Raw genomic sequence first — 45,404 nt, forward strand, 5'->3', positions numbered from 1 at the left:
ATTGGCAGAGAAATGATATCAATCAACCCGATCAGCAGGTGCAACGAGTAGCTTAATTTACGCCAGATCCTGTCCAAGAGACGGGGAGTAGCTCAGCCATCGTCGCACGGATCAATGGCGCCCGAACGGTGCACAGCCCTTTGCAATAAATGGTGCATGTTGATGCCAAACTTCTTGTGGGTACAAGGTCATGTCGAACAACGGCTCCCGAAGATTTCTTCGGGAGCTTTTTGTGAGGAAGGTTGACTGAGCGGATGAAGCGGCCATTTGGCCGAACACGAATTGCCTTCTCGCGCCGCCAGTGATATCGGGCCCTCCATGATCAGTCAGCACATCCAGCTTACTCAAGGCACCTATTACCGCCGCTCCTGAGGCGGTGGATGGTGTTGCTGATCCAAACCGCCGTGATTGGGCGGTTTGCTTCTTCGGACACCCCCGGTCGCGGCTCTTTCAATGGAGCTTGAAATGACGACCAGACAGCTTTGCATCGACTATCTAAAAGCTCTGAACGAGGGAAATCTCGCGGATGTGCGCGGCCTCTTCAGCGACAACGCGAAAGTTGTATCCCCGCTCTATGGGGTGCTAGACGCCTTTGATTTCTATGCCGATCTTTTCAAAGATACGAACAGATCCGAAACCTCGTTACTGAATGTGTTCGACTCGTCCGAAATGTCGAAATCGGTTGCCCTTCACTTCCGATACGAATGGACCTTGGCTGACGGTAAGCTGGTGTCGTTTGAATGTGTTGATGTGTTTGAACTGAACGATGCGCGAGATCGGTTCGAGAAACTGACGATCATCTATGACACCGCACCGCTTCGGCAGGACTTCGACAATCTCAGACGCACGTGAGCAACCCGCGTGGCCCGAGTGTTAATGGATGCGCTCGGGCCTCAACGGCGGAAACGGGCTCGAAGCCGCCGTTACGCTCCGCGTTTTCGTGGTTCTCACCTACACAATTTATTGCAAAGGGCTGGAAGCGGTGCCCCCTGGGGTCTTTGTGCCGGAAAGAAGGACGGGGCCGCCCGCGTTCGGGCCGCGCGAAGCTTGCGGGGCGGCGGTTCCCGCGGCGGGGAAGCCACGGGCAGGCCTGCTCCGGCACGGCTTGCCCTTGGCCGCAAAGCCGCCTATCACCCGCGCCACACCCCGCGATCCCGCCCACGACCCCCGGCTTGCAATGTCTGAAAACGCCCTCACCGCCCCCGTCCTGGTCGCTGACATCGGCGGGACCAATACCCGCGTCGCGCTGGCCGACGGCGCGGTGGTACGGCCGGAATCGGTGCGCAGGTTCCGCAATGCCGATTATCCCGGGCTGGAGCCGCTGCTTGCCGAGTTTCTTGCCGAGGCCCCGCTCCGCTGCCAGGGCGCCTGCATCGCCACCGCGGGCCCGGTGCGCGACGGCGTGGCGCGGTTGACCAACCTGCCCTGGGTCATGGACGGCGCGGCCCTGACGCGCGTCACCGGCTGCGCGCGGGTGGCGATCCTCAACGATCTGCAGGCCCAGGGTCACGCGCTGGACCATCTGCCCGCCGGGGCGCTGCGAGAGATCATCCCAGGCGCCCCGGTCCGCGCCGGCACGACGCCCGCGCGGCTGGTGGTGGGGGTGGGCACCGGCTTCAACGCCGCCGTGGTGCATGATCTGGCGGGCGGGCGGCTGGTCACCGCCTCGGAATGCGGCCAGGCCAGCCTGCCGCTGCACGACGAGGCCGATCTGGCGCTGGCCCGCGCGCTCGGCGATGCGCATGGCTTCGCCGGCGTCGAATCGGTGCTGTCCGGCCGCGGGCTGGAGGCATTGTACCGCTTCATCGCGGCAGGCCAGACCCGCGCCGCGGCCGAAATCATGCAAGGCTTCGAGGCGGGCAGCGACCCGCGCGCCGAGGAAACCGCCCGCCGCTTCGTGCGCTTCCTGGGCGCGGTGACCGGGGATCTGGCGCTGATCCACCTGCCCTTCGGAGGGATCCATCTTTGCGGCGGCGTGGCGCGGGCCTTCGCGCCGCATCTGGTGCGGCTGGGCTATCCGGCGGCCTTTACCGACAAGGGGCGGTTTTCGGGGCTGGTCAAGGAATTCGCCGTGAAGGTGATCGAGGACGATTACGCGGCCCTCACCGGCTGCGCCGCCTATCTGGCCGCGGCGGGCTGACCACCCCCCGCGCTGGCCCTGCCCTGGCCCCGCCGAAGCCCGGCCGCACCCTGCGCCCGCGCGCCCGCTTCAGGTGATCACGTTCGGCTGGTCGCGGCCGATATGGTGGCGGATCGCGGCCAGGTCATGGGCCGCGCGGATCACCGGAGCCAGGGCCTCTTGCGGGTCCAGCCCGTGGCGCGCGGGATCGGGTTCGTGCCGTTCCAGATACAGCCGCAATGTCGCGCCCTCGGTCCCCGTGCCCGACAGCCGCAGCACCATCCGAGCGCCGCCCTCGAACAGGATCCGCACCCCCTGGCCGCGGCTGACCGATCCGTCAACTGGATCGGTATAGGCGAAATCATCGGCCTCGATGACGCGCAGCCCCTCGACCTCGGTTCCCGGCAGGGTGGGCAGATCGGCGTGCAGTTCGCTCATCATCTGTTGGGCATCCTCGGTCGGGATCGCCTCGAAATCGTGGCGCGAATAATAGTTGCGCCCATATCTGGCCCAATGCGCTGCCAGGATCTCGTCCACCCCCTCGCCCCGCACCGCCAGGATGTTGAGCCACAGCAACACCGCCCAAAGGCCATCCTTCTCGCGCACATGGTCCGAGCCGGTGCCAAAGCTTTCCTCGCCGCAGATCGTGGCGTGGCCGGCATCCAGAAGATTGCCGAAGAATTTCCAGCCCGTGGGCGTCTCATGGGTGGCGACGCCCAGATCGCGCGCCACCAGATCGACGGCGGCCGAGGTCGGCATCGACCGCGCCACTCCCTTCAGCCCGGCGCGGTAGCCCGGCGCCAGATGGGCATTGGCCGCCAGCACCGCCAGGCTGTCGGAGGGAGAGACATAGAGCCCCCGCCCCAGCACCATGTTGCGGTCGCCGTCCCCGTCCGAGGCCGCGCCGAAATCGGGCGCGTCCTCGCCCATCATCTCGTCCATCAGGGCGCTGGCCCAGGTGGGGTTCGGATCGGGATGCAGGCCGCCGAAATCGGGCAGCGGCGTGGCATGGGTCACGGTGCCCTCGGCCATACCCAGGCGCCGTTCCAGGATCTCGCGCGCATAGGGGCCGGTCACCGCGTTCATCGCATCGAACCGCATCCGGAATCCGCCCGCGACCAGCCCCCGGATCGCTTCGAAATCGAACAGGTTTTCCATCAGGTCCGCGTAATCCGAGACCGGATCGACCACCTCGATGCGCATCCCCTCCAGCACCTTGGTTCCGGGCGCCGAGAGATCGACATTGGGGCCGTCGCTGATGTGGTAGCGGGTGATCGCCCGGGTTCGCGCATGGATCGCCTCGGTCACGGTCTCGGGCGCCGGGCCGCCGTTGGCGATGTTGTACTTGACGCCGAAGTCCGCGGCGGGCCCGCCCGGGTTGTGGCTGGCCGACAGGATGATGCCGCCGTCCGCGCCGCGCTGGCGGATCAGATGCGACGCCGCCGGGGTGGACAGCAGCGCCCCCTGCCCGACGATCACCTTCGCCGCACCGTTGGCCGCGGCCATCTTCAGGATCGTCTGCGCCGCGCGGTCGGTGAAATAGCGCCCGTCGCCGCCCAGCACGAAGGTCTTGCCCCGCGCGCCGCCGATCGCGTCGAAGATCGCCTGCACGAAATTCTGCAGGTAATGCTTGCCCATGAATATCTGGGTCTTCTTGCGCAGGCCCGAGGTGCCGGGCTTTTGCCCCGTGATCGGCTGGGTCGGATGGGTGACGGCGGGCATGTCGGGCCTTCCTTCTGGGGGCCACCGGGGCGGGGGCCAAAGATGTCGCGCCGCGCGGGGCGCGCCGGGATGGAGGATGTCAAAGAAGCCGCCGGGGGGCAACGGGGGCCAGCAGGGAACAGCTGGAGACCAGCGGGCTGCACGGCCGGGGAATTCCGGAGAGGACCGCATGGGCAGGGGGAACGGCCGACGCTGGGCGCGCGCGTGGGGTGCGCCGCCCGGCGGGGGGGCTGGCCATTCATGGCGCGGCATTCCCCCTTGGCGCTGGAATGATCGGGCCTGCCAGTCGCCAGCCCGCCTCGACGACGCCATGCCTCGGGCGGGTCGAGACAAAGCCCGCACGGCGCCCCGGTGCCCGTGGCGCGTACCGGGTGACAAGTGGGCTCGACGGATCGGGCAGGCCCATCTGTCACATGGTGCGCCCTGTGGTGCTTCCTGTGGGAAGGCACGCACCCTGCCTGCTTCGCCCCCGGCGGGCACTTGGCCTTCCCTCGCCGTGGCGCGGCCCGTATCATGGCGCCACCGCCACAGGAGAACACCATGCCGGGGACCTCGCTGACCATCCGCCCCCTTGCCGCCAGCGACGAGGCCGCCTGGCGCGGGCTCTGGGCCGGCTATCTGGAATATTACGAAACCCGCGTTCCCGAAGCGGTCTATCAAAGCACCTTCGCCCGGCTGCGGTCCGGCGAGGATCACGAATTCCAGGGCCTGATCGCACATCTCGGCGACCGGCCCGTGGGCCTTGTCCATTACCTTTTCCACCGCAATTGCTGGAAGATCGAGAACGTCTGTTACCTGCAGGATCTGTTCACCGAGCGCGCCGCGCGTGGCCAGGGCGTGGCGCGGGCGCTGATCGAGGCGGTCTATGCCCGCGCCGATGCCGCCGGCGCGCCTGCGGTCTATTGGCTCACCCAGGAATTCAACTATCGGGGGCGGATGCTCTATGACAAGGTCGGGATGAAAACCCCCTTCATCCGCTACAACCGGCCCGTATGACCCGCCCCGCCAGCGCCCGCCCTACCCCGCCCCTCTTCGCTGTGGCCCTCGGGCTGGGGCTGGCGCTGCTGGCCGGCTGTGCCCCGGCGCCGGTGCAGCCCCCCGGCGAAAGCGCGCGCGCCGCGCGCCCCGTCATCCGCCCCGCGATGCCGCTGCCGCCGATGAAACGCTTCGGACGCTATCAGGCGCAGCCGGTGACCCTTAGCAACACCGATCTGGCGCGTGATTTCCTTGATCTGAGCTTCAGCCTCGAAAGCGGCCGCCCGCTGCCCTGGATGAGCCGCTTCGAAGGCCCCGTCACCCTTGCGCTGCGCGGGCCGGTGCCGGCGACCGCGCCGCGCGACCTGGAGGTCCTGCTGTCGCGGCTGCGGACCGAGGCGCGCATTCCCATCCACCGCACCGATGGCCCGGCCAATATCACCGTCGAATTCCTGCCCCGCGCGCGCCTGCAGGCGCTGGCGCCGCAGGCGGCCTGTTTCGTGGCGCCCTCGGTCAGTTCCTGGGCGGAATTTCGCCGTGCGCGCGGGTCGGCGGGCGCCACCTGGGCCGCGCTTGTCCAGCGCCGCCGGCTGGCCGTCTTCATTCCCTCGGACACCAGCCCGCAAGAGGTGCGCGACTGCCTGAACGAGGAAATCGCCCAGGCGCTGGGGCCGCTGGACGATCTGTACCGGCTGACCGATTCCGTCTTTGACGACGACAATTTCCAGAACGTGCTGACCGGCTTCGACATGCTGATGCTGCGCCTCTACTACGCGCCGGAACTGCCCAGCGGCACCACCCGCGCCGAGGCCGCCGAACGGCTGCCCGCGATCCTGGCGCGGATCAACCCGCGCGGCCAGACGATCGCGCCCCGCCCCGCACCCACGCCCACCCCGCGGGCCTGGATCTCGGCCATCGAAACCGCTCTGGGTGCCCATACCACCGAACCCCGCCGCCGCGCCGCCGCCCAAACCGCCGTGGCGATCGCCCAGTCCCGGGGCTGGCAGGACGCGCGCATGGCGTTCTCGCTGTTCGTGCTGGGCCGGATCGAGCGGGTCGACGAACCAGAACAGGCGCTGCAGGCGCTGCGCGCGGCCCGCGCGCTTTATGCGCGCCTGCCCGATACCGCGGTCCAGCGCGCCCATGTCGACATGCAGCTGGCCGCCTATGCGCTGGCCGCCGAACAGCCCGACCGGGCCCTGAAGCTGATCGACGCGGCACGCCCGGTGGCCCTGCGCGCCCAGAACGCCGCCCTTCTGGCGACGCTGCTCTTGATGCGCTCGGATGCGCTGATGATGCAAGGCCAGCGCGCCGCGGCACGGGCGGCGCGGCTCGACAGCATCGGCTGGGCGCGCTATGGCTTCGGAACCGAGCGCGCCATCCTCTACCGGATGGAGCAGATCGCCAGCCTGTCCGGCTGAGGCCGCGCGCGGCAGGGAGGACCCATGATCGTCATTGCCGGGTTGGTTCTAGGCGGCCTTTGGGGCGGGATGCTGGCGCGGCGGCGCGGCGGCGCGCGGCTGGACATCGCCCAATACGCGGCGGTCTACGCGATCCTCTTCGGGGTGCTCGGCATGATCGCCACGATCGCATTGGAAAGGCTGCTCTGACAGAGATGTTCGTTCCGTTCTTCGAAAATCTGCGCCGCGCCGGGGTTCCTGTCAGCCTGCGCGAATATCTGGTCTTCCTGGAAGGAATGCGCGCCGAGCTGGCGCTTTACGATATCGAAACCTTCTACTACCTCGCGCGGCTGACGATGGTGAAGGACGAGCGCCACATCGACCGGTTCGACCGTGCCTTCGCAGCCTCGTTCAAGGGCGTTCAGGAAATCCCCGCCGAGGCGGTGATCGAGGCGCTGGACCTGCCCGCCGACTGGCTGGCGAAAATGGCCGAAAAGCATCTGACCCCCGAGGAACGCGCCGAAATCAAGGCGCTCGGCGGCTTCGAGAAGCTGATGGAAACCCTGCGCGAGCGGCTGAAGGAACAACAGGGCCGGCACCAGGGCGGCAGCAAATGGGTCGGCACCGCCGGCACCTCGCCCTTCGGCGCCTATGGCTACAACCCCGAGGGCGTGCGCATCGGCCAGAAGGAAGGCCGCCATGGCCGCGCCGTGAAGGTCTGGGACAAGCGCGAGTTTCGCAATCTCGACGACACGGTCGAACTGGGCACCCGCAACATCAAGGTGGCGCTGAAGCGCCTGCGCCGCTGGGCCCGCGACGGCGCCGATGAGGAACTGGACCTTGACGGCACGATCCGCGCCACGGCCGAGCACGGCTATCTGGATGTCCAGACCCGGCCCGAGCGGCGCAACGCGGTGAAGGTGCTTCTGTTTCTCGACGTCGGCGGCTCGATGGACCCCTATGTGAAGGTGGTCGAGGAGTTGTTCAGCGCCGCGCGCGCCGAGTTCAAGCATCTGGAGCATTTCTACTTCCACAACTGCCTGTATGAGGGCGTCTGGCGCGACAATCGCCGCCGCTGGGACGCGCAGACCTCGACGGCGGAACTGCTGCGCACCTATGGCCATGATTACAAATGCATCTTCGTGGGCGATGCCAACATGTCGCCCTATGAGGTCACCCACCCGGGTGGCGCCAACGAGCACTGGAACCAGGAAGCCGGCGCCGTCTGGCTGGCCCGCGCGATCCAGCAATGGCCGGCGTCGCTGTGGATCAACCCGACGCCGGAACGCTATTGGGAGACCTCGCATTCGATCCGCCTGATCCGGCGGATCTTCGAGGATCGCATGGTTCCGATGACGCTGGAAGGCATCGGCCGCGGCATCCGGGACTTGGGCCGCTGAGCGCGCTGGCGCATCTGTGGCGCCATCACCGCGCAGCACTTCTGGCCTTCGTTCTAGCCGCCGGTGTGACGCTGGGCTTCGCGGTCCGAACCGCCGTTTTCACGATCCATTGGTCCGATCCCGCGCATCACGAACAACCCCTGGCGGGCTGGATGACGCCGCGCTATATCGCGCGCTCCTGGCATGTGCCGCCGCAAACCGTGGTGCAGGCGCTGGGGCTGGCACCCGGACGCGGCCATCCCGAACCGCTGGACGTTCTGGCAAGGAAGGCGGGGATCCCACTGACCCGGGCGATCGCCCAGGTGCGGGCCGCGATCGCGCGTGAACGGGCCGCGAAGGGGGATCCTGCCAGGGATCGGGCCAGCCGCCCATGACCGGAACCTTCCTGTCCCTGATCCCGGAATACGGGCTTTGGCTGGTCGCGGCGACGACCTATCTGTCGTGCCTGGCGCTGCCGGTGCCGTCGTCGCTGATGATGCTGGCGGCGGGGGGCTTCGTGGCCTCGGGCGATCTGCGCCTGCTGCCGACGCTGGGCGCGGCCTTCCTGGGCGCAGTCGCGGGCGATCAGACCGGATTTGCGCTGGGGCGCCGGGGCGGGCCCGGGCTGATCGCGCGGCTGAAAAGGCACGCGCGCCGGGCCGCCCTGATCGCGCGGGCCGAGGCGCTGATGGCGCGGCATGGCGCCCTTGGGGTCTTCCTGTCGCGCTGGCTGTTCTCGCCGCTGGGGCCGTGGATGAACTTCGCCGCCGGGGGCGCGGGCCTGCCCTGGCGGCGGTTCACCGTTTCCGGCATCGCCGGAGAGGCGCTTTGGGTTGCCCTCTATATCGGCGCGGGGATGATCTTCGCAGGCAACATCACCGCGGCGAACGAGGTTCTGGGGTCCTCGCTGGGCCTGGTCGCGGCTGGCACGGCGACGCTGGCGCTGGGGATCTGGCTGCGCTGGGCCTTGCTGCATCAGCATCAGCACCCCCACCGTGGACAAGAAGGCGACTGACACCAGCGCGGGGCGGATCTATTTCCCCTTGCGCCAGTCTTCGAGCGCCGCGTTCGGCCCGGCCGCGTGATCTTGGGCCCCGGCGGGCGGGTTGTCCGTGGCCACGGCCGGACCGGCCAGTCGCCCCCGGCGGAAGTAATGCGCCTCTCGCGCGCCGAAATAGAAGCTCACGATCGCCCCAAGCAGCCACCACAGCGGCTCTGGCACCTCCTGCAGGCCGATCATGCGCCGCGCGAACCCCGCCGGCGAGACCATCGCATAGACGAACAGCCCCAGCGTGCCGAACGCCAGCATCGGACGCGGCAGGCGGTTGAGCGCATTGACGAAAACGTCGAACCAGCCCGCCCGGGGGGTGGCGAATTCGGCGCCGGCTTCGGCCAGGGCGGCCATGTAGGCCTCATGCGACAGGGTCATCTCGCGGGTCTTGTTGGCGGTGAAGACCTCGGCCACGCCGCGCGCGGCATTGCCGAAGGCGGTGGTGGCGGCGGCGCCGCCGAAAAGCTGGTTGATCAGGCCCATGCGGCTGTCCTTTGCTGAAACTGTTCGGCGCTCAGGCGGTAGCGCGGCGCCATGAAGGCCTCGGCCCGGCGGATCCAGCCGCCCTTGGCCCCGGCGCGGGTGCGGGCGTATTTGCGGCTTGCGGGGCGGGCATCGGCCAGGCGGAAATAGTAGTTGCGCCGGGCGATCGCATAGGCGTCGGCGATATGATCGGGCGCCGCCGCCGCCGCCGCGCGGGCCTGGGCGATGGTCCGCGGCCCGACGATCCCATCATCGGCGCAGGCATAGCCCATCTCGCCCAGCAGCCGCTGCAGGATCCGCACCGCGTTGGAACCCGCGTTCACATACATGTCGAACACCGAAGGCTGCAGCGCCGCCGGCAGCGCATCCAGCCGCGGCGCGCGGAAATAATGCTGCACGAAGATATCGACCGCCCGTCCACGGGTCAGCCGTTGCAGATCGCGGCTGTCGACCTTGCCGTCGCCGGTCAGGTCTATCCCCAGCCGCTTCATCGTCGCCAGTGTCACGCCATATTTGGTGGCGCCGCCGGGATCGTCGGGATCGTCGACATAGCCGCCCTCGCGCGCCACGATCTTTGCGGCGATTTCTTGAACTGTGGGCATCGCGCCCTCCCGATCCGTTGCTGACCGGCAAGAGCGTGGCGCCGCGGCGTTAACGGCGGCTGATCAGGGCGTGCGGTGGGTGGGGGAAGACGCGTCGATCATGCAACGGACCGGCCCGGAAGGCCCCGGGTCATGCCCCGCCAAAGGCCGCACGAAATACGCGTGCCGCCGTTCTTTCCGGAATGAGGATCGCGAAGGGCGCGTACGCAGGGCGCGCGGACGCGAGGGGCGCGGACGATTTGGTCAGCTCGACCCTTTGGGCGCCACGTAGGTGCCCTGCTTCTTCAGCGCATCGATCACTTCCTTGGGCATGTAGGTCGAATCATGCTTGGCCAGGATCTCGCGCGCCTCGAAGACGCCGTTCTTCATATGGCCGGTGGCGATCATCCCGGCGCCCTCGGCAAACAGATCGGGCAGCACGCCGGTGTAATGAACCGGCACCGCCTTGTTGCCATCCGTGACCTCGAAGGTGATAGTCTTGCCCTCGCCGCGCACCAGCGTGCCCTTCTCGACCAGGCCGCCGATGCGGAAGATCTCATTCGCCGGCGGCGCCTGTTCGGCCACCTGGGTGGGAGAGCGGAAATAATTGATCCCGCCGCGGAAGGCATAACCGACCAGGGCGCTCGACAGTGTCAGCGCCGCCGCGGCGACAATGATGATCTGGATCCTGCGCTTCTTCTTCAGCCCCTTCATCCGCTCCTCCGATCGACTCTTGCGGCGCGTCTCCTGCGCATCATACCGCCATATCGCCGTCGCGCCCAGAGGGTGCGGCGATGCGTTGCATCCCGCCCCCGGCGCGCCGATCAAGCCTGGTCGAAGCGGATCGAGTGGCGCAGGAACTTCGTCGCGCGCAAGGATACCGACTCCGGGTTGCCGGTGGTCAGGAAGCGCGACGCCTGCCCCGCCCCCAGCATGTCCGGATGGCGCCGCAGGTAGTCGGCCAGGCTTTCGGCCACCAGATCGGCCTGGCTGAAGACGGTCACGTCAGACCCCAGCGCCTGTTGGAAGGTTTCCTGCATCAGCGGGTAATGGGTGCAGCCCAAGACCGCCGCCTCGGGGCGCGGCATCCGCCGCTTGAGCGCCTCGACATGGCTCTTGACCAGCGCCTCGGCCAGGATCTCGTCGCCCGCCTCGATCGCATCGACGACGCCGCCGCAGGGCTGGGCCTCGACATCGACGCCGATGGCGCGGAAGGCCAGTTCGCGCTGAAAGGCGCGGCTTGACACCGTGGCGGGCGTGGCGAACAGCGCCACATGTTTCACCGCCACCTCGCGCGGGGGGGAATTGTCGCCCCACTGGCGCTCGGTGAGCGCCTCGATCAGCGGCACGAAAACCCCCAGCACGCGCTTGTCGGCAGGCAGCCAGGTTTCCTGCATCCGGCGCAGGGCGGCGGCCGAGGCGGTGTTGCACGCCAGGATCACCAGATCGCAGCCCTCGTCCCACAGCCGTTCGACCGCGGCGCAGGTGAGGTGAAAGATGTCGTCGGCGTCACGCACGCCATAGGGCGCGTGCAGGCTGTCGGCGAAATAGACGAAGGGTATGTCGGGCAGCCGCCGCGTCAGCGCCCCCAGCACGGTCAGGCCGCCAAGACCGGAATCGAAAACGCCAACCGCCATCGCGCCCCCTGCCTGCAGGCCGGGGCAAGCCCCTGTCACTGCTTGTGCTTATCCTCGAACTCGAAGCCATATTCGTAGGATCGAAGCGGCTCCGGGCTCAAGTCATATGTCGCGCGGCGCAGGAAATCCATCATCTGTTTGGCATCGGATTTCAGCGGCGCCAGCGCCGCGGCCGGGATCGGATCACCGATCGCCACCCGCACCGCGCCCCCCACCCGGGCGCGGAATTCCTTGATCAGCAGCGCCACCCGCAGCGTCGGATGCAGGTGGCTCATCAATTGGAACAGGCGCGAATTGTGGCCCTCGAAGAACACCGGCACCACCGTCGCGCCCGACCGCGCGATCATCTTGGCGGTGAAATTGCGCCAGCCCGGATCCATCGGCCGCCCGAAGGGCCGCGCCGCGGTGGACACCGTGCCACCAGGGAATACCCCGATCGCGCCGCCCTGGGCCAGATAGGCCAGCGCCTCGGCCCGTGTGCGCAGGTTCAGCGCCACCGCCTCCTTGGTTTCATCGAACGAGATCGGCAGGATGATGCGGTTCAATTCCTCGGCACGCTTGAAGACATTGTGCGCCAGAATGCGGAAATCGCCGCGCGCGCGGTCCAGAAGCAGCCCCAGCATCAGCCCGTCGAGAATGCCGTAGGGATGGTTCGACACCACAACCAGGGGCCCGGTGGCGGGGATGTTTTGCAGCGCGCCCGCCGTCACCTGCAGCCGCAGGCGGTAGCGCGCCGCCATCACCTCCCAGAAACTGCGGCCCTCGGCCACCTCGCGCTCATATCCCTTGGCGCGGCGGATCAGGCCGATCCGGCCGGTCGAATTCTCGATCGCGCGGATCAAGGCCCGGCCCGAGCGGGACCTGGCCGAATGGGAATAGCTGATCTCTCGGGTGGCCTGCGGCATCTGGGGTCTCTTCGGCGGGTCCGGTCAAGCGGAACTGGCATGAAATCGGGGCGCGTATAGCCGCGCGCGCCCCGAATCTCATCCGAAAAGATCACGGATTGTTGACGCCCCGCGCTTATTCCGCCGCGTGTTGCATCCCCGCCGCGCCCTTGCGGAAACGGGTAAGCATCTGCTCGCGCAGCTTCGCCACCTTCTCGGCGTTGGCGGCCTTGACTGGACCGAAGCCCCGCACCTTCAGCGGCAGTTCCGCGATCTGAACCGCGACCTCCAGGTTCTCGGCCGTCAGGTCGCGCAGCACCTCGTCCATGTCGGCCTCGTAGGCCTTGATCGCGTCGCGTTCGGCGCGGCGCTCGGCCGAACGCCCGAAGGGATCGAGCGGTGTCCCGCGCAGGCCCTTCATCTTCGCCATTACCGCGAACCAGCGCAGCATCCCCGGCCCGTAGGTCTTCTTCAGCGGGCGGCCGTCGGGGCCGTCCTTCGACAGAAGCGGAGGGGCCAGATGGAAGGACATCCTGAAATCGCCCTCGAACTCTTCGCGCGCCCTGGCGGCGGTTTCCAGATGCAGGCGCGCGACCTCATATTCGTCCTTGTAGGCCAGGGCCTTGTGATAGCCCTTGGCGACCGCCTCCTTCAGGCGGGCGTCGCCGATGCCGTCGACAAGCTTGCGGTAGCGCCGGGCCAGCCGCTTGCCCTGATACCTGGTCAGATGCTCGGCCCGGAAGGCGATCTTCTCTTCCAGGCTTTTCGGCAGGGCGATCACCTCGGGGGTGATCACCTTCTCGGCCTGGTCGGGATGAAGCGCCGCCCAGCGGCCCAGCTCGAACGCGCGCTTGTTGGCGTCCACCGCGGCGCCGTTCAGCGCAATCGCGGTCAGAATCGCGTCATGGCCGATCGGGATCAGGCCCATCTGCCAGGCGGCGCCGAACACCATCATGTTGGAATAGATCGAGTCGCCCATCAGCGCGCGGGCCAGTTCGGTCGCGTCGAACAGGCCCAGACGATCCTTCAGCCGCGCTTCAAGAGCAAGCTCCAACCTATCGGAAGGAATACGGAATTCCGTGTTTCGGGTGAATTCCCCGGTGACGATGTCGTGGCTGTTCACCACCGCGCCGGTGCGGCCCGTGGTCATCAGGCCCAGGGTCTTGGCCCCCGCCGTCACCACCAGATCGCCGCCGATCACCGCGTCGGCCTCGCCCACGGCCACACGGATCGCGCTGATATCCTCGGGGCGGTTGGCGATGCGGCAATGGATATGCACCGCGCCGCCCTTCTGCGCCAGGCCCGCCATCTCCATCATGCCGGCACCCTTGCCGTCGACATGGGCGGCCATCGCCATGATCGCGCCCACCGTCACAACACCGGTGCCGCCGACGCCGGTGATCACCACGTTATGGGTGCCGTTGATCGCGGGCAGTTCCGGCATCGGCAGATGCGGAATGTCGACCTCGACCGTCGCCGCCTTCTTCACCTTCGCCCCTTCGAGGGTGACAAACGACGGGCAAAACCCTTTCAGGCAAGAGAAATCCTTGTTGCACGACGATTGGTCGATGGCCCGCTTGCGGCCCAGTTCGGTTTCCACCGGCACGATCGAGACGCAGTTCGACTGCACCCCGCAATCGCCGCAGCCCTCGCAGACATCGGTGTTGATGAATACCCGCTTGTCGGGGTCGGGGAACTTGCCGCGCTTGCGGCGGCGGCGTTTCTCGGCGGCGCAGGTCTGGATGTAAACAATGGCCGATACGCCCCTGATCTTGCTGAATTTCTCTTGCACGGGCATGAGTTCCGCGCGCTCGTGCGTCTCGACGCCCGCGGGGAATTTCTTCAGATCGACCTCTTCCTTCTCGTCATAGACCACGGCGATGTGATTGACCCCCATCGCCTGGATCTCGCGCACGATGCGGTCGGCGGACAGATCGCCCTCGTTGGTCTGGCCTCCGGTCATCGCGACGGCGTCGTTGTAAAGGATCTTGTAGGTGATGTTGGTGCCCGCCGCGACGGCGGCGCGGATCGCCAGGATACCGGAATGGTTGTAGGTGCCATCGCCAAGGTTCTGGAACACATGATCGCGCGTCGAGAACAGCGATTCCCCGATCCAGTTCGCCCCCTCGCCGCCCATCTGGGTGAAGCCCATGGTCGAACGGTCCATCCACTGCACCATGTAGTGGCAGCCGATGCCTGCATAGGCACGCGACCCTTCGGGCACCTTGGTCGAGGTATTGTGCGGACAGCCCGAGCAGAAGTACGGCAGACGCGCCGCCAGATCCTGGGCGTTGTCGGCCTTGCGGGCGTCTTCCAGCTTGGTCATCGCGGCGCGGATACGGTCGGTGCCGCGATCTTCCTCGATGAAGATCTCGCCCAGCTTCTCGGCGATCATGATCGGGTCCAGCGCATAGCGCGTGGGGAACAGTTCGACCTGACGGCCGTGTTCCCAGCTGTCGCCCTTGTGCCAGCCATAGACGCGGCGACCGTTCCGGTCATCGAACAGCGTTTCCTTGACCTGCACCTCGATCAGCTTGCGCTTCTCCTCGACCACGATCACCAGATCGAGGCCCTCGGCCCATTCGTGGAAGCTTTCCATGTCCAGCGGGAAGGTCTGCGCGACCTTGTAGGTGGTGATGCCCAGACGCTCGGCCTCGGCCGCGTCTATGCCCAGCAGCGCCAGCGCGTGCTGCAGGTCGAGCCAGTTCTTGCCCGCCGCCACAAGGCCGATCTTCGCGCCCGGCCTGCCCCAGACACGCTTGTCGATTCTGTTCGCGCGGGCAAAGGCTTCGGCAGCGAACCTCTTGTAGTCGATCATCCGCGCTTCCTGCAGCACCGGCGTGTCGACCATGCGGATGTTGAGGCCCCCCATCGGCATCTTGAAATCCGGCGTGACGAAGCTTTGGCGGAACGGGTCGCCATCGACCACCGCGGTGGCCTCGATCGTGTCCTTCATGGTCTTCAGGCCGACCCAGACACCGGCAAAGCGGCTAAGCGCCCAGCCGTAGATCCCCAGATCCAGGATCTCCTGCACGCCTGCCGGGCTGACCACCGGCATATAGGCATCGACCATGGCCCAGTCGGACTGATGCAGCGTGGTCGAGCTTTCGCCGGTGTGGTCGTCGCCCATCGCCATCAGCACGCCGCCGTTGGGCGAGGTGCCGGCCATGTTGGCGTGGCGCATCACGTCGCCCGAGCGGTCCACCCCCGGCCCCTTGCCGTACCACAGCGCGAAGACGCCGTCATACTGGCCCTCGCCGCGCAGTTCGGCCTGCTGGCTGCCCCAGATCGCGGTGGCGGCGAGATCCTCGTTCAGTCCGGGCTGAAAACGGATATCGTTCTCGACCAGCAGCTTCTCGGCCCGGCCCATCTGCAGATCGACCGCGCCCAGCGGCGATCCGCGGTAGCCGGTGACATAGCCCGCCGTGTTCAGCCCCGCCTTCGCGTCGCGGGCCTTCTGCATCAGCATCAGCCGCACCAGCGCCTGGGTCCCGTTCAGCAGTACCGGGGATTTCGTCAGGTCAAAACGATCCGAGAGTTTCACATCCTGCTTGCCCATGAAGCACCTCCCATGCCCACTACGCATTCGCGTCATTATAGGTCACAAATCCTGACCTACAAAGCGAATATTCGAGCCATGCATCTATTGCAAGGCTGGTCTGCAACCTTATAACAGCCGCAAAGCAAACGGCCCTTGGGCCTAAAGATGGTTTCATCATGGACTGGGACAAGCTCAGAATCTTTCACGCGGTGGCCGACGCGGGCAGCCTGACCCATGCGGGAGAGGCCCTGCATCTGTCGCAATCCGCCGTGTCGCGCCAGATTCGCGCGCTGGAGGAAAGCCTGAACACCACCCTGTTCCACCGCCACGCACGGGGGCTGATTCTCACCGAACAGGGGGAATTGCTGTTCGACGCGACGACCGCGATGGTCAAGCGGCTCGATGCGGCCTCGGCCCGGATCCGCGACGCCGAGGACGAGGTGTTCGGCGAATTGCGCGTCACCACCACGATCGGCTTCGGCACGCTGTGGCTCGCGCCGCGCCTGTCGACGCTGTATGAGCGCTACCCCGACCTCAAGATCGACCTGATGCTGGAAGAGCGGGTGCTGGATCTGCCGATGCGCGAGGCCGACGTGGCGATCCGCATGAAGGAACCCAGCCAGGCCGACCTCATCCGCAAGCGGCTGATGAACATCCGCATGCGGCTTTACGCGTCGCGGAACTATCTGGCCGCGCGCGGCACGCCCGAGAAGCTGGAGGATCTCAGCCAGCACCGGCTGATCTGCCAGAACACCCAGGCCAGCCAGGTCGCGGCGGGGGCGGCGCTGGTGCAGACCTTGCTGGCCTATGACGTGCCCTCGACTCTGACGGTCAACAACTATTTCGGCGTCCTGCAAGGCGTGCTCAGCGATCTGGGCGTCGGCGTGCTGCCCGATTACCTGACCCATGACTTCCCCAACCTGGTGCGGGTGCTGCCGGATGTGGAATCGGGCGAGGTGCCGGTCTTTCTGGCCTATCCGGAAGAGCTGCGCCATTCCAAGCGCATCGCCGCCTTCCGCGATTTCGTCACCGAAGAGATCTTCGCCTACCGCAAGCACCAGCAGGAGCGAAACGAAAACGCAGCCTGAAGGTCACGCCCTCCCTGCCGGCACCGCGCCGGGGGCCCACCCACAGCCCCAAGTGGGATATTCCCGTCAACGCGAAAGCTGGGGATCTAGTGTCGCTTTCATTGTTCCGCAAATACGCGCAGCAGCACACATACGCGGGCGCGCTGGGGGGCGAAGCCTGCGCCGAAACCATAACACGATCGCGGCGTTGGCAACCAGCATCCCACCTGGGGAATGAGATATGCGCGCAACACATGGCAGCCATGCTGCACCTGCGGCATGTTTCTCCTTGATTGGCGCGGCCTCAATCCCTAGATCCAATCTCGAAGGCGGGGCAGAGAGATCCGCAACGCCTTTTACCTCCCTGTTGGACTTTGGCCGAGCTTTGCTCGGCCTTTTTTTTGCCTCGGACGTGCTCTGCCCAGAAATAACGCGGGATTTGGGGCATCCGCCTGCGGATCGGGCAGGTTGGGCCGCCCCCGCCCCGCATGGCCGGTCCTCGCCGCGCCCGGCGCATCGGCGCCCAAACGATTGCCCCGCCCCCAAGAGGCGCGCTGGCCGCACGAAGGGGCGGATCGGGTCTTCCTTCCGCCGGACCTCGTGCCTAAAAGGGGCCAAATCCGGGAGAGTCGCATGCAAGAGCCGCAGATCACCGAAGAGCTGATAACCGCCCACGGGCTGAAGCCCGACGAATACCAGCGCATCCTCGATCTGATCGGCCGCGCGCCGAGCTTCACCGAACTGGGCATCTTCAGCGCGATGTGGAACGAACATTGTTCCTACAAGTCGTCGAAGAAATGGCTGCGCACCCTGCCCACCACCGGGCCTCAGGTGATCTGCGGCCCGGGCGAGAACGCAGGCGTGGTCGATATCGGCGACGGCCAGGCCGTGGTCTTCAAGATGGAAAGCCACAACCACCCCTCTTACATCGAGCCGCATCAGGGCGCCGCCACCGGCGTCGGCGGCATCCTGCGCGACGTCTTCACCATGGGCGCGCGGCCGATCGCGGCGATGGACAGCCTGTCGTTCGGCGCGCCCAGCCATCCCAAGACGGCGCATCTGGTAAAGGGCGTGGTCGAGGGCGTGGGTTCCTACGGCAATTGCTTCGGCGTGCCGAACGTGGGCGGCGAAGTGCGCTTTCACCCCGCCTATAACGGCAATTGCCTGGTCAACGCCTTCGCCGCCGGTCTGGCCGATGCCGACAGGATCTTCTATTCCGCCGCCTCGGGCGTCGGCATGCCGGTGGTCTATCTGGGCGCCAAGACCGGCCGCGACGGCGTCGGCGGCGCGACCATGGCCAGCGCCGAATTCGACGACACGATCGAGGAAAAGCGCCCCACCGTGCAGGTCGGCGACCCGTTCACCGAAAAGCGCCTGCTGGAAGCCTGCCTGGAACTGATGGCCTCTGGCGCGGTCATCTCGATCCAGGACATGGGTGCGGCGGGGCTGACCTGTTCGGCCGTCGAGATGGGCGACAAGGGCGGCCTTGGCATCCGGCTGGAGCTGGACCGCGTGCCCTGCCGCGAGCCGGGCATGAGCGCCTACGAGATGATGCTGTCGGAAAGCCAGGAGCGGATGCTCATGGTGCTGAAACCCGAGCGCGAGGCCGAGGCCAAGGCGATCTTCGACAAGTGGGATCTGGATTTCGCCATCGTGGGCGAGACCATCGCCGAGGACCGTTTCCTGATCATCCACGGCAACGAGACCAAGGCCGACCTGCCCCTGAAGGCACTGTCGGGCACCGCGCCGGAATACGATCGCCCCTGGGTCGAGACCCCGGCCGCCGAAGAACTGGGCCCCGTCCCCGCCGTCGATCCGATCGACGGGCTGAAGGCGCTGATCGGCAGCCCGAACTATGCCCACAAGGCCTGGGTGTGGGAGCAATACGATACCTCCGTCATGGCCGACACGGTGCGCGCGCCGGGTCTGGGCGCGGGCGTGGTGCGGGTGCACGGCTCGGGCAAGGCGCTGGCCTTCACCTCGGACGTGACGCCGCGCTATGTGAAGGCCAACCCCCATGAGGGCGGCAAGCAGGCGGTGGCCGAGGCCTATCGCAACCTCATCGCCTGCGGCGCGCGCCCGCTGGCCGCGACCGACAACCTGAATTTCGGCAATCCCGAGAAGCCCGAGATCATGGGCCAGCTCGTCGGCGCGATCAAAGGCATCGGCGCGGCCTGTTCGGCGCTCGACATGCCGATCGTGTCGGGCAACGTCAGCCTTTACAACGAGACCGACGGGATGGGCATCCTGCCGACGCCGACGATCGGCGCGGTGGGCCTTCTGGAAAGCCTCGACGACCTGATCGCGGGCCAGCCGGCCGAAGGCGATCTGGCGGTGCTGATCGGCCCGCCGGGCCGGCATCTGGGGCAATCGGCGCTGCTGGCCGAGGTGTTTCACCGCGAAGAGGGCGACGCCCCGGCGGTCGACCTGGAGGCCGAGCGCCGCAACGGCGAATTCATCCGCGCCAACCGCGCCCTGATCGGCGCCTGCACGGATCTGTCGGATGGCGGCCTTGCGCTTGCCGCCTTCGAGATGGCCGAGGCCGCCGGGCTGGGGCTGACGCTGGACAGCGGCGACATGGCCGAGCTGTTCGGCGAGGATCAGGCGCGCTATCTGGTGGCGTGCTCCTTCGACCAGGCCGAGGCGCTGATGGTGGCGGCGGGCCAGGCGGGTGTCGAGGCCAGCAGCGTCGGCCGGTTCGGCGGCCCGGTGGTGCGGCTGGGCGCCGCCGAAGCGCCGCTGGAGGTGCTGAGCACGCTTTACCGCGGCGCCTTCGCCGAGGCGGTGGCGTGACGGGCCGGGGGGCTGTCTGGCCCCCCTCGCCCTTCGGACCCGCCCCCTCCCGAGGATATTTTCTTCAGAAAGAAGCGCGGGCCGGGCGGGTGCCTTGCTTGCAGACCACGGGCGCCCTAGATTTGGCGCAGGACATAGGAAGGACAGACAATTCATGGCTATGGAAGCCCACGATATCGAGGCCCTGATCCGCGCCTCGTTTCCGCAGGCGAAGATCACGATCACAGATCTGGCCGGGGACGGCAATCATTGGGCGGCCGAGGTTGTGGATGAAAGTTTTCGCGGTATGAACCGTGTCCAGCAGCAACGTGCCGTCTATGCCAGCCTCAAGGGCAAGATGGACGGGGCGCATGGCGAATTGCACGCTCTGGCGCTGACCACCAAGGCGCCCGACTGACAAGTGAAACCCGGGCCCGGCCCGGACGAACAGGAAAGGCTCTGACATGAGCGCGAAAGACCAGATTCAAAACACGATCGAGGGCGCCGACGTGGTGCTGTTCATGAAGGGGACCAAAAGCATGCCGCAATGCGGCTTCTCCAGCCGCGTCGCGGGGGTGCTGAACTTCATGGGGGTCGAGTTCACCGACGTGAACGTGCTGGCCGATCCCGAGATCCGCCAGGAGATCAAGGATTTCTCGGACTGGCCGACGATCCCGCAGCTTTATGTGAAGGGCGAATTCGTGGGCGGCTGCGACATCATCACCGAGATGACGCTGTCGGGCGAGCTGGATCAGCTGTTCGAGGCCAAGGGCGTGGCCTACAACAAGGAAGCCGCCGACAAGATCCGCGAAGCCAACGGCTGATCGCGGCGGCTGTCCCGGCGTTTTGCAATAGGCCGCGTAGCGGTTGCGAAACGCCGGCATTTCCCTGCCGGTTGCGCGCGTGTACCGCGGCGCACGCAGGGGTATTTGCAAACCTGTCAAGATCCGCCGCAGCGCGCGAACCGATGGTTCCGCGGCTGCTGAGCCGTTGCGCACAGGCGGGCCGACGCGCGTACAGGTGTCAGGCGCGCCAGTGCCTTGCGCCGGGCGTGGCTTTACCGCGCCTTAAGGCCTCGGCCGCATGATCGCTGGGAATCGGCCCTGGGGGCCCCAGACATTGCCAGCGGAGCCGCCCATGCGCTTTTCTTTCCTCGACCTCGCCAGTTCGATGTCGGCCAAAATCGCCCTTATCGTGGTCTTGATGGGGGCGATGACGGGAAGTGCGCTCTATGTCGGTTCTTCATCGCTGCAATCCGTCTCGGACCAGATCACCAGTCTCAAGGAAACCGAAATGCGCGCGCTCGAACGGGCGACCGCGTTGAACCATGCCGCCGTCGACCTGCAGGCGCAGATCACCCAGATGGTGATGCTAAACGATTTGGACGGCCTGCGTGCCGCCCAGGCCGAAGCGCGCAAGGCCCTGACCAAGCTGCGCACGATCGCGGCCGACCTGTCGGGCGGCGCGCAGGCGGATCTAGATCGCGCGATCGGCGCAGCCGAACAGGCGGTAGGGACCCAGGCTTCTGCCAGAACGCGGGAATTCACCATACGCGCGCAAAACGGCGCCGCCCTGCGCAAGCTCAAGGCACTCTCGACCGGGCTGCAGGAAACCCTCGACAGCCGCGCCCGGCGCTCTGCGGATGCGCTGACCACCGGCGTGTCGGCGACCAGCGCGTCGGTGCGCCGGACGCTGACATCCCTGATCGGCGACAAGGTCACGGCCCTGCAGTTGGTGTTGCAGGCGCGCGCCGAGGTGAACCTGGTTTCGAGCACGATGATCATGCTGGCACAAAGCGGCGACCCGGCGCTGGAGCGGCAATTGCAAGCTTCGGCCCAGCAGGCGCTGGCGGATCTGAACGCATTGCGGCCGAAGATCGCGCGGGCGCCCGAACTTTCCGCGCTGGACAAGGCGTTGGAACCGGCACTTGTGCAAATCGGCCAGTTGCTGGCCTCCGGCCCCGAGGCGCTGCGCGCCCGCCGCGCTGCGGTGCTTGATCTGAACCGGCGGCTGACCCCGGTGATCGACACGGCCTTGACGCAGACCGAGGATCGGCTGACCAAGGCGGCACAGACGGCCGCGCAGGAGAATGACGCCACCATCGGCAAGCTGATGGCGGAGGAGATCAAGGCGCTGCGCCGCACCTCGATGCTGGTCTCGCTGACGGAAAAGTTCATCCGCAACGCGGTGGCCACACAGGCGATGACGATCCAGGCCGCCCTTGTGGAGCGACAGTCCAAACTGTCCTTGGAGGCGGTGTTGATCGGGCGCTTTGCGCGCACGCTGGGGCCGGACCTGAAGGCCTCGCTGACCGAATTGTCCAGCTTCGCGGACCCCAAGACCGGGCTGGTCGCGGGCCGCCGGGCATTCTTGCAGGCGCAGGCGGATGCCGCCGGCGCGTCGGCCACCGCGGCCGAAACCGCCCGGAAGATCACCCAGATCGCGAATTCCATGAGCACCCGCGTCTCGGAGGCGATCGACGCCACGGCCCTGCAGATCGGAAACGATTTCCAGCGCACCCTGCACATCTTCGGTCAGATCGCGCTGGCCAGCCTTGCAATGCTGCTGCTGACCCAGGTCTTCGCTTGGTGGACACTCGCGCGGCCGTTGTCGCGCATCGCGCAGGCCACCGGACGCCTGGCCAAGGGCGATCTGGACGCGGTCGCCCCCCTGGGGCAGCCCAGGGCCGAAATCGGCGCGATGGTGCGCGCCCTCGGTGTGTTCCGGGACGGCCTGATCGAAAAGGCGCGGCTGGAACAGGACGAAAGGGCCGCACGCGAGGCGCGCAAGGAAGCCGAGGCTGCCGCGCGACGCGACCGTGAACAAGCCGAGGCCTGCGCCGCGGCGCAGAAGGCCGAGGAATCCCGCCGCGAGGCCGAGCGCGCCGCAGAAGTCGCCCGCGAAAAGGCCCGTCGCGAGGCCGAGGCCGACGCCGCGCGCAAGGCGCACGAGAAGGCGCAAGCGGCGGTGGTCTCGGCCCTGGCCCAGGGCATGCACCGCCTGGCAGAAGGGGATCTGACCGCGCGGATCGAGGCCGAATTCGACGAAGGTTACGCCCAGCTCAAGCGCGATTTCAACGCCGCCGCGGAATCCCTGGCGGCTGTGATGGGAGAGATCGCCGGCTCGGTGGACCGGGTGCGCGCGGCTTCGGCCGAGATTTCCGGCGGCACCGACAACCTGTCGAAGCGCACCGAAAGCACTGCCGCCACGCTAGAGGAATCCTCGGCCGCCCTTACCCAGATGACCGAGGCGCTGACCCAATCGACCCGCCGCGCGGGCGAGGCCGACCGCATGGCCGGCACCGCGCGCGACCGCGCCGGCGACGGCCAGAAGGTAGTCGACCGCACGATCGGCGCGATGCAGGCGATCGAGACCAGCTCCAGCCAGATCTCGCGGATCATCGACGTGATCGAGGATATCGCGTTTCAGACCAATCTTCTGGCGCTGAACGCCGGGGTCGAGGCCGCGCGCGCCGGCGACGCGGGTCGCGGCTTCGCGGTGGTCGCCTCGGAGGTGCGCGCCCTGGCGCAGCGCGCCGCCGAAGCCGCGCGCGAGATCGGATCGCTGATCAGCGACAGCGGCGCACGCGTGAAGGATGGCGTATCTCTGGTGGGCGAGGTCGGCACCGTCCTGCAAGAGATCGTCACCGCGATCGGCACCGTGTCCGACCAGGTGGCCAAGGTGGCCAGCGCCGCGACCGAACAACAGACCAGCATCAGCGAAATCACGGCTGCGGTCGGGCAGATCGACCTGACCACCCAGCAAAACGCCGCCATGGTCGAGGAAACCTCGGCCGCCAGCCATCAGCTGCACGACGAGGCCGCCCGGCTGGCGCAACTGCTGCAGCGGTTCTCGGTCGCGGAAAGCAGGGCCGGCAAGGCGCCAAGGGGCGAAAAGCCCGCTAAGGGCTTGGCCGCCGTCACGACGTTCAAGGCGCGCCCGCGCGGCGAAAGCGCAGCCTGACCCGATCGCCGGCCCGCGCGGCCTGCGGCAGGCGGAAACGTCGCGCGCCGAAGCTCAGGCGAAATCGACCTGACGCGAAAACGGCATCTCGCGCAGCCGCTTCCCGGTGGCGCGGAAGATCGCCGCGGCCAGGGCCGGAGCGGCAGGGGGCACGCAGGGTTCCCCGATGCCGTGAACGCGATCGCCCACCTCCAGCGCGCGGGTATGGATCTCGGGGCACTGGCTGATGCGCAGGAAGGGGTAGCTGTCGAAGTTGCGCTGTTCGATCGCGCCCCGGGCAAAGGTGATCTCGGCCCCCATCGCATGGCCCAGGCCCCAGATCAGCCCACCCTGCATCTGGGATTGCGTGGTCACCGGATCCACCACCACGCCCAGGTCGGCGGCGACAAAGGCGCGGCGAATGCTCAGGCCCTGATCGGTCTGCTCGACATCCACGACTTCCGCCACCGGCACCCCGAAGGACAGCGTGAAAGCCAGCCCCCGCCCCCAGCCCGCCGGAAGCGGCGCGCCCCAGCTGGACATTTCCCCTACCGCCTCCAGCACCTTGCGGCTGGGCGCATCCGTGATCATGCGAAGGCGCGCTTGCAGCGGATCGGCCCCGGCGGCCTGCAGCAATTCGTCGATGAACCCTTCATGGAAGAAGCCGTTCACCGACGCCCCGACCGAGCGCCAGGAACTGACCGGCGCCATCTCGGGGACCCGGTAGCCGGTGATACGCAGCGCCTCGATCGCCAGCGGCTGGTCCCAGGCGCCGGCGACGATCGCGGTGTCGGGACCCATCGACGGAAGCCCCAACCTCCCCATCTGCGACGCCGTGGTCGAGGGCGCCGCGATCGCCAGATCCAACGCCTCGATCCGACCCCGCCCGACCCGGCCGCGCCCCCGCGCCATCGCCAGGGGACGACAGAAATCATGGGTCATGTCCTCTTCGCGCGACCAGGTCATCTTGACCGGCACGCCGGGCATGGCCGCGGCCACCTCGGCGGCCTGGGCGATGAAGTCGTCCTCTAGCCTGCGGCCGAAACTGCCGCCCATCGGCAGCACATGCAATGACACCCGATCGGCCGGGATCCCCGCCGCCCGCGCCGCCGCCGACGCGGCATAAAGCGGCACCTGACACCCAGCCCAGATCGTCAGCGCGCCATCGCGAAGCCAGGCGGTGGCGTTCATCGGCTCCAGCGGCGCATGGGCCAGATAGGGGGCGCGGTATTCGGCCTCGATCACCTCGGCGCCGGGGGCCGACAGGGCGGCCTCGACATCGCCCTCATCCTTCAGCCGGCTGTCGCGCCGGGCCTCGGTGAAAGAGCCGGCGACCTCGGCAAACATCGCGGCGCTGTCGGCGGGATAGGTGGCGGGCGCCCAATCCACCTGCACCAGATCCGCGGCCTGAAAGGCACGCCAGGTGTTGTCCGCGACCACCGCATAGCCGCCCCGCACCGGCATCACCTTGTGCACTCCGCGCGCGGCGGCGGCCTTTGACATGTCCAGCCGCCGCACACCGGCGCCGAGGTGCGGATTGCGGCGCACCGTGGCGAAGACCATGCCCGGCAGCACCATGTCGATCCCGTAGCGTTCCGTCCCGGTCGAGCGCGCCTCGATCCCCTTGCGCAGCACCCGCCGGCCGATCAGCCGCCACGCTTCGCGCGGCTTCAGCGGCGGGTCCTGCGGCGGGGCGATGCTGCGCGCCTCGGGGATCAGATCGACATAGCGCAAGCGGGTGCCGTCGGGCAGGATGACGGCGGAACCCGCAGTCTTCAGCACCTCGGGTTGCAGCCCCGTGCGCCGCGCCGCCGCCTGCAGCAGCACCGCCCGCGCCGCCGCCCCCGCCCGGCGCATCTTGTCAAACCCATCCGGAATAGAAGACGACCCGCCCGTCAACTGCAACCCGAGGAATTTCGCCGCCACCTGCCCCGCCTCCCGTGCGCCACGGGCCAGCAGCGAATGGTCGGTCGGTGCGAAGGGCAGCGCCTCGGCGGTGGCGGCGCCGTTGTAATAGACGTCGGAAGGCGGGCCGTGGATGACGCGCAGCGTCTCCCAATCCAGATCCATCTCTTCCGCCAGCAGCATGGCCAGCGCCGATTGCGCCCCCTGCCCCATCGCGGCGCGCGGCGCGATCACGGTCACGCCGCCGGGCGCCAGGATGACATAGGGGTTGAGCGTCGCCTGATCCGGCCCCAGCCCGACGCGCAGGGGGTTCGGGCCGGGCGTGACGAACCGCCAGTAACCGAAGGCAAGCCCCCCTGCGACCAGGGCCGAGCCGATCAGGAAAGACCGGCGGGCGATCTTGGCGGAGCGTGCCATGCTAACCCGCCTTCATCGCGGCGGCCGCGGCATGGATGGCGGCGCGGATCCGCGGATAGGTGCCGCAACGGCACAGATTGCCCTGCATCGCGTCGTCGATCTGGGCGTCGGTCGGTTCCGGCGTCTGCGCCAGCAAGGCCGCGGCCTGCATGATCTGGCCCGACTGGCAATAGCCGCATTGCGCCACCTTATGCGCCACCCAGGCCTGTTGCACCGGATGCAGCGCGCCGGGACGGCCAAGCCCCTCGATCGTGGTCACCGGCTGGTCCACATCGCGCAACAGGGTCTGACAGGATCGCACCGCCTGCGCCCCCAGCCAGACGGTACATGCACCGCATTGGGCAATGCCGCAGCCGTACTTGACCCCGTGAAGGCCCAGAATGTCACGCAGCACCCACAAGAGCGGCATGTCGCCCTCCGCCTCGACCTGCCGCGCGATTCCATTGACGACCAGACGCATCGCCCCTCCTGTCCGGCTGTGCCTTGGCGTCAGGCTAGCGCCCCGCCGGCCCAAGCGAAAGGTCCCCCGCGCCGGCGCGCGCCCCTGCCGTCGCGGCAACGCCGCACGCACCTTGGCCCCGGGGGGGCCCGCCCAGGGGTCAGAGGTTCTCGCCTGCCATGACACTTGCCGCGGCAAGGCCCAACTCGTGCGAGATATGCACGAACATCACGTCGAAGGCGGCGAACAGCGCCCGATTCAACGCCTTGCCCGACGCGCTTTGAGAGAAAGCGATATAGCGATCCAGTTCGGCATTGCTAAGCGGCTTGTAGGCGGTGACAAGGAACGGAAACAGCCAGGCGCGGGTTTCCTTCGTCACCTCGGGCTGCTGAGACGAGACATCGGACAGGATCGTGTTGCGCGACAGGTCAAGCCCCGGCGCATGACCGTCGGCCAGCCCCGTATAGAAGGCGAAATTGGCGTTCAGGGCGCCCGCGACATTGGCCTCGACCAGCCCGTTGATCCTGGCGAAGCGGCGGATCTGGGCCAGCCGCGGATCATGGTGGGCGGCCATCCGCGCGATCTGGGCCGCCGCCTCGGCTTCGACATCCGGATCAAGCATTGCCCGGCGGGCCGAGATTTCCCGCGCCACGATCCTGCGCCCCAGCGGCGAGGTCAGGAACTCCAACGCGCCCTTGCGCTGGTTGTCATCGAGACGCGGACTGAAATCGGCCTCGAACAGCTTGGTCATCTGCTTGGGCGCATAGATCCGGCGCACCGTCTTATGCCAGCTGCCGCCATCCTGGCCGGGAAACAGCTGATCTGCCAGTTGTTTGCCGTAATCTATCCCCTCGTCATGCATGACCGAGATCAGATCGGGCAGCCTCAATGCGGCGACCAGACTTTCCTGCAGTAGCGCCTGCTTCGGCCCGATGGCCGGCGGCAGAGGCTGCGGCGCGGCCACCTGCGCGGCGACCGGCGACGCGGCCCATGGCCCGAAAGGCACGGCGGCAAGCGCAACAAGGAGGGCCAGCGTTCTGAGCATCAGCGTTCCATTCGGTCAGCCCCCGCGCCCGGCGCCCGGCGTGGCGCCACCCGGACCGAACTGGACCGGGGGACTCGGGATAGCGCAAAGACCGCGCCGATCCCGATGCCGTGTTAGCGTTTCACCGATCGGAAGCAAAGGGGGCGGGCGAAAATCCCCCGTGATCGGCGAAAAGGCGCGTGCGGCCGGGTAATGCAGAACGCGGATCGCGAAGGCGGGCAAGCGGCCATGCGGCGGCCGCAGGATACTGTCCCTACGCGTTCTCTAATCGCCGTGGTCGACAGCTGATCTTCAGCGCGACCGAACGCGTCCAGCCGGGACGCGCGGCGAGGGTGAGATCGCTCCGTGCAATGCGGCAACGACCGCGCACATCCCACACCACTTCGACCACCACCCGACCCTGAACGCAAACATGCGGCGTCCGGCGCGACCACCGCGGAGAGAACCCAAGAGCCCAGCGCGCAGTTCGAAGCGCAGGAAGATCAGCAGTCAATCACGGCGATTAGAGAAGAACGTCCTCGCACGCTACCGGGCGAGACTCTTGGTTCTGAGGTTTTCGCCGGGACAGCGATGAGCTTTGCCGGGCGATCGCGTTCGTATCTGATCCGGTCCGATCCCGGCCGTTGCCGCAGGAGGCCATGGCCGGGCGCGCGGCATGGGCCCTGGAAACGCGAATATCTGGCCCCGCGAGGTGACAGTCGCGGCAAGGGTGGCGGCGGAGGGGAAGGCCGTGCTGCGGGGTCATAAGGTCGGTCCGACCCCCGCCCGACAGGCTGCCGTCGTCCAAGATCGCGCGGCACGAGGGCCGGTGCGTCCTGGCAGGCCAAGTCCCGCGACCGAGGCCGCGCATGGCGCCCACGCCCCGGCGCGGACGCTGTGGGCAGGGGCGTAAGGGCCGCCTGCCCCGGCCTCAATCGGGCGGGGCGAAGCTGGCGGCCGAAGCCCGCGCCCAGCGCTTGCGGTAATCGGCATCGCCGCCCTCTCCCGCGATCAGGAAACCCTCGGGCAGATAGGGGAAGGCGTCGTCGCCCTCGACCATTTCGCCATCGGGGCCGCGCTGCATGAAATGCCGCGGCTGAAAGCGGCGCGGATCGTCAAGCGCCGCCGCCCCCGCCATTTCCGCCAGCGCCTTCATCGTGTTGGCGTGAAACCGCGCCACCCGCTCGGCCTTGGAGGGCACATAGAGCGCGCGCTGACGCAGCCTGTCCTGCGTCGCCACCCCCACCGGACAGCGGTTGGTATGGCACGATTGCGACTGGATGCAGCCCAGCGCGAACATGAAACCGCGCGCCGAATTGGCCCAATCCGCGCCCAGCGCATAGGCCCGCGCGATGTCGAAGGCCGAGATCAGCTTGCCCGCGGCGCCGATGCGCAGCTGATCGCGGATCCCCGCGCCCCGCAGCGTATTGTGGACAAAGCTCAAGCCCTCGACCAGCGGCATGCCGACGTGATTGGCGAATTCCGGCGGCGCGGCGCCGGTGCCGCCTTCCTTGCCGTCGACGACGATGAAATCCGGCACGATCCCGGTTTCCAGCATCGCCTTGACCATGCACATGAATTCGCGCCGGTGCCCGATGCACAGCTTGAACCCCACCGGCTTGCCGCCGGAATTCTCGCGCAGGGTGGCGATGAATTCCATCAGCTCGATCGGCGTGGAAAACGCGCTGTGCGCGGCGGGAGAGACGCAATCGACCCCCATCGGAATGCCGCGGGCCTCGGCGATTTCGGGGCTGATCTTCGAGGCCGGCAACATCCCGCCATGGCCGGGCTTGGCGCCCTGGCTCAGCTTGATCTCGACCATCTTCACCTGATCGCTCGCGGCCTGCTCGGCGAAGCGTTCGGCCGAGAAGCTGCCATCGGGGTTGCGGCAGCCGAAATAGCCCGAGCCGATCTCGTAGATCAGATCGCCGCCGCCGACGCGGTGGTGGCAGCTGATGCCGCCCTCGCCCGTGTCATGGGCGAAGCCGCCGATCTTGGCGCCCTTGTTCAGGGCCAGGATTGCATTGGCCGAAAGCGCGCCGAAGCTCATCGCGGAAATGTTGTAAAGCGAGGCGTCATAGGGTTTCGAACAGGCGTCATTGCCGATGCGGACCCGGAAATCGCTGTTGGTCAGATGTTTGGGCTGCACCGAATGCGTCAGCCAGGTATAGCCCGCCTCATAGACGCGTTCGCGGGTGCCGAAGGGGCGCTTGTCCTCGACCCCCTTGGCGCGCTGGTAGACGATGGCGCGCATATCGCGCGAAAAGGGTTCCTCGTCCTGGTCGCTTTCGATCAGATACTGGCGGATCTCGGGGCGTATTTCCTCGAACAGGAAGCGCAGCCGACCCAGCAGCGGGTAATTGCGCAAGATCGCGTGATGGGTCTGGAACAGATCGTAGATCCCGATGCAGGTGAGCGTGCCGAAGATCAGCACGCCCAGCCAGAACCAGGACGACGCCGGCAGGATGATCAGGAACACAAGCGTCAGGACCGCGACCGCGACCAGGACGGTGAACCGCTTCAATGTGCGGTCGTGCATGACCGTCTCCCCTTTTTCCCGGCGGCATGCTGCCAAGAAAGCAGCGCGGCGTCATCCCCCGCGGCAGTATTTCGGCCGTGCCCCGGAAACGACCGCGGCCGCGGGTGTATCGGCATCTCGGCGGTATTTGAGCCAGAAAGAAGTAAACAAACCCTCTGCTTGGCGGGGAAACTTCACCCAGGCAGACGAATGCGGCGGGCGCGGCCGGCCGCACGCCTTCGGGGCGGGGCGGCGGCGGCGCTTCGCCGGGCCGCTACCGTCCTCCGGTCAGTCCCCAGAAGATCGGCACCATCACCAGCGCGCACAGCACGGTGAAGCCCAGGTTCCAGCCCCAGGTGGTGCGCCGCGGCGGGATGTCCCCGACGCGGTCAATCATCAGCACCACCGTGGCAAAGGGCGATCCCGTCATCGACAGCGCCCAGCCGCACGAAAGCGCGAAGGCGATCAACGTGGGATCGGCCGGCAACGTGGGCAGCGCCGCGAAGAGCGAGCCGAAGAACACCGCCAGCATGATCGGCGACAGCGCCAGCAGGCTGACCATCGCCAAGAGCGGCGGCAGCGCCGACAGCAACAGATAGTGCGGCACCGCATCCAGATTCAGCGCCTTCGCCAGCGCCCCCGCCGGGATCAGCGAGGCCGCCACCACCCCGATGTAGCCCGAGCACGCCAGGGTGATCGCCACCGGCGCGCTCCTGGGCGCGCCCCGGCCCAGGATCTGGCCCACGCGCGCGCCCACCCGCGCCGCAGCGCCGGGCCGCGGCACCCCGAACTGCACCGCCAGCCAGCCCAGCATCATCAGCGGGCACGACAGCATCAGGCCGAAGAGGATGGTGTTGCCCGACAGCTCCATCGCCAGGCCGGTCATGCCGAACAGCCAGGCGCAGGCGGCGGCGAAGCGCAGCGCCCCCGCGGTCGGGAAGGCCGCCACCTGGCGCCGCGCCGCGGGCCGGTAACGGCGAAAGCGCAGGCGGTCCTCGAAGGCGCCGAGGATCAGGATCAGCACGAACACCCCCATGCCGTATTCGATCCAGCGCAGCCGGTCGACGCCGGGGATCAGTTCCATCAGCACCAGGGGCGCCATCGCCGTGGGCGACCAGATCACCGACCAGGCGAACCCGCGCAGCATGGCCGAGATCTGGCGCTGTTCGCGCACCGGGTTCAGCGCGTCGCCCGGCGTGGCCTTCTCGATCCCGTTCTGGATCAGCGGCACCAGAAAGCTGACGACGCCCAGGTTGAACAGCACCGCCAGCGCCCCGGTGCCGATATTGAGCGCATAGTAGCGCCGCCCCGGCGGCTGGCGCGTCAGATATTCGCCACAGGCCGCCACCGCCGGAGAAGTCGCGGCGGTCTCGTGCAGAAGGCCCAGAAGCAGGATGAAGGCCATCAGGAAGCTGGCCTGATCCAGCGCGCCGCCCAACATCTGCCAGGGCGACCGCGCATGCCAGATCGCCAGGCCCGACAGCGTGGCGCTGACCACCAGAAGGTAGCCTTCGCGCAGGCCGATGCGGCCCAGGCTGCCCAGCACCACCGCAGCCATCGCCAGCCACGCCAGATGCTGGAACGGGGCAAGGCCGGTGCCGCGCCCGGCCAGTTCCAACACCGCGACCGCGCCCAGCGCCAAGGCCAGGGCCAGATCGCGCGGCAGCATCCGGCCGGGAACGACGCCGATCGAGGGGCGGGCGGGCGTGACGGGCATGGGGCCCTCCATGGGATTCGCTGCGCGCAACTTGCGCCCGCGCGGCCCGGGGTTCCAGCCCCGCCCGGGCGGGGCGCGGCGTTTTCATGGCGTGCGCCCCGCTTCATGGCGTGCGCCCCGCAGTTGCCCCGATTGCGGGCATTTCCCGCCCCGCACCCCGGCCCACTTGCCCCTCGGCGCGGGCTGTGCTCGAACATGGCCGGTGGCGCGGGCCCGCGAAGCCCGCCCGAGGATGGAGGAGTAGGACATGAAACTGATGCGCTTTGGCCCCAGGGGCGACGAGAAACCCGCGATCGTGGATGCCGACGGGGGTCTGCGCGACCTGTCGGGGCGCTGCGCGGATTTCGCCGGCCCCGGGGTTTCGCTGGATGCGCTGGCGGCGCTGCGCGACCTGAACCCCGCCGATCTGCCGCTGGTGCAAGACCCCGGCCGCATCGCGCCCTGCCTTGCCTGGGTGCCGAATTTCCACTGCATCGGGCTGAACTATTCCAAGCACGCCGCCGAAACCGGCGCCCAGCCGCCGAAGGAGCCGATCATCTTTTCCAAGGCCACCAGCGCGCTGTCGGGACCGAACGACCCGATCGTCATCCCGCGCGATTCGGTCAAGACGGATTGGGAGGTCGAGCTGGGCATCGTCATCGGCAAGCACGCCAGCTACATCTCCGAGGCCGAGGCGCTGTCGCATGTCGCGGGCTATTGCACGATCAACGACGTCTCCGAGCGCGAATTCCAGATGGAGCGCGGCGGCACCTGGATGAAGGGCAAGTCCGCGCCCTCCTTCGGCCCGGTCGGCCCCTGGCTGGTGACCACCGACGAGGTGCCCGACCCGCAGAAGCTGGACCTGTGGCTCAGCCTGAACGGCGAAGTGGTGCAAAGCTCGAACACCTCGGACATGATCTTCGGCGTGGCCGAGATCGTTTCCTACATGAGCCGCTTCATGGAGCTGGTCCCAGGCGACGTGATCGCCACCGGCACGCCCTCGGGGGTGGGCATGGGGATGAAGCCGCCGCGCTTCCTGAAGCCTGGCGACGTGATCGAGCTGGAGGTTCAGGGCCTGGGCAAGCAGCGACAGAAAGCCATAGCGGCGACATAGACCGCATGGACCGGCGGCGCGCGACCGACGCCCGTGCGGGGGCCATGCGGATCGCGCGCCAGCCTCGGGCAGACGTTTGCTCCGCGCCCGCGGCACGCCGCGGCAGATCGGGAAGCGGAAGGTGGGGGCGATCCGCACGCGCTTGCGTCGCCCCCGCGCCGGTTCTCGCCCGCCCCGTCAGGCCTTGAAACTCGGGGCTTGGCGCAGGCCCCGGCCCTTGCTAGGCTGGGCCGCATCGCCATAGCCCCTCGGCCATCATGCGCCATACCCTGCCCCTTGCGCCCCAGTTCTATGTGACGGCCCCGCAGCCCTGCCCCTATCTTGACGGGCGGATGGAGCGAAAGCTGTTCACCGCGTTGCAGGGCGACCGGGCCAAGGTGCTGAACGACGCGCTGTCGAAACAGGGGTTCCGGCGGTCGCAGAACGTGCTGTACCGGCCCTCCTGCGCGGAATGCTCGGCCTGCCTTTCGGCGCGGATCCGGGTCGCGGATTTCACCCCCAGCCGCAGCCAGCGCAAGACCCTGCGCCGCAATGCCGACCTGAAGCGCGACGCCACCAGCCCCTGGGCGACCGAGGATCAGTTCAACCTGTTCCGCCGCTACCTTGACAGCCGCCACGCCGACGGCGGCATGGCAGACATGGACATCTTCGAGTTCGCCGCGATGATCGAGGAAACGCCGGTGCGGTCGCGGGTGGTCGAATATTCCGCCCCGCCCGAAGAGGGCGCGCGCCGCCGTCAGCTGACTGCCGTGTGCCTGACCGATGTGCTCGATGACGGGCTGAGCATGGTCTATTCCTTCTACGCCCCCAACCAGGAACGCCGCAGCCTGGGCACGCATGTCATTCTGGACCACATCACCTTGGCGCGCGAAGCCGGGCTTCCTTATGTCTATCTGGGCTATTGGGTGCCCGGCAGCCGCAAGATGGATTACAAGGCCAAGTTCTCGGCGCTGGAAATCTACAAGGACAACCGCTGGCAGCCGATCGGTGACCCCGAGGCGCATTCCTCCGAGCTGCACCCGCTGTCCGTCGATCCGATCGCCGAACAGGTGGCACGGATCTCGCTTCCCGACAGCCTGGCACGCCGCTGACCGCTGCGGCACTGGCATCCGCCTTCTCCGAATGCACTGGAGCTGCTCGTCCGGCCCGGCCCGGATGCGAGCGGCGCACTGCCGCGCGATGTCGCATCCCGTAAAGGTGAGAACAGTTGACGCTTTCTGCGATCTTCGACATAGGTGAGGCGCCTTTCGCCCGCCCGCCAGCGGGCACGAAAGCCCGTGAGAAAAAGAAAAGGGGAATCCTATGGGAGGACTTCTGGCGTTCTCACGCGGCATAGACCGCGTGAACGCATTCATCGGCAAATTCGTCGGCTGGCTGATCTTGCTGGCGATCTTCGTGAGCGCGGTCAACGCCACCGTCCGCAAGGTCTTCGACACCTCGTCGAACGCCTGGCTGGAGCTGCAGTGGTACCTGTACGGTGCCGCCTTCATGGGCGCGGCCGCCTATACCTTGCAACAGAACGAACATATCCGCATCGACATCCTCTACGGCATGTGGAAGCGCAAGACCCAGCACTGGATCGACCTGATCGGCCATGTGCTGTTCCTGATGCCGTTCGTCACGCTGATGGTGCTTTATCTGATCCCGTGGGTCGGGCTTTCCTACCGCTCGGGCGAGATCTCGACCAATGCCGGCGGGCTGATCCTGTGGCCCGCGAAATCGTTTCTGCTGATCGGCTTCGTGATGCTGTTCTTCCAGGGACTGTCCGAAATCATCAAGAAGATCGCGGTGATGCGCGGCATCATCGAAGATCCCTCTCCCTTCGTCTCGTCGCACGACGCCGCCGAAATGGAGGGCTCCGCCTATCTGGAAGGCCATCCCGAGGAGACCAAGAAATGATGGAACTCATCGGTTCGAACATGGCGCCGATCATGTTCGCCTCGCTCATCATCTTTTTGCTGATCGGCTACCCGGCGGCGTTTTCGCTGGCGGCGAACGGGCTTTTGTTCTTTGCCATCGGCGTCTGGATGGCGCCCCATTCGGCGGGCACGATCAGCCTGGACTGGCCGCTGCTTTACGCCCTGCCGGAACGCTTCTGGGGGGTGATGCAGAACGAGACATTGCTGGCCATCCCCTTCTTCACCTTCATGGGGATCGTGCTGGAAAGATCCGGCATGGCCGAGGACCTGCTGGACACGATCGGCCAACTCTTTGGCCCGATCCGCGGCGGTCTGGCCTATGCGGTGGTCGTGGTGGGCGCGCTTCTGGCGGCAACCACCGGGGTCGTGGCGGCCAGCGTGATCGCGATGGGGCTGATCAGCCTGCCGATCATGCTGCGCTACGGCTATGACCGGCGCGTGGCGACCGGGGTTATCGCGGCCTCGGGCACATTGGCGCAGATCATCCCGCCGTCGCTGGTGCTGATCGTGCTGGCCGACCAATTGGGCCGGTCGGTGGGCGACATGTACAAGGGCGCGCTGATCCCAGGGCTGGTGCTGTCGGGGATCTACCTGAGCTATGTGATGGTCATCTCGATCGTAAAGCCCGAATGGGTGCCCGCGCTGCCGAAAGAGGCGCGCACGCTGGGGTCTGGCGTGACCTCGCTGTTCGTGGCGATCCTGGCGACGGTGGGCATGGGCTATCTGTTCGTCATGTGGCTTTACCCGACGCATGGCGACAATGCCGACATCCTGGGCGCGGCGCTGGCGATCTTGATCATCTATGTCGCCGCCGTTCTCGACCGGAAGCTGAAGACCGGCGTGATGTCGCATCTCACCCAGCAGGTGATCATGGTGCTGATCCCGCCGCTGGCGCTGATCTTCCTGGTGCTGGGCACGATCTTCCTGGGCGTCGCCACGCCCACCGAAGGCGGCGCGATGGGGGCCGTCGGCTCGCTGGCGCTGGCAGCGGCGAAGGGGCGGCTGAACATGACGGTGGTCAGCCAGGCGCTGGCCTCGACCACGCGGCTGGCCTCTTTCGTGATGTTCATCCTGATCGGCGCGCGGGTGTTCTCGCTGACGTTCTACGGGGTGAACGGCCAGGTCTGGGTCGAGCATCTGTTGACCTCGCTTCCGGGCGGACAGCTGGGTTTCCTGATCGTGGTGTCGCTGTTGGTGTTCGTGCTGGCGTTCTTCCTGGACTTCTTCGAACTGGCGTTCATCATCATCCCGCTGCTGGCGCCCGCCGCCGAGAAGCTGGGGATCGACCTGATCTGGTTTGGGGTCATCCTGGGGGTGAACATGCAGACCTCGTTCATGCACCCGCCGTTCGGCTTCGCGCTGTTCTATCTGCGAAGCGTCGCGCCTCGAGGCAGTTACAAGGACCCGGTGACCGGCCAGATGACGGACGGGATCAAGACCTCACAGATCTACTGGGGGGCGGTGCCCTTCGTGCTGATCCAAGTGGTGATGGTCGCGATCGTGATCGCCTTCCCCTATATGGTGACCCATTACAAGGGCAAGCCGATCGACCTGAACAACGTCAAGATCGAGATCCCGAAGATGCCCGGACTGGGCGGGCTGGGGGCGCCCGGATCGCCCGGATCCGGGGGCTTGGGGGCGCCGAACTTCAACATCCTGAAGACGGAGCCGAAGGGGAACTAGCCCCCCGGAAAGCATCAAGATCCGTGAACCGGCGGCAGCGATGCCGCCGGTTTCATTTTGCCAGGACGCGTATTTGGGGAACAATGAAAGGTGGAAGCCGGGCTTGCACTTCGGGGTGCCGGGCGGTCAGATGCGAGCATGACGCGCCCCCTGCCCCGCATCGCCCAATCACCCACCGACCCTGCCTTCGTGCAGGATCCGTATGCCTTCTACGAGCGCGCCCGGGCGCTGGGAAGGCTGGTGATCTGGGAAGACTACGCCATGCCCTGCGCCGTGGGCCATGCCGCCGCCAACGCCATCCTGCGCGACCGGCGCTTCGGTCGCACCCCGCCCGTGCCGCCACCGGTCCCCGACCACCTGCGCCCCTTCCACGCGCTCGAAGAGAATTCGATGCTGGAGCTGGAGCCCCCGCGCCACACCCGGCTGCGCAATCTGGCGCTGCGCGCCTTCACCACATCCCGGATCGCAGCGCTGGAACCCGAAATTGCAGCGCTCGCCCACAGCCTGATCGACGCCCTGCCCGAAGGCGGCGGCGACCTGATCCCCGGCTTCGCCCAGCGCCTGCCGGTGATCGTCATCGCACGTCTGCTGGGCGTGCCCGAAGACCGGGCCGACGACCTGCTGACATGGTCGAACGCCATGGTCGCGATGTACCAGGCCCGCCGCGACCGCGCGGTCGAGGACGCCGCCGCCCGCGCCGCCCGCGATTTCGCCGCCTACCTGCGCGGCCTGATCGAGATCCGCCGCAGCCGCCCCGCCGACGATCTGCTCAGCCATCTGATCGCCGCCGAGGAGGCGGGGGCGCAACTCACTACCGACGAAATGGTCTCGACCTGCGTGTTGCTGCTGAACGCGGGCCACGAGGCCACCGTCCACACGCTGGGCAACGCGATCAAGACCCTGCTCGAAACCCGCGCGACGCCACCCGCGCTGGCCCCTGACGCGATCGACGCCACGGTCGAGGAGGTCCTGCGCTTCGACCCGCCGCTGCACCTTTTCATGCGCTGGGCCTATGACGACATCGACGTGATGGGCCACAAGATCCCGCGCGGCACCCGCGTCGCCTGTCTGCTGGCGGCCGCGAACCGCGACCCCGGCCCTTGGAAAGACCCCACGCGCTTCGACCCCGGGCGCGTGGCCAAACCCAACCTCAGCTTCGGCGCCGGCCTGCATTTCTGCCTCGGCGCCCCGCTCGCCCGGCTAGAGCTGCGCACCGCCCTGCCGATCCTGTTCGGCCGGCTGAGGGCGCTGACCCTCGCCGTCCCGCCCCGATACGCCAACCTCTACCCCTTCCACGGCCTCGAAGCCCTGCGGGTGCGCTACGACAAGCGCCCCTAAGCCCTTTCATCTTGGCGCAAATACTCCACGGGGGTCCGGGGGTGTGAAACCCCCGGCGCCGCCCCTCAAACCGGCAGAACGGTGGTCGACTTGATCTCCTCCATCGACAGAAGCGCCGTCACATTGTGGATCTTCACCTCGGAAATCAGCGCCTGGTAAAAGGCGTCATAGGCCCGCGCATTGGCCACCCGCACCTTCAGGATATAATCGATATCGCCCGCCAGCCGGTGCGCCTCCTGCACCTCTGGCCGCGCGCGCAGCGCCGCCAGAAAGGCCTTTTGCCAGGCGGCCTCGTGCTCTGAAGTGCGGATCAGCACGAAGAAACAGGCATCGAACCCCAGCGCCTCGGCATCCAGCAACACCGTCTGGCGCCGGATCACCCCCGCCTCGCGCAGCTTGCGAATCCGGTTCCAGACCGGCGTCTTGGACGAACCCACCTTGCCGGCGATCTCGTCCAGCGACTGGCCGGCATCCTCCTGCAATTCGGCAAGGATTTTCCGATCCAAAGCATCCAACCGGGCCGCCATTCTTCACCTCCTTCAACAATGCAAACCTGATCCCCGCCCGCACAAGACGCAGGGACAGTATTCCTTATTTGCGCGCATATCTGGCAAATTTCCAGAACAATATTCTATTATTGGACCATGAAAGTGACGGAGTCCAACATGCCCAGCTTCCTTCTCGATCCCGGAACGGTCGCGTTCGTCGGTGCGGGTCCGGGCGATCCAGGCCTGCTTACGCTGCATGCCCTGCGCGCGTTGCAGATGGCCGATGTGGTGATCCACGACCGGCTGGCAAGCGACGATATCCTTGCCCACACCCGCCCCGCCGCCACCCGCATCTCAGTTGGGAAAGAGGGTTTCGGCCCGTCCGTCCCGCAGACCAGGGCGAACGCGCTGCTCGTCGCCCATGCGCGCGCGGGGGCCCGGGTGGTGCGGCTGAAGGGCGGTGATCCGGCGATCTTCGCGCGGCTCGACGAGGAGATCGCCGCACTGGATGCCGCGGGCATCGCCTGGCAGATCGTTCCCGGCATCACCGCCGCCTCCGCCGCCGCCGCACGCCTGGGCCAGGGGTTGACGCAGCGCGGCCGCAACGCCGGCGTGCGGCTGGTCACCGGGCATGATGCCAAGGGTTTCGCCGACCAGGACTGGCGCGCGCTGGCCGCCCCCGGCGCCATCGCCGCGATCTACATGGGCAAGCGTGCCGCGCGCTTCATCCAGGGCCGGCTGATGATGCATGGCGCCGCCCCCACCACCCCGGTCACGCTGGTCGAGAACGCCTCGCGCGCGGACGAACGTGTCCTTCCCGCCACCCTCGCCACCCTGCCCGAGGCCGCCGCCGGGCTGGACGGCCCCGCGATCCTGATGCTCGGCCTCGCCCCGCGCGCGGCCCGCGCCACTGCAAAGGAGGCCCTCGCATGAGCCGCGTCTTCACCCCCAAGGTCGTCACCGCCAACGCGCTGCTGGAAGGCGACGTGGTCTATCTGGCCGAGGACGGCACCTGGACCCGCCGCCTCGGCGAGGCCGAGCTGATCGAGGACGAGGCGATCGCCCAGTTGCGCCTGATCGAGGCCGGGGCGCAGGCGCATCGCGTCGTCGGCGCCTATCTGGCCGAGGCCCGGGCGGGCGCCGCCGGCCCCCGGCCCGGCCATTTCCGCGAAGGCTTTCGTGCGCGCGGCCCGTCGAACCGGCCGCATGGCAAGCAAGCGGAGATCCACGATGTATAGGCCCACCGAAGCCGATGCCGCCTTCCTGCGCCGCCGGGCCGATGAATTCCGCCAACAGGTCGCCCGCCGCCTAGACGGCAGCCTGACCGAAGAGGAATTCAGGCCGCTTCGGCTGATGAATGGCCTCTACCTGCAACTTCACGCCTATATGCTGCGGGTGGCGATCCCCTATGGCACGCTGAACGGCACCCAGCTACGCCAGCTTGCCATGATCGCCGAGCGCTGGGACAAGGGCTATGGCCACATGACCACGCGCCAGAACATCCAGTTCAACTGGCCCCGGCTGTCGGACGTGCCCGACATCCTGGACGCGCTGGCCGAGGTGGGGATGCATGCGGTGCAGACCTCGGGCAACACGATCCGCAACGTCACCGCCGATCCCTATGCCGGCGCCGCCGCCGACGAGGTCGCCGATCCGCGGCCGCTGGCGGAACTGGTTCGGCAATGGTCGACCGACCATCCCGCGTTCCAGTTCCTGCCGCGCAAGTTCAAGTTCGCCGTCACCGGCAGCCCCGCCGACCGGGCGATATTGCGCGCGCATGACGTTGGGCTGCAACTTGTCCGTCGGGGCGGCGCCTTGGGCGTGCGCGTGCTGGTGGGCGGCGGCCTGGGCCGCACGCCGCTGCTGGGCGAGGAGTTGCGCGCCTTCGTGACGATCGAGGACCTGCTACCCTATCTCGAGGCGGTGCTGGAGACCTACAACCTGGTCGGTCGGCGCGACAACAAGTATAAGGCGCGCATCAAGGTCACCCTGCGCGAAGAGGGGATCGCGGCGCTGTCGTCCCGGATCGAGGCGCGGTTCGCGGACCTCAGGGGCCTTTACCCCGGCGCCACCCGCGAATATGCCCGCATCGCGCGGGATTTCGCGCGGCCCGCGCTGACGCAGGCGCCCACGATCGCGCATTTCACCGCACTTGCCGATCCCGCCTATGCCGCCTGGGCCGCGACCAACCTGGTCGATCATCACGACCCCGACCACGCCATCGTGCGGATCAGCCTGAAGGGCCCGGGCGCCACGCCGGGCGATATCACCGCAGCGCAGATGCGCCGTGTGGCGGATCTGGCCCAGGCCCACGGCAACGACGAAATCCGCGTCGGCCAGGACCAGAACCTGATCCTGCCGCATGTTCACAGGGGCGCCCTGCCCGCCGTCCATGCCGCGCTGGCGCAGATGGGGCTGGCCACCGCCAACGCGGGCCTTGCGACCGACATCACCGCCTGCCCCGGCATGGATTACTGCACGCTGGCCACAGCCCGTTCGATCCCCGTGGCGCAGGCGCTGGCCGACCGCCTGCGCCCGATCGAGCGCGACCTGGGCCCTGTCAGCATCAAGATCTCGGGCTGCATCAACGCCTGCGGGCATCACCATCTGGGCCATATCGGCATCCTCGGGCTCGACCGCGCGGGGGTCGAGACCTACCAGATCACCCTTGGCGGCGATGCCGGCGCCGACACGGCGCTGGGCGAACGCACCGGCCCGGGCTTTGCCTACGACCAGATCGTCCCGGCGATAGACCGCATCCTGCGCGCCTATCTGCGCCTGCGCCGCGACGCCTCCGAGCGCTTCATCGACACCATCCGCCGCCTCGGCCCCGAGCCCTTCAAGACCGCCCTCTATCAGGAGACCCGCCATGCCGCGTGACCTGTCCCCGCCCGCCCTCGCCACCCGCGCGGCAGAACTGAACGCCTTCGCCAGGGGCCGCGACGCCCAGGCGATCCTGACCCGGGCGCTGGAACTTGGGCCGATGGCGATGGTGTCCAGCTTCGGCGCGGATTCGGCGGTGCTGCTGCACCTGATCGCGCGGATCGACCCGCATCTGCCGGTGCTGTTCATCGACACGAGGATGCTGTTTGCCGAAACCCTGGCCTATCAGCGCGATCTGGCCTGGAACCTCGGCCTCACCGATGTGCGGATCATCCGCCCCGACCCCGAGGCGCTGCTGGCGCACGACGCCGACAATATCCTGCATCTGGCACAGCCCGACGCCTGCTGCGCCCTGCGCAAGACCGAGCCGCTGGAGCGTGCCCTTGCCCCCTTCGCTGGCTGGATCACCGGGCGCAAGCGGTTCCAGACTGGCACCCGCGCCGCACTGCCCGTCTTCGAGCCCGAGGCCGGGCGGCTGAAGGTGAACCCGCTGGCGCGCTGGACGCACGACGATCTGGCCCACTACATCGAGACCCACGCCCTGCCCCGTCATCCGCTGGTGGCGAAGGGCTTCACCTCTATCGGTTGCGCGCCCTGCACCACCCCGGTGCGCGCGGGCGAGGATCCGCGCGCCGGCCGCTGGCGGGGCCGCGACAAGACCGAATGCGGCATCCATTTCAACGCCGGCCGCCCGATGCGCGGCAGCGCCGCCTGAGGACCCCGCGATGACCGTTCTCGTCACCGACCGGGGCTTCGGCCCCGCCGACCCGCCACCGGGCGAGGTGCTCGACCTCGGCCCCGCCGATCCGCTGGAGCCGCTGGCCGGACGGCTGGCCGCGCTTTCGCTGATCCGCATCACCTTCCCCACGGCGGGCGACGGGCGCGGCTTCACCCTCGCCCAAAGGCTGCGCGACATGGGGTATCGCGGCGCGCTTTGGGCCGCGGGCGCGATCATCGCCGACCAATACGCCATGGCCCGCCGCGCCGGCTTCGACGCCGCCGAGATCCCCGATGCGATGGCCGAACGCCAGCCCCAGGACCAATGGCTGTACCGCGCCGACTGGCGCGCGCATGACCCGCGCCAGCGTCTGCGGAGCGCCGTCTGACAGCCGAAAACATGTTTGTATACTAACAATACCCGCGTTATAGTGGCGCGGGCCTTGCAAAGGTTGGAAGCAGATGACAGATCAGACCCCCATGGATCAGACCGCCAAATCAAGCGTCCGCGCCCTGCCGGATGCGCAAACTGTCACTTCGGTCCGGCACTGGACGGACCGGCTGTTCTCATTCCGCGTGACCCGGCCGCGAAGCCTGCGCTTCCGCTCGGGCGAGTTCGTGATGATCGGGCTGATGGGCGACAACGGCAAGCCCCTGCTGCGCGCCTATTCGATCGCCTCGCCGTCCTGGGACGACGAGCTGGAGTTCTATTCCATCAAGGTGCCCGACGGGCCGCTGACATCGAAGCTGCAGCATATCCAGCCGGGCGCGCAGATCATCCTGCGGCCGAAACCGGTGGGCACGCTGGTGCTGGACGCGCTGCTGCCGGGCAAGCGGCTTTGGCTGCTGGCCACCGGCACAGGCATCGCGCCCTTCGCCTCGCTGATGCGCGACCCGGAAACCTACGAGAAATACCAGCAAGTGATCATGATGCACACCTGCCGCACCATGGCCGAGCTGGAATATGGCCGCGAACTGGTCGAAGGGCTGCGCGACGATCCCCTGATCGGCGAGATGGTCGCGGGCAAGCTGCATTACTACCCCACCACCACCCGCGAGGACAGCGCGCGGACGGGGCGGATCACCGACAACCTGTCCTCGGGGCGGGTATTCGAGGATCTGGGCCTGCCGAAGATCACCCCGGCGGACGACCGCGCCATGGTCTGCGGCTCACTGGCGTTCAACCACGACGTGAAGGCGGTGCTGGAAAGCTTCGGCCTGAACGAGGGCGCCAATTCCGAGCCCCGCGAATATGTGGTCGAGAAGGCCTTTGTCGGCGACGGGATCTGATCCGGACATCCCGATCGCGCCCGCCACCGCGTCAGCCCTTGGCGGAATGGCCCGCCGCCTGTTCCTGGCCCGCGGCCGGCACCGGAGCCGCCTTCGCGGCCGTCGCCTGATTGCCCGACAGCGCCTGCAGCGCCGAGCCCGCGACCTGGACCGCGGCGCGCAGCACCGTGCCGGACGCCCGCGCGGCATCGTCGGCCATCGTATCGGCATAGCCCAGCACCCGATCTTCCCCGGCGGCGGCGCGCGCCTCCTTCGCGACCTTCGCGGCATTTTGCGCGGCATCGCGCGACGCCCGCGCCGCGCCGTCCGCGGCCTTGGCCGCCTGGGTCGCGTCCCGCACCGTTCCGGGTTGCCCGGCAGCATCGACCCCGGCGTCGCCACCCACCGCCGCCGCCCCGAGCGCAGCCTGGGCTGCCGCCGCGGCCGCGGTCTTGGCTTCGCGGGCCGCGCGGGCGGCATCGGCGGCCGCAGTCTCGGCCGCTTTCGCGGCCAGCTGGGCCGCGTCGGGCGCGGCGCTGGTCGCGTCCGTCGCGGCCGAAGCCGCCGCCTTGGCCGTCGCATCTGCGGCCCCCGCCGCCCGGTCGGCCGCCGCGGTGGCCCTTGCGGTTTGCACCTGCGCGCGCGTGGCCGGCGCGGCATCGGTGCCGCGGGCGGCGTCGGCCGCGGCGACCGAGGCCGCCGCCACCGCCGTTTCGGCCGCCTTGGTGGCCCGCTGCGCGTCGCCCGCGGCGCGATCCATCGGGCTGGGTCGCGACGGCGCGGCGGCGGTCAGATCGGCGGTGCTTTCGGGCGGCGGAAAGGTCACGCGCCCCGGCCGCAGGCCTTGCCAGCCGGCATAGGCCAGCAGCACCAGAACCGCGACCAGCCCCGGAATGAAGTTCTTGTTCATCTCGGTTTCCCCGTCATGTCCCGGCGCGAATGCGTATCGCCCGGGTCCGGGACCAATCTAGGCAGGCCCGGGGTGCTGTGAAAGGGGCACGGGGCGCGCGACGCATGACATATCCGTGCCTGCAACCCGTATGCACCCCCTTGTGAAACCGGTTGAAAGCCGCGCCCGGCGGGTCTATTTTCCGGCTCAATGCAATTTCGGAAGGAATCCAAACCATAGCCCGCAGACCCCATAACGCCCCGCCGACGCGCGACACTGGACCGCGCGTCAACGACCGTATCCGCGCCCCCGAAATCCGCCTGATCGGCGCCGAGGGTGAAAACATTGGCGTGGTTCCACCCGCGCGAGCCATGGCATTGGCCGAAGAGGCGGGGCTCGACCTCGTGGAGATTTCGCCCAACGCGACGCCGCCGGTCTGCAAGATCATGGATTTCGGCAAGTTCAAGTACGAACAGCAGAAGCGCGAGGCCGAAGCCCGAAAGAAGCAGAAGACGATCGAGATCAAGGAGGTCAAGTTCCGCCCCGGGACCGACACCCACGATTATGACGTCAAGATGCGCAACGTCGTGAAATTTCTCGAGAATGGCGACAAGGTGAAGGTCACCCTGCGTTTCCGCGGCCGCGAGATGGCACACCAGGAACTGGGGATGGATCTTCTTAACCGCGTCGCCTCGGATATCGAGGAAATCGGCAAGATCGAGAACATGCCACGGCTTGAAGGACGCCAGATGGTGATGATGATCGGCCCGCGCTGAGCCGCGCCCGCCGGTGTTCCAAGAAGCCCCCGCTTGGGGGCTTTTTCATTGGGAGTGTCCGCAAACTGCGTTGGTGACCTTCCAATTAGAGCAAAATGGCCAATATTTCTTCGCCTTTTGAGCGGAGGATGCCCTTGCTGCACCATGATTTTCGCCGTCTTCTCGATACCCTCGACGAACTGAATCCAGCCCAGATCGAAGATGCTCGGACGAAAATTCGATATCTCCGGAGGAGGACGGAAGCGATCTCGGAGATCGAAGCACGGACAAACCAGGACCACATGTGCCCATTCTGCGGCTGTGGGCGACGGCAGAAGTGGGGACGGACTCGCACGAAGATCCAGCGCTATCGCTGCAACGACTGTCGGAAGACCTATTCCGGGCGGACGGGATCTGCCATCGGTCGCATTCATCGGCCCGACTGAGCTACTCCCTGTCTCTTGGACAGGATCTGGCGTAAATTAAGCTACTCGTTGCACCTGCTGATCGGGTTGATTGATATCATTTCTCTGCCAATAGACCAGCGCCGGTGGCTTGCCGCCGAGGGCTGAGTGAGGGCGCTGGTGGTTGTAGAAGGTCATCCATTGTCGGATGGCCGCCTTTGTCTCCGATCCTGTTTCCCAGGCATGCAGGTAGACGCACTCGTATTTCAGGGTGCGCCACAGCCTCTCGATAAAGATGTTGTCGAGGAAACGGCCTTTCCCATCCATCGAGATCCGCACGCCGGATCGGCGGAGCCGGTCCGTCCAGGCGAAGGACGTGAACTGGCTTCCCTG

41 protein-coding genes are annotated in these 45,404 nt (G+C 67.5%); 26 read left to right on the top strand and 15 right to left on the bottom strand.

All coding sequences use genetic code 11. The features are described 5' to 3' along the window. Positions 1-465 precede the first annotated feature (465 nt). Positions 466-852 carry a nuclear transport factor 2 family protein gene (locus BLV97_RS17930; RefSeq protein WP_035838937.1) on the top strand — a complete coding sequence of 129 codons (387 nt, stop codon included), beginning with the start codon at positions 466-468 and terminating at the stop codon, positions 850-852. 325 nt (positions 853-1,177) lie between these two features. Beyond that, positions 1,178-2,140: a glucokinase gene (locus BLV97_RS17935; RefSeq protein WP_035838940.1), complete on the top strand. Its 963-nt coding sequence runs from the start codon at positions 1,178-1,180 to the stop codon at positions 2,138-2,140. Positions 2,141-2,209: 69 nt separating this feature from the next. On the opposite strand, the gene BLV97_RS17940 is transcribed toward BLV97_RS17935, so the two are convergent. Continuing rightward, on the bottom strand, positions 2,210-3,841 hold the full coding sequence (locus BLV97_RS17940; protein ID WP_035838944.1) for an alpha-D-glucose phosphate-specific phosphoglucomutase: 1,632 nt from the start codon (positions 3,839-3,841) through the stop codon (positions 2,210-2,212). A 540-nt stretch (positions 3,842-4,381) separates the two neighbouring features. Between BLV97_RS17940 and BLV97_RS17945 the strand changes: the two genes are divergently transcribed. The 6 genes from BLV97_RS17945 to BLV97_RS17970 all read left to right on the top strand — a co-directional run bounded on the left by BLV97_RS17945 (position 4,382) and on the right by BLV97_RS17970 (position 8,610). Then, positions 4,382-4,837: a GNAT family N-acetyltransferase gene (locus BLV97_RS17945; protein ID WP_035838947.1), complete on the top strand. Its 456-nt coding sequence runs from the start codon at positions 4,382-4,384 to the stop codon at positions 4,835-4,837. Then, positions 4,834-6,237, top strand: a complete 1,404-nt coding sequence (locus tag BLV97_RS17950; RefSeq protein ID WP_081824921.1) for a DUF2927 domain-containing protein — start codon at positions 4,834-4,836, stop codon at positions 6,235-6,237. The genes BLV97_RS17945 and BLV97_RS17950 overlap by 4 nt, the downstream gene beginning before the upstream one ends. A 24-nt stretch (positions 6,238-6,261) precedes the next feature. Then, positions 6,262-6,426: a hypothetical protein gene (locus BLV97_RS21280; RefSeq protein WP_092164176.1), complete on the top strand. Its 165-nt coding sequence runs from the start codon at positions 6,262-6,264 to the stop codon at positions 6,424-6,426. Positions 6,427-6,431: 5 nt separating this feature from the next. After that, the gene (locus BLV97_RS17960) at positions 6,432-7,616 is read left to right on the top strand and encodes a vWA domain-containing protein (protein ID WP_035838950.1); all 1,185 of its coding nucleotides are present in this window, start codon (positions 6,432-6,434) and stop codon (positions 7,614-7,616) included. A gap of 152 nt (positions 7,617-7,768) precedes the next feature. Next, complete coding sequence (locus BLV97_RS17965; protein WP_143037579.1) at positions 7,769-7,990, top strand: hypothetical protein; 222 nt, start codon at positions 7,769-7,771, stop codon at positions 7,988-7,990. Then, positions 7,987-8,610: a DedA family protein gene (locus tag BLV97_RS17970; protein WP_051645884.1), complete on the top strand. Its 624-nt coding sequence runs from the start codon at positions 7,987-7,989 to the stop codon at positions 8,608-8,610. The genes BLV97_RS17965 and BLV97_RS17970 overlap by 4 nt, the downstream gene beginning before the upstream one ends. Before the next feature lie 18 nt (positions 8,611-8,628). Here the strand turns inward: BLV97_RS17970 and BLV97_RS17975 are convergent, their stop codons facing one another. The 6 genes from BLV97_RS17975 to BLV97_RS18000 form a co-directional block, all read right to left on the bottom strand. After that, positions 8,629-9,129: a holin family protein gene (locus BLV97_RS17975; protein WP_035838952.1), complete on the bottom strand. Its 501-nt coding sequence runs from the start codon at positions 9,127-9,129 to the stop codon at positions 8,629-8,631. Then, positions 9,120-9,731 (bottom strand): holin-associated N-acetylmuramidase, encoded by a 612-nt coding sequence (locus BLV97_RS17980; RefSeq protein ID WP_035838954.1) that lies wholly within the window; start codon positions 9,729-9,731, stop codon positions 9,120-9,122. The genes BLV97_RS17975 and BLV97_RS17980 overlap by 10 nt, the downstream gene beginning before the upstream one ends. A gap of 243 nt (positions 9,732-9,974) precedes the next feature. Then, positions 9,975-10,424: a cytochrome c maturation protein CcmE gene (ccmE, locus tag BLV97_RS17985; RefSeq protein WP_035838957.1), complete on the bottom strand. Its 450-nt coding sequence runs from the start codon at positions 10,422-10,424 to the stop codon at positions 9,975-9,977. Positions 10,425-10,534: 110 nt separating this feature from the next. Further along, the gene (locus tag BLV97_RS17990) at positions 10,535-11,347 is read right to left on the bottom strand and encodes a glutamate racemase (RefSeq protein ID WP_035838960.1); all 813 of its coding nucleotides are present in this window, start codon (positions 11,345-11,347) and stop codon (positions 10,535-10,537) included. A 35-nt stretch (positions 11,348-11,382) separates the two neighbouring features. Further along, on the bottom strand, positions 11,383-12,252 hold the full coding sequence (locus BLV97_RS17995; RefSeq protein WP_035838963.1) for a lysophospholipid acyltransferase family protein: 870 nt from the start codon (positions 12,250-12,252) through the stop codon (positions 11,383-11,385). 115 nt (positions 12,253-12,367) lie between these two features. After that, a complete protein-coding gene (locus tag BLV97_RS18000) occupies positions 12,368-15,790 on the bottom strand; it encodes an indolepyruvate ferredoxin oxidoreductase family protein (RefSeq protein ID WP_035838966.1) in 3,423 nt (1,140 codons plus the stop codon). A 158-nt stretch (positions 15,791-15,948) separates the two neighbouring features. On the opposite strand from BLV97_RS18000, the gene BLV97_RS18005 reads away from it, so the two are divergent. The 5 genes from BLV97_RS18005 (at position 15,949) to BLV97_RS18025 (ending at position 23,574) form a co-directional block, all read left to right on the top strand. Further along, positions 15,949-16,860, top strand: coding sequence for a LysR family transcriptional regulator (locus tag BLV97_RS18005; protein WP_035838969.1), 912 nt, complete (start codon positions 15,949-15,951; stop codon positions 16,858-16,860). Between the two features lie 612 nt (positions 16,861-17,472). Beyond that, complete coding sequence (purL, locus tag BLV97_RS18010; protein WP_035838972.1) at positions 17,473-19,632, top strand: phosphoribosylformylglycinamidine synthase subunit PurL; 2,160 nt, start codon at positions 17,473-17,475, stop codon at positions 19,630-19,632. A 154-nt stretch (positions 19,633-19,786) separates the two neighbouring features. Next, on the top strand, positions 19,787-20,029 hold the full coding sequence (locus BLV97_RS18015) for a BolA/IbaG family iron-sulfur metabolism protein (protein ID WP_035838978.1): 243 nt from the start codon (positions 19,787-19,789) through the stop codon (positions 20,027-20,029). A gap of 46 nt (positions 20,030-20,075) precedes the next feature. Beyond that, entirely contained in the window at positions 20,076-20,435 is a 360-nt protein-coding gene (gene grxD / locus BLV97_RS18020) for a Grx4 family monothiol glutaredoxin (protein WP_035838981.1), read from the top strand. 313 nt (positions 20,436-20,748) lie between these two features. Beyond that, positions 20,749-23,574: a methyl-accepting chemotaxis protein gene (locus BLV97_RS18025; RefSeq protein WP_051645885.1), complete on the top strand. Its 2,826-nt coding sequence runs from the start codon at positions 20,749-20,751 to the stop codon at positions 23,572-23,574. Positions 23,575-23,628: 54 nt separating this feature from the next. Here the strand turns inward: BLV97_RS18025 and BLV97_RS18030 are convergent, their stop codons facing one another. The 5 genes from BLV97_RS18030 to BLV97_RS18050 form a co-directional block, all read right to left on the bottom strand. Next, the gene (locus BLV97_RS18030; RefSeq protein WP_035838983.1) at positions 23,629-25,875 is read right to left on the bottom strand and encodes a xanthine dehydrogenase family protein molybdopterin-binding subunit; all 2,247 of its coding nucleotides are present in this window, start codon (positions 25,873-25,875) and stop codon (positions 23,629-23,631) included. A gap of 1 nt (position 25,876) precedes the next feature. After that, positions 25,877-26,335 carry a (2Fe-2S)-binding protein gene (locus BLV97_RS18035; protein ID WP_035838986.1) on the bottom strand — a complete coding sequence of 153 codons (459 nt, stop codon included), beginning with the start codon at positions 26,333-26,335 and terminating at the stop codon, positions 25,877-25,879. A gap of 139 nt (positions 26,336-26,474) precedes the next feature. Further along, on the bottom strand, positions 26,475-27,359 hold the full coding sequence (locus BLV97_RS18040; RefSeq protein ID WP_051645886.1) for a DUF2059 domain-containing protein: 885 nt from the start codon (positions 27,357-27,359) through the stop codon (positions 26,475-26,477). A gap of 910 nt (positions 27,360-28,269) precedes the next feature. Continuing rightward, a complete protein-coding gene (locus BLV97_RS18045; protein WP_035838989.1) occupies positions 28,270-29,877 on the bottom strand; it encodes an FMN-binding glutamate synthase family protein in 1,608 nt (535 codons plus the stop codon). Positions 29,878-30,130: 253 nt separating this feature from the next. Next, positions 30,131-31,573, bottom strand: coding sequence for a hypothetical protein (locus BLV97_RS18050; protein WP_035838993.1), 1,443 nt, complete (start codon positions 31,571-31,573; stop codon positions 30,131-30,133). Positions 31,574-31,820: 247 nt separating this feature from the next. On the opposite strand from BLV97_RS18050, the gene BLV97_RS18055 reads away from it, so the two are divergent. The 5 genes from BLV97_RS18055 (at position 31,821) to BLV97_RS18075 (ending at position 37,606) form a co-directional block, all read left to right on the top strand. Beyond that, positions 31,821-32,666 carry a fumarylacetoacetate hydrolase family protein gene (locus tag BLV97_RS18055; protein WP_035838996.1) on the top strand — a complete coding sequence of 282 codons (846 nt, stop codon included), beginning with the start codon at positions 31,821-31,823 and terminating at the stop codon, positions 32,664-32,666. A 257-nt stretch (positions 32,667-32,923) separates the two neighbouring features. Continuing rightward, on the top strand, positions 32,924-33,757 hold the full coding sequence (locus BLV97_RS18060; RefSeq protein ID WP_035838999.1) for an arginyltransferase: 834 nt from the start codon (positions 32,924-32,926) through the stop codon (positions 33,755-33,757). 211 nt (positions 33,758-33,968) lie between these two features. Further along, positions 33,969-34,565, top strand: a complete 597-nt coding sequence (locus BLV97_RS18065) for a TRAP transporter small permease subunit (RefSeq protein ID WP_035839002.1) — start codon at positions 33,969-33,971, stop codon at positions 34,563-34,565. Continuing rightward, positions 34,562-36,268, top strand: a complete 1,707-nt coding sequence (locus BLV97_RS18070; protein ID WP_051645887.1) for a TRAP transporter large permease — start codon at positions 34,562-34,564, stop codon at positions 36,266-36,268. The genes BLV97_RS18065 and BLV97_RS18070 overlap by 4 nt, the downstream gene beginning before the upstream one ends. Before the next feature lie 138 nt (positions 36,269-36,406). Continuing rightward, on the top strand, positions 36,407-37,606 hold the full coding sequence (locus BLV97_RS18075; RefSeq protein WP_035839005.1) for a cytochrome P450: 1,200 nt from the start codon (positions 36,407-36,409) through the stop codon (positions 37,604-37,606). 65 nt (positions 37,607-37,671) lie between these two features. On the opposite strand, the gene BLV97_RS18080 is transcribed toward BLV97_RS18075, so the two are convergent. Beyond that, positions 37,672-38,133, bottom strand: a complete 462-nt coding sequence (locus BLV97_RS18080) for an Lrp/AsnC family transcriptional regulator (protein WP_035839007.1) — start codon at positions 38,131-38,133, stop codon at positions 37,672-37,674. Positions 38,134-38,271: 138 nt separating this feature from the next. Here BLV97_RS18080 and cobA point away from each other — a divergent pair, with 138 nt between their 5' ends. From cobA to BLV97_RS18110, 6 genes are all read left to right on the top strand, one after another. Continuing rightward, positions 38,272-39,027, top strand: a complete 756-nt coding sequence (gene cobA / locus BLV97_RS18085; protein ID WP_035839011.1) for a uroporphyrinogen-III C-methyltransferase — start codon at positions 38,272-38,274, stop codon at positions 39,025-39,027. Continuing rightward, positions 39,024-39,332, top strand: coding sequence for a DUF2849 domain-containing protein (locus tag BLV97_RS18090; protein ID WP_035839014.1), 309 nt, complete (start codon positions 39,024-39,026; stop codon positions 39,330-39,332). The genes cobA and BLV97_RS18090 overlap by 4 nt, the downstream gene beginning before the upstream one ends. Continuing rightward, positions 39,325-40,974 carry a nitrite/sulfite reductase gene (locus BLV97_RS18095; RefSeq protein ID WP_035839017.1) on the top strand — a complete coding sequence of 550 codons (1,650 nt, stop codon included), beginning with the start codon at positions 39,325-39,327 and terminating at the stop codon, positions 40,972-40,974. Before BLV97_RS18090 ends, BLV97_RS18095 begins: the two co-directional genes overlap by 8 nt. Beyond that, positions 40,964-41,692 carry a phosphoadenylyl-sulfate reductase gene (locus BLV97_RS18100; RefSeq protein WP_035839020.1) on the top strand — a complete coding sequence of 243 codons (729 nt, stop codon included), beginning with the start codon at positions 40,964-40,966 and terminating at the stop codon, positions 41,690-41,692. The genes BLV97_RS18095 and BLV97_RS18100 overlap by 11 nt, the downstream gene beginning before the upstream one ends. A 10-nt stretch (positions 41,693-41,702) precedes the next feature. Then, positions 41,703-42,083, top strand: coding sequence for a DUF934 domain-containing protein (locus tag BLV97_RS18105; protein ID WP_035839024.1), 381 nt, complete (start codon positions 41,703-41,705; stop codon positions 42,081-42,083). Positions 42,084-42,156: 73 nt separating this feature from the next. Further along, positions 42,157-42,984 carry a ferredoxin--NADP reductase gene (locus tag BLV97_RS18110; RefSeq protein WP_035839027.1) on the top strand — a complete coding sequence of 276 codons (828 nt, stop codon included), beginning with the start codon at positions 42,157-42,159 and terminating at the stop codon, positions 42,982-42,984. Between the two features lie 31 nt (positions 42,985-43,015). Here the strand turns inward: BLV97_RS18110 and BLV97_RS18115 are convergent, their stop codons facing one another. Beyond that, positions 43,016-43,873, bottom strand: a complete 858-nt coding sequence (locus tag BLV97_RS18115) for a hypothetical protein (protein WP_051645888.1) — start codon at positions 43,871-43,873, stop codon at positions 43,016-43,018. A 152-nt stretch (positions 43,874-44,025) separates the two neighbouring features. On the opposite strand from BLV97_RS18115, the gene infC reads away from it, so the two are divergent. Then, a complete protein-coding gene (infC, locus tag BLV97_RS18120) occupies positions 44,026-44,628 on the top strand; it encodes a translation initiation factor IF-3 (protein ID WP_425285090.1) in 603 nt (200 codons plus the stop codon). Positions 44,629-44,909: 281 nt separating this feature from the next. Next, entirely contained in the window at positions 44,910-45,053 is a 144-nt protein-coding gene (locus tag BLV97_RS22020; protein WP_425285091.1) for a transposase-like zinc-binding domain-containing protein, read from the top strand. Positions 45,054-45,089: 36 nt separating this feature from the next. On the opposite strand, the gene BLV97_RS18125 is transcribed toward BLV97_RS22020, so the two are convergent. Further along, positions 45,090-45,404, bottom strand: a 315-nt coding sequence (locus tag BLV97_RS18125) for an integrase core domain-containing protein (RefSeq protein WP_143037580.1), incomplete at its 5' end; no start/stop codon positions are given.

It is taken from the genome of Allgaiera indica, from assembly GCF_900106675.1.
Classification (GTDB): domain Bacteria; phylum Pseudomonadota; class Alphaproteobacteria; order Rhodobacterales; family Rhodobacteraceae; genus Acidimangrovimonas; species Acidimangrovimonas indica.

Coding starts and splice junctions, on each gene's coding strand:
- BLV97_RS17960 (WP_035838950.1), top strand. CDS start 6,432: ATGTTCGTTCCGTTCTTCGAAAATCTGCGCCGCGCCGGGGTTCCTGTC.
- ccmE (WP_035838957.1), bottom strand. CDS start 10,424: ATGAAGGGGCTGAAGAAGAAGCGCAGGATCCAGATCATCATTGTCGCC.
- BLV97_RS18105 (WP_035839024.1), top strand. CDS start 41,703: ATGACCGTTCTCGTCACCGACCGGGGCTTCGGCCCCGCCGACCCGCCA.
- BLV97_RS18015 (WP_035838978.1), top strand. CDS start 19,787: ATGGCTATGGAAGCCCACGATATCGAGGCCCTGATCCGCGCCTCGTTT.
- BLV97_RS17950 (WP_081824921.1), top strand. CDS start 4,834: ATGACCCGCCCCGCCAGCGCCCGCCCTACCCCGCCCCTCTTCGCTGTG.
- BLV97_RS18055 (WP_035838996.1), top strand. CDS start 31,821: ATGAAACTGATGCGCTTTGGCCCCAGGGGCGACGAGAAACCCGCGATC.
- BLV97_RS18095 (WP_035839017.1), top strand. CDS start 39,325: ATGTATAGGCCCACCGAAGCCGATGCCGCCTTCCTGCGCCGCCGGGCC.
- BLV97_RS18065 (WP_035839002.1), top strand. CDS start 33,969: ATGGGAGGACTTCTGGCGTTCTCACGCGGCATAGACCGCGTGAACGCA.
- BLV97_RS18000 (WP_035838966.1), bottom strand. CDS start 15,790: ATGGGCAAGCAGGATGTGAAACTCTCGGATCGTTTTGACCTGACGAAA.
- BLV97_RS18025 (WP_051645885.1), top strand. CDS start 20,749: ATGCGCTTTTCTTTCCTCGACCTCGCCAGTTCGATGTCGGCCAAAATC.
- BLV97_RS18005 (WP_035838969.1), top strand. CDS start 15,949: ATGGACTGGGACAAGCTCAGAATCTTTCACGCGGTGGCCGACGCGGGC.
- BLV97_RS17975 (WP_035838952.1), bottom strand. CDS start 9,129: ATGGGCCTGATCAACCAGCTTTTCGGCGGCGCCGCCGCCACCACCGCC.
- BLV97_RS17970 (WP_051645884.1), top strand. CDS start 7,987: ATGACCGGAACCTTCCTGTCCCTGATCCCGGAATACGGGCTTTGGCTG.
- BLV97_RS17945 (WP_035838947.1), top strand. CDS start 4,382: ATGCCGGGGACCTCGCTGACCATCCGCCCCCTTGCCGCCAGCGACGAG.
- BLV97_RS17980 (WP_035838954.1), bottom strand. CDS start 9,731: ATGCCCACAGTTCAAGAAATCGCCGCAAAGATCGTGGCGCGCGAGGGC.
- BLV97_RS21280 (WP_092164176.1), top strand. CDS start 6,262: ATGATCGTCATTGCCGGGTTGGTTCTAGGCGGCCTTTGGGGCGGGATG.
- BLV97_RS17935 (WP_035838940.1), top strand. CDS start 1,178: ATGTCTGAAAACGCCCTCACCGCCCCCGTCCTGGTCGCTGACATCGGC.
- BLV97_RS18030 (WP_035838983.1), bottom strand. CDS start 25,875: ATGGCACGCTCCGCCAAGATCGCCCGCCGGTCTTTCCTGATCGGCTCG.
- BLV97_RS18045 (WP_035838989.1), bottom strand. CDS start 29,877: ATGCACGACCGCACATTGAAGCGGTTCACCGTCCTGGTCGCGGTCGCG.
- BLV97_RS17990 (WP_035838960.1), bottom strand. CDS start 11,347: ATGGCGGTTGGCGTTTTCGATTCCGGTCTTGGCGGCCTGACCGTGCTG.
- BLV97_RS18035 (WP_035838986.1), bottom strand. CDS start 26,335: ATGCGTCTGGTCGTCAATGGAATCGCGCGGCAGGTCGAGGCGGAGGGC.
- purL (WP_035838972.1), top strand. CDS start 17,473: ATGCAAGAGCCGCAGATCACCGAAGAGCTGATAACCGCCCACGGGCTG.
- BLV97_RS18060 (WP_035838999.1), top strand. CDS start 32,924: ATGCGCCATACCCTGCCCCTTGCGCCCCAGTTCTATGTGACGGCCCCG.
- grxD (WP_035838981.1), top strand. CDS start 20,076: ATGAGCGCGAAAGACCAGATTCAAAACACGATCGAGGGCGCCGACGTG.
- BLV97_RS18075 (WP_035839005.1), top strand. CDS start 36,407: ATGACGCGCCCCCTGCCCCGCATCGCCCAATCACCCACCGACCCTGCC.
- BLV97_RS18090 (WP_035839014.1), top strand. CDS start 39,024: ATGAGCCGCGTCTTCACCCCCAAGGTCGTCACCGCCAACGCGCTGCTG.
- BLV97_RS18050 (WP_035838993.1), bottom strand. CDS start 31,573: ATGCCCGTCACGCCCGCCCGCCCCTCGATCGGCGTCGTTCCCGGCCGG.
- BLV97_RS17995 (WP_035838963.1), bottom strand. CDS start 12,252: ATGCCGCAGGCCACCCGAGAGATCAGCTATTCCCATTCGGCCAGGTCC.
- cobA (WP_035839011.1), top strand. CDS start 38,272: ATGCCCAGCTTCCTTCTCGATCCCGGAACGGTCGCGTTCGTCGGTGCG.
- BLV97_RS17940 (WP_035838944.1), bottom strand. CDS start 3,841: ATGCCCGCCGTCACCCATCCGACCCAGCCGATCACGGGGCAAAAGCCC.
- BLV97_RS18100 (WP_035839020.1), top strand. CDS start 40,964: ATGCCGCGTGACCTGTCCCCGCCCGCCCTCGCCACCCGCGCGGCAGAA.
- BLV97_RS18070 (WP_051645887.1), top strand. CDS start 34,562: ATGATGGAACTCATCGGTTCGAACATGGCGCCGATCATGTTCGCCTCG.
- BLV97_RS17965 (WP_143037579.1), top strand. CDS start 7,769: ATGACGCCGCGCTATATCGCGCGCTCCTGGCATGTGCCGCCGCAAACC.
- BLV97_RS18115 (WP_051645888.1), bottom strand. CDS start 43,873: ATGAACAAGAACTTCATTCCGGGGCTGGTCGCGGTTCTGGTGCTGCTG.
- BLV97_RS17930 (WP_035838937.1), top strand. CDS start 466: ATGACGACCAGACAGCTTTGCATCGACTATCTAAAAGCTCTGAACGAG.
- BLV97_RS22020 (WP_425285091.1), top strand. CDS start 44,910: ATGTGCCCATTCTGCGGCTGTGGGCGACGGCAGAAGTGGGGACGGACT.
- BLV97_RS18110 (WP_035839027.1), top strand. CDS start 42,157: ATGACAGATCAGACCCCCATGGATCAGACCGCCAAATCAAGCGTCCGC.
- BLV97_RS18040 (WP_051645886.1), bottom strand. CDS start 27,359: ATGCTCAGAACGCTGGCCCTCCTTGTTGCGCTTGCCGCCGTGCCTTTC.
- BLV97_RS18080 (WP_035839007.1), bottom strand. CDS start 38,133: ATGGCGGCCCGGTTGGATGCTTTGGATCGGAAAATCCTTGCCGAATTG.